This window comes from Serpentinimonas barnesii (genome assembly GCF_000696225.1).
Classification (GTDB): Bacteria; Pseudomonadota; Gammaproteobacteria; order Burkholderiales; family Burkholderiaceae_C; genus Serpentinimonas; species Serpentinimonas barnesii.
In genome coordinates this window covers 1-56,859 of the sequence record NZ_BAWN01000019.1, presented here as the reverse complement: position 1 = coordinate 56,859, position 56,859 = coordinate 1, and the positions used below count along the sequence as shown (strand labels likewise).

Genomic DNA, 56,859 nt, shown 5'->3' with positions numbered 1-56,859 from the left:
ATATCCGCCGCTCGCGCAGCGTGAAGCTCTGGGTACCCTAATTGGGTGCACCTGCCACAGGCTTGCGCCGGCTAAGTGCGACAGCCGCACACTACAACACACACAAGCACCGTACGCTAAGGCGCCCGGTCATGGCTTGCTGCTAGAATCGCTAACATGCGTCGCAAACTGGTGCTTTTCGTGGCTGTGTGGGCCTTGCTTTGGCAAGGCTTGGCGGGGGCTGGCTTGCCTTCCCTAGCCAAGGTGGCGGCCGATGCCACCCACGCCGCCCTGCACTGGAAAGACGTAGGTCACCACCACCACCACGACGGCAGCGTGCATGCCGACGCCAGCCAAGCCTCGTTTGAGCACGTGGCGCTGGACGGATCGCACGTGGTGGCCACCTATCTGGCGCTTTCCCACCTCACTTTTCCCTTGCCCCTCACAGGGCTGCCTCAGTATTGGGCCGACCTCCTGCCCAATCCCTACGCCGACCCCCTGCACCGACCTCCGCGCACCCTGAGCTGAGCCGCGCCCGCGCTTTTTGTTGCGCGGGCTACAACGCTTGGTCTGGCGCAGTCCTGCTCGTCCCTTGGTTGCTCCAAGGGCGCGCTTTGGCTGACCCCAGATCGTCTCAGGCTGCTGTTTGCAGGGGTTTTCATGTTTTTTTCTTCCCGTTTTCGGGCGATCGGTGCTGCCGTCGCCCTGTGTGCGGCCGTGCCGGGCTTGCTGGCGCAAGCGCTTGTGTCCGCGCCTTCCCGCGCCGAGGCCGGTGCCAGCCGAGCTGGCCTCGCGCTCCCGGCCTCCTTGGTGGCTCAGGCGCCCACACTTGGCTCTGGCGGTTTCGTTGCGGCGCGGCCTGGCGCTGCGGTGGCTGCTGGTGCAGCTGCAGGTGCAGGCGCTGCACCCGCCTTGCCGCTTGCGCCACAAGCGCCAAGCTGGGCCCAGGCGCTAGACGCCGCTTGGGCGCGCAGCGCCGAGTCGGTTGCCGCTTTGGCAGCGGCGCAATCTGCCGGGGCCGAGCAAGCTGCTGCGCGGGCCTGGCTGCCGGGTGCGCCGGTGCTCGAAGTGGGCTGGCGCACCGACCAGTTCACGCGCAACGCTGGGGCGCGCGAAAGCGAGCTCGGTGTGGCGCTGCCGCTGTGGTTGCCGGGCCAGCGCCTGGCCAGTGCGCAACAGGCCGAGGCCGCTGCCGCCCTTGCCCAGGCCAGCGCCAGCGCCCAGCGCGTGCAACTGGCGCAGGCCTTGCTCGATGCGGCGGCCGCCGTGCAGCAGCAGCGGCTGGCGCTGGTGCTGCGCACCGCAGAAGTGGAGGCGTTGCGCCAGTTGGCCGCCGATATGCAGCGGCTGCTGGCTGCGGGCGAGCGCGCCCGCACCGACAGCCTGGCGGCACAGGCCGAGCTGCTGCAAGCGCAGGCGCTGCTGCAGCAGGCGCGCAGCGCGCTGCAAAGCGCTGAACTTCACTGGCAAGGCCTGACCGGTTTGAGCGCCATCCCGGCCCTTGAAGCGCTGCAGGCGCAGGCCCCCCCGTCCGCGCTGGCGCAGCACCCGCTGCTGCGCGAAGCGGCTGCGCACAGCCAGTGGGCGCAACGCCAACTGGCCTTGGTCGAGCGCAGCCGCCGCGCCGCGCCCGAATTGCAGACGCGCTGGGTGCAGCAGGTGGAGGCGCGCGGCGCAGCCGCCACGCAGAGCTTGGGCCTGAGCTTGCGCATCCCCTTGCACAGCCCGGCCCAGCACAGCCCGCAGTTGCTGGCGGCCCAAGGCGCCTACGCGCAGGCCCAAGCGCGCCAGCAGGAGCTGGAGTGGCAACTGCAGGCCCAGTGGGCGCAGCAGCAAGCCACGCTGACCGGGATGACGCACCAGATCGCCCATGCGTCGCAGCGCGCCGGGCAACTGCAGGAGCGCGCCGCCCTGATCGAAAAATCCTTCCGCAGCGGCGAAACCGCACTGGCCGACTGGCTGCGTACCCGCGCTGCGGCTTCCGAAGCTGAAGCCGCCCTGCAAACGCTGCGCCTGCAGCAGCAGATCGCGCAAGCGCGGCTGCAACTCTCAATTGGAATCCTGCCATGAAGCCCAGAATGAAATCCCCTTTGCGCCTGAAACTGAAACACAGCCTAGCGGCGGCGGCCCTGTGTACGCTGGCGCTGGCCAGCCACGCCGCCCCCGGAGCCCACGGCCCCGACGGCGAGCACCTGGATGCGGCCCCTGGCGCTGCCGCTGCGGGCGCGGCGGCGCTGCCGCGTTTCGAGGCCCAGTCGGAACTGTTTGAAGTCGTGGGCCGCCTGCAAGCCGAGGGCCTGAGCCTGTATGTGAACCAGTTTCAGAGCAGCGAGCCGGTGCTGCAAGCGCAGTTGCACATCGAGTCCGGGGCGCTGCAAGCCGCCGCGACCTTCAGGCCCGAGCAGGGCGACTACCTGCTGGAGGACGCCGCGCTGCTGCAGGCGCTGCGCCAGCCGGGCCAGCACGCGCTGGTGCTGACGGTGATCGCGGGCGAGCAGTCCGACTTGCTCGAAGGCAGCCTGCAAGTGGCTGCGCCGCAGCAAGGTGGCCACGGGCACGAACACACCTTGCTCGAAGAGCTGGCGCTGCCGCTGACGCTGGTCGGCGGCGGGCTGCTGCTGGCCGGTGGCGGGATTTGGTTTTTGCGCCGCGGCAAGGCCGTGCGCGCCAACAAAGGATAGGGATCATGAAAAAATTTCCGCATGTTTGGATGCACACGGCCGCGCTCGCATCGGCACTCATGGTGGCGCTCCCCGTGGCGCTGCCGCTGGCCTTGCCATCCGCTGGCATCGCCTGGGCCGCTCCGGGGGCTCACGGCCCCGACGGTGAACACCTCGATGCCCCAGGTGCCGCCGCACGCCCCGACGGCCTGACGCGCCTGCCCGACGGCAGCGTGCAGGTGCCCATGGCCTCGCAGCGCCTGATGGGGGTGCGCACCGTGCTGGCCCAGCCCAGCCAGGTGCCGCAGACCAGCGAGCTCTCGGGCCGGGTGGTGCTGGACCCCAACGCCGGGGCGCGCGTGCAAAGCCCGGTGGCGGGACTGATCGCAGCCGGGCCGCGCGGTTTGCCGCTGCCGGGGCAGCGCGTGCGCCAGGGCGAGGTGCTGGCTTATGTGCAGCACCTGCCCGACCCGCTCGCCGCCGCTGCGCTGCAAGCCCAACTGGCCGAGCTGCGCGCCGCGCAGGGCCTGGCCGAGCAGCGCTGGCAGCGCCTGCAAAGCCTAGAGGGCTCGGTTCCCCGGCGCGAGATCGAGGCCGCGCAGTCCGAACTGCACAGCCTGCAAGCGCGCCAACAGGCGCTGGCCACCGGGCAGCGCGCGCGCCTAGCGCTGCGCGCCCCGGTAGGCGGCGTGATCGCGCGCGCCGAGGTGCTGGCCGGCCAGGTGGTGGAGGGCCGCGATGTGCTGTTTGAGATTGTCGATCCGGCGCGCCTGCTGGTCGAGGCCAGCACGGCCGACGTGGCGCTGAGCCAGCGCATCGCAGCCGCCACGCTGATCGGCGTGCCCGGCGTGCGGCTGGAGCCGCTGGGCAGCGGGGCCGCCATGCGCGACGGGGTGCTGCCCTTGCTGTTTCGCGCCCGGCTTAGCCCGCCTGCTGCTGGCGCAGCCGCAACGCCTGCAACGCCCGGTGCAGCCCCCGCGCCACTGCCGCTGGCGCTGGGCCAGCCGGTGCGGCTGATCGTGCAGCGCACCGACACCCTGCAGGGTTTTGTGCTGCCGGCCGAGGCCATCACCCGCAACCCGGCGAATCAGCCGGTGCTGTGGATCAAGTCGGGCACCGAGCGCTACATCCCGCAGCCGGTGCAGTTCAGCGCGCTCGACGCCAGCACCGTGGTGGTGCACGCCGGGCTGGGTACCGACAACCGGGTGGTGGTGCGCGGCGCGGCACTGCTGGCGCAAATCCGCTAACGATCCAAAAAGGCCGCCATGTTTAACTGGATCGTTCGCAACAGCCTGAATAACCGGCTTTTTGTGCTGGTTTTTGCAGGCATTCTGCTGGTCTATGGGGCCCTCACCGCCTGGCGCATGCCGGTCGATGTGTTCCCGGACCTGAACAAACCGCAGGTTACGGTGCTCACCGAAGCCGGCGGCATGGCCCCGGAGGAGGTCGAGCAACTGGTCACGGTGCCGATCGAAACCGCGCTCAACGGCATGCCCGGCGTGACGCGGGTGCGCTCGGTCTCGGGCATCGGCCTGTCGATCGTCTATGCCGAGTTCGACTGGGGCACCGACGTGTTTCGCAACCGCCAGCAAGTCGCCGAGCGGCTGGCGCTGGTGCGCGAGCAACTGCCGCCCGAGATCAGCCCGACCATGGGGCCGGTGTCGTCGATCATGGGCGAGGTGATGCTGCTGGCGCTGCCGCTGCAAGCGCCCGAACCAGGCACGGCGAGCGCCACGGGTGCCGCCGAGGAGGCGGCCGAGGATGTGGCAAACAGGGCCATGGCGGCGCGCGAGTACGCCGATTTTGTGTTGCGTCCGCGCCTGCTCTCCATCGCCGGGGTGTCGCAGGTGATCCCGATCGGCGGCGAGGTGCGCCAGTTGCGCGTCGAGCCGGATCCGCAGCGCATGGCGCAGTTTGGTGTCACGCTGACGCAGATTGAGGCGGCGCTGAACGGCTTTGCCAGCAACGCCGGCGGTGGCTTCATCGACCGCAACAGCCGCGAGTACCTGATCCGCCACATCGGGCGCAGCAGCCGCCTGGAAGACTTGCAGGGGCTGGCGGTGGCCTGGCGCGACGGCCGCCCGATCCTGTTGCAGCAGGTGGCGCAGGTGCGTTTTGCGGCGGGGCTCAAACGCGGCGACGCCGGTTTCAACGGCGCCCCCGCAGTGGTGTTGAGCGTGCAAAAGCAACCCGGTGCCGACACGTTGCGCCTGACCGAGCAGATCGAGGCCGCGCTGGCCGAGCTCCAGGCTGGGCGCCCGGCCGGGCTGGCCGAGCCGCAGGTGCTGTTCAGGCAGGCCGACTTCATCCAGGCGGCCACGGGCAATGTGGCCCATGCGCTGCGCGATGGGGCCATCATGGTGGCGATCGTGCTGTTTGCCTTTTTGCTCTCGGCGCGCACCACGCTGATCTCGCTCACCGCCATCCCGCTCTCGCTGGCCGCCACGGCGCTGGTGTTTCACTGGCTGGGGCAGACCATCAACGTGATGACGCTGGGCGGCATTGCGATTGCCATCGGCGAGCTGGTCGATGACGCGGTGGTGGATGTGGAAAACACCTTGCGCCGCCTCAAGCAAAACCGCTTGCTGGAGCGGCCGCTGCCGGTGATCGAGGTGGTGCGCCAGGCCAGCATCGAGGTGCGCACCGGCATCGTCTATGCCACGCTGATCGTGGTGCTGGTGTTCGTGCCGCTGTTTGCGCTGCCGGGCATCGAGGGGCGGCTGTTCTCGCCGCTGGGGGTGGCCTACATCGTCTCGATCCTGGCTTCGATGGGGGTGGCCATGACCGTCACGCCGGTGCTGTGCTACTACCTGCTGCCGCGCATGAAGCGCCTCGACCACGGCGACAGCCCATTGGTCAAGCGCCTCAAAGCCTGGGACACGCGGCTGCTGCACTGGTCCTTTGGGCGCACACGGCTGCTGCTGGCGGCGGCGCTGGTGGCGGTGGCGCTGGCTGCGGCGAGCGTGCCGTTTTTCCCGCGCGCCTTCCTGCCAGCCTTCAACGAGGGCTCGCTCACGCTCGGCATGCTGATGCAGCCGGGCACCTCGCTGGAGGAGTCGAACCGCATCGGCGCGCTGGCCGAAACGCTGATCTTGCAAGTGCCCGAAGTCACGCACGTGGGGCGCCGCACCGGCCGCGCCGAGCTCGACGAGCACGCCGAAGGGGTGCATGCGGCCGAAATCGACGTGGGGCTGGCCCCGAGCGAGCGCGACCGCGAGGCCATCATGGCCGATCTGCGCCAGCGCCTGTCGGTGCTGCCGGTGCAGGTGGCGGTGGGGCAGCCGATCTCGCACCGGCTGGACCATTTGCTGGCCGGGGTGCGGGCGCAGATTGCGATCAAGGTCTTTGGCGACGACACCGACACCCTGCGTGGGCTGGCGGCGCAACTGCGCCAGGAGCTGGAGGCGGTGCCGGGGCTGGTGGATTTGAGCGTCGAAAAACAGGTGCTGATCCCGCAGATCACGGTGCGCATCGATCACCAGCGGCTGGCGCAGACCGGCTTGTCGCCGGGTGAGGCGGTGCGCGTGCTGCAAGCGCTCACCGACGGCGCGCACGGGGCGGTGATCGTCGATGGGGCGCGCCGCTTCGAGCTGGTGCTGCGCCTGCCGGATCAGGCGCGCAGCCCGCAAGACCTGGAGCGCCTGCTGGTGCACACGCCCTCGGGCAGCGTGCCGGTATCGGCCTTTGCCACGGTGGAGATCACCGACGGGCCGAACCAGATCGGGCGCGAGAACGGGCGCCGGCGCATCGTGGTCTTTGCCAACACCGACGGCTCCGACATGGGCCGCATCATCACCGACGTGCGCGCCGTGATCGCGCGCAGCGAGCTGCCGCCGGGGGCCTTTATCACGCTCGAAGGGCAGTTCTTGGCGCAGGAGCAGGCCACGCGCTTGATTGCGGGCTTGTCGCTGCTTTCGCTGCTGCTAATCTTTATGGTGCTGTATTCGCGCTACAAATCTGTGCTGCTGGCGGGCATCATCATGCTCAACATCCCGCTGGCGCTGATTGGTTCGGTGCTGGCGATGTGGATCGCGGGGGTGAGCCTGTCGGTGGCTTCGATGGTGGGCTTCATCACCTTGGCCGGCATTGCCAGCCGCAACGGCGTGCTCAAGATCAGCCACTACATCAACCTGTGCAAGTTCGAGGGCGAGCGCTTTGGGCCCGAGATGGTGGTGCGCGGCTCGCTCGAGCGCCTGACGCCGGTGCTGATGACGGCGCTGGTGGCGGCTTTTGCGCTCACGCCCCTGCTGCTGGCGGCCGATGCGCCGGGCAAGGAGATTTTGCACCCGGTGGCGGTGGTGATCTTTGGCGGGCTGGTGAGCTCGACCCTGCTCGACACCTTGCTCACGCCGGTGCTCTACCTGCGCTATGGCCGCCGGGCGACCGAGCGCCTGGTGAATGAAACCGACAGCAGCCGCGCCGATGCGGCGGTGCAGGAGTCGTTCTAAAGGCCCGGCCGCAGCCTGCGCTGCTTCACAATCCGCTGTCTAACGGCGTGAAGTTGGCGCTCAATGCGGCCAGTTCCTCAACTTTTTATCTGCAACGGAGCATGAAATGCAAAAACGGTACATGATGGCGGCCCTGCTGGGCCTGTCGATGATCGGCTTCAACGCCCACGCCCACGGCGCGCCCCAAGCGCAGCACGGCGGCGTGGTGCAGGTGGCGGCCGACTTGGGCTTTGAGCTGGTCGGGCGCGGCGCGCAGGCGCAGATTTTTGTCGATGACCACGGCAAACCGGCCAATGTGAGCCAGATGACAGGCCAGCTCACCGTGCTGCAAGGCGCCACGCGCAGCCAAGCCGCACTGGCCCCGGCCGGCCCCAACATGCTGCAAGCCAATGTGCCACTGGCACCGGGCGCGCGCGCCGTGGCAACCATCAACCGGCCCAATCAGCCGGCGATTACGGTGCGCTTTGTGGTCAAGTAAGGGCGGCGACCGGCCGCAGACGCTTAGGCCACCTGCTGGCTGTCGCGGCTGATGCCGGCGGTCTGGCTAAAGCCGCAGTCCACGTAGGTGATCTCGGCCGTGACACCGGCGGCCAGGTCGCTGAGCAAGAAGGCGGCCACGTTGCCCACGTCGTCGATGGTCACGTTGCGCCGCAGCGGCGCGGCGTCGGCCACCATGCCCAGCAGCTTGCCAAAGTCTTTGATGCCGCTGGCGGCCAAGGTGCGGATCGGGCCGGCGCTTACGCCGTTGACGCGGATGCTGCGCCCATCATCGAGCCGCCCCACGGCTTCGGCCAGGTAGCGCACGCTGGCCTCCAGGCTGGCCTTGGCTAGGCCCATGGTGTTGTAGTGCGGAATGGTGCGCAGCGCCCCCAGGTAGCTCAGGGTGAGCAGGGCCGAGCGGTCGTTCAAATAGGGCAGGGCGGCCTTGGCCAGCGCCGGGAAGCTGTAGGCGCTGATGTCGTGCGCCACCCGAAAGGCCTCGCGGCTCAGGCCGTCGAGCAGGTTGCCAGCAATGGCCTCGCGCGGGGCAAAGCCGATGCTGTGCACGAAGCCGTCAAAGCGCGGCCAGTGCGCCGACAAATCGAGGAACAGGCGCTCGATCTGCGTGTCGTCGGCCACATCGCAGTCGAACACCAGCTTGGAGTCGAACTCGGCGGCAAAATCGGTGATCCGATCGCGGAAGCGTTCGCCCACGTAACTAAACGCCAACTCGGCCCCCTGCGCATGGCAGGCCCGGGCAATTCCGTAGGCGATGGAGCGGTTGGACAACACACCCGTGATCAAGAACTTTTTACCAGCCAGAAAACCCATGCGTCATGCTCCTGAAAATGTAGGGCAGAATTGTCGCATGAGCAAGTGTTGGTCTGGGTTGTCGGGGTTGAGCGGGTCGCGCGGCTGGCGCGGGCTGCTGCTCGCCTGGCTGCTGCTGGCAATCGCGCCCGCTTGGGCGGCGCACGGCTACGCCCAGTTTGGCAATCTGGCGCTGCCGCCTGGTTTTGCGCACTTTCCCTACGTCAACCCAAACGCGCCCAAGGGCGGCGAGATCACGCTGGTTTCGCCCACGCGCATCAGCACCTTCGACAAGTTCAACCCCTTCACCCTGCGCGGCACGGCGCCGCCGGGCTTGTTCGGGCTGATGTTCGAAACCCTGCTCACCCCGAGCATGAACGAGCCCGCTGCCGCCTACGGCCTGCTGGCCGATGACGTGCAAGTGGCCGCCGACGGCCGCTCGGTGGTGTTTCGCCTGCACCCGCAGGCGCGCTTTCACAACGGCGACCCGGTGCTGGCCGAAGACGTGCGGCACTCCTTCGAGACCCTGATCGGCCCCCAGGCGGCGCCGCAGTTTCGCAGTTTTTTTGGCGAAGTCACAGCGGTGCGGGTGCTGGGCGAGCGGCTGCTGCGCTTTGATTTCGCGCGCGCCAACCCGGAGCTGCCGCTGGTCATCGGCAGCCTGCCGGTGTTTAGCCGCCAGTGGGGCGTGGTCGATGGGGTGCGGCTGCCCTTTGACCAGGTCGTGATGCAGCACCCGATCGCCTCCGGCCCCTACCGCATCGGGCGCATGAGCTTTGGGCGCGACATCACTTTCGAGCGCGACCCCACCTGGTGGGCGCAAAACCTGAACGTGCGCCGGGGCATGTACAACTTCGAGCGCATCACCTACAAAATCTACCGCGACCCGACGGCGCAGGTGCAGGCCTTTCTGGCGGGCGAGTTCGACTACATGCAGTCCTTCATTTCGCGCGAATGGGCGCGGGCGCTCACCGGGCGGCCGTTCGACCGGGGCGAGATCATCAAGCGCGAGCTGGCGCACGCCAACGCGGGCGATTTTCAGGGCTTTTTGTTCAACACCCGCCGCCCCCAGTTCCAAGACCCGCGCGTGCGCGAGGCGCTGGCCCTGACGCTGGACTTCGAGTGGATGAACCGGCAACTGTTCTTCCACTCCTTCGAGCGCATGCGCGGCTTCTTTGTGGCCAGCGACTTCGAGGCCCGTGGCCTGCCCGGGCCGGACGAGCTGGCGCTGCTGGAGCCGCTGCGCGCCCAGTTGCCGCCGCAGGTGTTCACGCAGCCGGTGCCGCTGCCCAGCGTGACGCGGCTGGAACTCGACTCTGGCCAGACCCTGCGCGACCACCTGCGCCGCGCCCGCGACCTGCTGGCCGAGGCCGGCTGGCGCTACCGCGACGGTGCGCTGCGCAATGCCCAGGGCCAGGCCTTTACGCTCGAATTCCTCGACAGCGGCGGCGGCATGGGCCGGGTGGTGACGCCGATCCAGAACAACCTGCGCCGCCTCGGCATCGAATCGAGCTACCGGGTGATCGACTTTGCCCTGTTGCAACAGCGCCTGGACCGCTTCGACTTTGACGTCATCAGCACGCGCTGGCTCGGCAGCGAAGCCCCCGGCGCCGAGCTGCTGGATCGCTTCGGCTCGGCGGCGGCAGCGACCGAAGGATCGAGCAACCTGATCGGGGTGCGCGACCCGGCCGTGGATGCGCTGCTGGACCGCGCTGTGGCGGCGCGCACCCGGCCCGAGCTGGTGGCCACCCTGCGCGCACTCGATCGGGTGCTGCGCCACCAGCACCTGGTGATTCCGCACTGGTTTGGCAGCACGCACCGCATCGCCTACCGCGCCGGGCGCTTCGAGCAACCCGCCGTGCTGCCGCGCTTCTACCAGCCCGAGGGCTGGATTTTGTCCACCTGGTGGGCCAGCGCGGCCAACCGCAACCCGCCCCCAGGGCGCAGGCGTTGACACCATGTGGCTTTACGTACTGAAGCGGCTGCTGCTCATGATCCCGACCCTGTTCGGCATCCTGCTGCTGACCTTCGTCATCATCCAGTTCGTGCCCGGCGGGCCGGTGGAGCAGATGGTGGCGCAGTTGCAGGGGCGCGACGTGGGCGGCGAGGGCGCGGCGGCGGCCGGGGCGGGCTTTCAGGGCCGCCAGGGGCTGGACGAGGCGCGCATTGAGGAAATCCGCCGCCTCTATGGCTTTGATTTGCCGGCGCACGAGCGCTTCATCCAGATGGTCGGGCAGTTTTTGCGCTTCGACCTTGGGCAGAGCTTTTTTCACCACCAGTCGGTCTGGCAGTTGATCGTCGAGCGGCTGCCGGTCTCGATCAGCCTGGGGCTGTGGACGTTTCTGATCAGCTACGCGATTTCGATTCCGCTCGGCATTGCCAAGGCGGTGCGCGCAGGCAGCCGTTTCGATACCGCCACCAGCGTGCTGGTGCTGGTCGGCTTTGCCATACCGGGCTTCGTGCTCGGGGTGGCGTTGCTGGTGATTTTTGGCGGCCAGTTGCAGTGGTTCCCGCTGCGCGGGCTGATGTCGAGCGACTGGCACCAGCTTAGCCTGGGGGCGCAGATTGTGGACTATTTGTGGCACATCACGCTGCCGGTCACGGCCAGCGTGCTCGGGGCCTTTGCCATCACCACCCTGCTGACCAAAAATTCGCTGCTGGAAGAAATTCGCAAGCAATACGTGCTCACGGCGCGCGCCAAGGGCCTGAGCGAGCGCCGCGTGCTCTACAAACACGTGTTTCGCAACGCCCTGATTCCCATCGTCACCGCCTTTCCGGCCGCCTTTGTGGGCGCCTTTTTTGCCAGCGCGCTGCTCATCGAAACCCTGTTTTCGCTCGAAGGGCTGGGGCTGCTGGGCTTTGAGAGCGTGATCCGGCGCGACTACCCCGTGGTCATGGGCACGCTGTACTTCTTTGCCCTGATCGCGCTGGTCACGCGCCTGCTCAGCGATCTGTGCTACGTTTGGGTCGATCCCCGTGTCCGCTTCGATTGATACCCTGCCGCCTTCGCTGGGCCCTTGGCAATTGGCCTGGCAGCGCTTTCGCCGCCATCGGCTGGGCTATTACAGCCTGATTGTTTTTGTTTTCCTGTTTGTGCTCAGCCTGGGCGCGGAGCTGCTCTCGAACAACAAACCGCTGCTGGCGCGCTACCAAGGGCAGACCTTTGTGCCGCTGCTGCACAACCCGCCCGAGACCGCCTTTGGCGGCGACTTTGAAACCCCGACCGACTTCCTCGACCCCTTCATCCAGCGCCAATTCGAGCAGCCCGGCAACTGGGCGCTGTATCCGCCCAACCGCTACCACCACAGCACCATCAACTACTTTGCCCCCGAGCCGCACCCCTCGCCGCCCTCGGCCGAGAACTGGCTCGGCACCGACGACCGTGGCCGCGACGTGGCCGCCCGGCTGCTGTATGGCTTCAGGCTCTCGGTCTTGTTTGCGCTGGCGCTCACGGCGGTGGGCGTGCTGCTGGGGGTGCTGGCCGGGGCCATCCAGGGCTACTACGGCGGCCGGGTCGATCTGGTGGGTCAGCGCTTCATCGAGGTCTGGGGATCCATGCCCGAGCTCTATTTGCTGATTATTTTTTCGGCGCTGTTCGAGCCCGGCATCTTGGTGCTGCTGATCTTGCTCAGCCTGTTTGGCTGGATGGGCTTGAGCGACTACGTGCGCGCCGAATTTTTGCGCAACCGCCAGCTCGACTACGTGCGCGCCGCGCGCGCGCTGGGCTTGAGCAACTGGCAGATCATCCGCCGCCACATCCTGCCCAACAGCCTCACGCCGGTGGTCACCTTCCTGCCCTTTCGCATGAGCGCGGCCATCATGGCCTTGACCGCGCTCGACTTCCTGGGCCTGGGGGTGCCGCCCGGTACGCCTTCGCTGGGCGAGCTGCTGGCGCAGGGCAAGAACAACATCGACGCCTGGTGGATCTCGCTCAGCACCTTTGCCGTGCTGGTGCTCACCCTGCTGCTGCTGACCTTCATGGGCGATGCCCTGCGCGACGCGCTCGACCCCCGAAAGGTGCAGCGGTGAAGCCCGTGCCGAAGCATCCTGATCAGGCTGTGGCTGCCGAGGCCACCCCGCTGCTGCAAGTGCGCGGCCTGCGCGTGGCCTTTGCCGGGCAGGAGGTGGTGCATGGGATCGATTTCGAGCTGGCCGCCGGTGAGCGGCTGGCGCTGGTGGGTGAATCGGGCTCGGGCAAAACGGTGTCGGCGCTAAGCCTGCTGCGCCTGCTGCCCGAGGCGGCAGTATCCGGCAGCGCGCTGCTGCAAGGGCGCGATCTGCTGCAACTGAGCGAGCGCGAGCTGCGCGGCGTGCGCGGCGACGAGGTGGCCTGCATCTTCCAAGAACCCATGACGGCGCTGAACCCGCTCTACACCGTGGGCAACCAGATCGGCGAAATTTTGCTCTACAAAAAAGGCCTGAGCCCGCGCCAAGCCGATGAGCGGGTGGTGGAGCTGCTGGCCGCCACCGGCATGCCCGAACCGGCGCGGCGCGCCCGCGCCTACCCGCACCAGCTCAGCGGTGGCCAGCGCCAGCGCGCCATGATCGCCATGGCGCTGGCCAGCGAGCCCCGGTTGCTGATCGCCGACGAGCCCACCACCGCCCTCGACGCCAGCCTGCGCACCCAAATGCTGGAGCTGCTGGGCACGTTGCAGCAGCGCCTCGGGATGGCGCTGCTGCTGATCACGCACGACCTGCACCTGGTGCAGCGCTTTGCCGACCGCGTGCTGGTGATGGAGCGCGGCCACCTGGTGGAGCAAGGCCCGGTGCAGCGCGTGTTTGAGCAGGCGCAGCACCCCTACACGCGCCGCCTGTTGGGCAGCCGCCCCCGGCGCGAGTTCGCTCCGCAGCCGCAGCTTGCAGCCGAGCCCGTGCTGCGCGCGCGCCAACTGGTGGTGGCCTACGAGGTGCCACGCCCCGGTGTGGCGGGCTGGTTTCGCAGTGGTCGCTTCGAGGCCGTGCGCGGCATCGATTTCGAGCTGCCGCCCGGGCGCACGCTGGGCGTGGTGGGCGAATCGGGCTCCGGCAAATCCACGCTGGCGCTGGCCGCGCTCGGGCTGCTGCGGCACCAGGGCCAGTTGCAGATCATGGGCCAGGCCTGGGGCGACCCCGGCGTGGGCCAGGGGCGCGCCAACTCGCCGCGCCTGCGCCGCCTGCGCCAGCAGGTGCAGGTGGTGTTCCAAGACCCCTATTCCAGCCTATCGCCGCGCCTGAACATCGAGCAGATCGTGGGCGAGGGCTTGCTCATCCACGAGCCGCTGTTGAGCGTGGAGCAGCGCCGCACCCGCGTGTTGCAGGCGCTGCGCGAAGTCGGGCTGCTGCCCGAGGCGCTGCCCACACAGGGCCTAGGGCCAGCACAGGCCCAAGGGCAGCAGCACCAGGCGCTGCTGCGCTGGCTGCAGCGCTACCCGCACGAGTTTTCGGGTGGCCAGCGCCAGCGCATCGCCATCGCGCGGGCCCTGATCGTGCAGCCGCGCCTGCTGGTGCTCGACGAGCCCACTTCGGCGCTCGACGTCACGGTGCAGCAGCAGGTGCTGGCGCTGCTGCTGCGACTGCAGCGCCAGCACGGCCTGAGCTACCTGCTCATCACCCACGACCTGGACGTGATCTGGGCGCTGGCGCACCAGGTCATGGTGTTGCAGGGCGGGGCGGTGGTCGAGCAAGGCAGCGCCGAGCAGGTGTTACAGTCTCCCCAGCACCCCTACACGCAAACCCTGCTGCAAGCGTGTGCCCCCTTGTCACAGAGCGCCCCAGCAGACCAGACCAGCCAGACCGCCCCGACCGACGAGGCCTAGCGCCGCCCTTATGCTTGCTGCCATGAACGAACCGCCAACACCGCAACCCAACGCTCCCCCCATCAGCGTCGCCTCCCCCTTGCGCTGGCTGGCGCTGGGCTGGCAGGATTTGCGCACCAACCCGGTGCCGGGCTTGCTGCACGGCGTGGCAGCCAGCGCCTTCGGGATGCTGTTGTGGGTGTGGGCCGGATCGCAGTTTTGGTGGCTGGTCGGCGCCATATCAGCGCTGCCCTTGCTGGCACCGGTGTTGCTGGTCGGGTTGTTGCTGCTCAGCCGTCAGGCCCAGCTCGGGTACCGCGCCGGCATGCGCGAGGTGCTGCAGCTCTGGATGGCTGCCGATTTTCGCATGGTGCTGTTTGGCGTATTGATGGGGCTGGCTGGAATGGCGTGGGTATTGATATCGGCTGGTGTGCTGCTGCTCTGGGCAGGGCAGCCCATCCAGACCGCGGGCGATTTTTTCAGGCTGGTGGTGTTGGCACAAGATTCCGCCTTGTTTGAGCTGTGGCTTATGTTCGGCGCCTTGCTAGCCGTGCCGGTTTTTGCTTCCAGCGTGGTGACGCTGCCGCTGCTGCTCGACTCCAAGCTGCCGCTGCCGGTGGCGGTAGCGCACAGTTGGCGCGTGATAGCGCTGTACCCCGCCGTGATGGTGCTGTGGGCCCTGCTGATTGCCTGCATGGTGAGCGTGGGATTGCTAACGGGGTTGATTGGCTTGATCGTGGTGCTGCCGTGGCTGGGTCATGCCAGTTGGCACGTTTATGTGGATTTGAAACGGGCGGGCGCTTTCGGTCTGCCGGGCTCATGGGGTGGGGTGCAATAACATGCCAGGAACTGTATTGGGCTTTACCGAAGCGCAGATCGCCTATTTCGGTCTCACCGTCGGCTTGGGTGGCTTCATTTTGTATATGCTGTTCATCGTGCTCAACCTCGCGCGCGAATCGAAGGCCGGCAGGTTTGGCACCTTCGTGTTGCTGCTGGTGCTGTCCTTTGGCATGCTGGGCTTTTTGGCCAAGAGCGTGATCAAATGGTTTGTTGAATAGCGCTGGCCTAACCACCTCCCATCCGCATGAGTCGCACCCATTTCGAATTGCCCGATCTGCTTCAAGATGAAGTGCTTGGGGTTGGACAGACCGGTCTGATTTGCAGCGCCGACGGTTGGGGCGAGCAATCGGTTGAAGGCCAATTGATCGATTTCGATCCGGTTGCCCGTGTGGTCAAAATCCGCCCCAGCGGACAGTTGCGCAGCCTGAGTCTGAAGTTCAACCAGATCAAGCGCCTGAAAATCGATGCCCGCCCCGACCGGGCGGCGGCTCAGGTCCACACCGACGCACACAGCCTCGGGTTGTTGCCCAGCACCCATTCCTTTTTGGTGTCGTTGCGCGACGGGGCCATGTATTCCGGAATTTGCCAGGGTTTTCGCAAAACCGAGCAAGGCTTGTGGATTTTCCCCAAACCGGTGCTGGAGGGCGATCCGCAGCGCGTTTTTGTGCCAAAAAACGGCATTTTGCGCTTTGAGCTGCGCTCGGGGGATGTGAGCCAGATTGCCGATACCGATTTTGCCCAGACGCTGATGCACGAATGGGTGCATACACAGCCCCTTGCACCCGCTCCAGCCGAGCCCGCCAGCGTGGTGGAAAACCTAGCCGATTTGCAGCGCGCCCTGCAGCGGCAAGCCAACCTCAAGCCCGTACCCATAGGCGAAGCCTTGGTGGGTTTGGGGAAAATCACGCAGGAGCAACTCACACAGGTGCTGGGATGGCAACAAGCCGACCAAAGCCGGCAGCCACTGGGGCAGTTGTTGCTCGACAAAGGGCTGGTCTCTGCAGCGGATTTGCAGATCGCCTTTGCCCGCAAAATGGGCTACCCCTTTGTCAGCTTGCACAAATTTCCGATCGACGAGCTGGCCTTGCGCCGCGTTCCCTTTGCCGTGGCGCAGCGCTTGCAGGTGTTGCCGCTGGTCGAGCAGGGTGCCGCGTTGGTGGTGGCGATGGCCGATCCGCTGCAGTTTCGGGTCATTGATGACCTGGAGTTCACCACCCAACGCAAAATCCTGCCAGTTGTGAGCGTGAGCGCAGAAATAGGCGAACGCATCCAGCACGCCTACCGCGAGGTGGGCCTGAGCGATTTGGCCCATGCCGCCGCCACCACCTCTGCGCGCGGGCAGACGCCTCGTCCAAGCCCGGCGCAGCAGCCCCAAGACGCGGTGCAACTGGCGGTCGAGCTCACCGGTGGCGCCAAAGACGAACTCGATGAAAAACCCATCGAACAGTCCGACAACACCCTGGTGCGGCTGATCAATTCCATGATCGCCGAAGCGTATCAGCAAGGGGCTTCCGATATTCACATCGAACCCTACCCGGGGCGACAAAAGCTGTTGATTCGCTTTCGTGTCGACGGCCAGATGCGCAACTACCTCGAGCTGCCTGCCAGCTACCGCAATGCCATGGTGGCGCGCATCAAAATCATGTGCGACTTGGATATTTCCGAGCGCCGCAAACCGCAGGACGGAAAAATCAATTTCGCCCGCTTTGGCGGATTGCCGCTCGAATTGCGCGTGGCCACCGTTCCCACTGCGGGCGGGCTCGAAGACGTGGTGTTGCGGCTGCTGTCTTCGTCCGAGCCGATGTCGCTGGAGCAGTTGCAGCTCAATGCCCGCAATCTGGAACGCTTTGAGGCGTTGGTCGAGCGCCCTTATGGCTTGTTTTTATGCGTAGGCCCGACCGGCTCGGGCAAAACCACCACCTTGCATTCGGCGCTGCGGCGCATCAACACCCCGAATCGCAAAATTTGGACCGCCGAAGACCCTGTCGAAATCACCCAACGCGGCTTGCGTCAGATACAGGTCAACCCCAAAATCGGTTGGACGTTCGCCGCTGCGCTGCGCACCCTGTTGCGCGCCGACCCGGATGTGATCATGGTGGGCGAAATCCGCGACCACGAAACGGCGGAAATCGCCATCGAGGCCTCGCTCACCGGGCATTTGGTGTTTTCCACGCTGCACACCAATTCGGCCGCCGAAACCGTGGTGCGCCTGATCGATCTGGGGGTCGATCCCTTTTCTTTTGCCGACTCCCTGCAAGGGGTGCTGGCGCAGCGCCTGGTGCGCCGCGTGTGCAAACATTGTGCGGTCGAGCAGCCGCTCGAGACGGCCCAGATCGAAGAGCTGCTGTGCGATTACCAGGCCCTGTTGCCAGCGGACCATCCTTTGCGGCAAGGCCAGGCCTTGCTGGATGAATGGATGCAGCGCTACGCCAAGGATGGGCGTTTGCAGATTGCCCACGCGGCGGGTTGCGAGCGGTGCGCCCATACCGGCTATGCCGGCCGTTTGGCCTTGCACGAGTTGTTGTGCAGCGGCCCCGAGATGCGCCGCCTGATTCAAACCCGCGCGCGCTCGGCCGAGATTCAACACCTGGCCATCAATGAGGGCATGCGCACCCTGCGCCAAGACGGCATTGAAAAGCTGCTGCAAGGCTTCACCAGCCTAGCCGAGGTGCGCTCCAACACCATGGGCTGAGGCCCTGCGGGTTTCCGGTATCAGGCCGCAGCGGGCTTGGGGCGCTTGTGTTTTAGCAGCCGCGTGTCACCGGGGCTTCCAGTTCGGCTGCGGCCAGCACCTGGTAGCGCGCCAATTCGAGTTTGGCAATGGCCATGCGGTGCACCTCGTCGGGGCCATCGGCCAGGCGCAGGGTGCGCTGGTTGGCGTAGCTTTGCGCCAGCACAAAATCTTGCGACACCCCGGCGCCGCCGTGCGCCTGTATGGCCCAATCGAGCACCTGGCAGGCCACGTTGGGGGCCACGACCTTGATCATGGCGATCTCGGCCTTGGCAACCTTGTTGCCCACGGTATCCATCATGTAGGCGGCTTTGAGGGTGAGCAGCCGCGCCTGCTCGATCAGGCAGCGCGACTCGGCAATGCGCTCGTGCCAGACGCTTTGCGCCGCGATGGGCTTGCCAAAGGCCACGCGCCGCGTCAGGCGCTGGCACATCAGCTCCAGTGCGCGTTCGGCGGCGCCGATGGAGCGCATGCAGTGGTGGATGCGCCCCGGCCCAAGGCGGCCTTGGGCGATCTCGAAACCGCGCCCGGGGCCGAGCAAAATGTGGCTGGCGGGCACGCGCACATTCTCCAGCCGCACCTCCATGTGGCCGTGTGGGGCGTCGTCGTAGCCAAAGACGGTGAGCGCGCGCTCAACGTGTACGCCCGGCGCATCGGCTGGAACCACAACCATGGACTGTTGCGCGTGCCGCGCCGCCTGCGGGTCGGTTTTGCCCATCAGGATGAAAACGGCGCAGCGCGGGTCGCCGGCGCCAGAGGACCACCATTTGCGCCCGTTGATGCGCAGCTCGTCGCCCTCGCGTTCGATGCGGCACTGGATGTTGGTGGCGTCGGATGAGGCCACTTCGGGCTCGGTCATCAAAAAGGCGGAGCAGATCTCGCCGCGCAGCAAGGGGACGAGCCAGCGGTCTTTGAGCGCTTCGCTGGCGTAGCGCTCCAGCGTTTCCATGTTGCCGGTGTCGGGGGCGGAGCAGTTGAAGACCTCGGGCGCAAAGCTCACCCGGCCCATGATCTCGCACAGCGGCGCGTACTCAAGGTTGCTCAGGCCCTCGGGGGCGCGCGGCGAGTTGGGCAAAAACAGGTTCCACAGCCCGGCGGTGCGGGCCAGCGGCTTGAGCCGTTCGACCAGCTCGGTTGGGCGCCAGGGGTTGCCACGGGCGCGGTTGGCGGCCACTTCCTCCATGAAGCGCGCTTCGTTGGGGTAGATGTGCGCGTCCATGAAGGCTTGCAGGCGCGCTTGCAAGTCTTTAACCTTGGGGCTGTAATCGAAGTGCATAAGGGCTCCTCTGGGTGGGCAAGGGCGGATCGGACGGGCGGGTTAAGCAGGATCAGGGCCGTGCATGGCGGGCAGCCTAGGCGCGCTGGGCATAAGACCAAGCCAGCTCGGCCAAGGGGCGCGCCCCGGCGCCGGACTGGCGCGCCTGGGCGCTGGAGGCGGTGCCGGCCTCGACCCGTTTGGCGATGCCCTGCAAAATGGCCGCCAGCCGAAACAGGTTGTAGGCCAAAAAGAAGTTCCACTCCTGTTGCAGCGCATCGGGGTCGAACAAGCCGGTGCTGGCGCAGTAGCGCTCGATGTATTCGCGCTCGCTCGGGATGCCTAGGGCTTGCAGGTCGAGCCCGGCGATGCCGCGAAACAGCCCCGGCTCGATGTGCCAGGCCATGCAGTGGTAGCTGAAGTCGGCCAGCGGGTGCCCAAGGGTGGAGAGCTCCCAATCCAGCACCGCCCGCACCTGCGCGTGCTCGGGGTGGAACACCAGGTTGTCGAGCCGAAAGTCGCCGTGCACCACGCACAGGCGGCTGTCGTCAAGCGCCAAGGCGGGGATGTGGGTGGGCAGCCAGTCGATCAGGCGCTCCATTTCGGTGATGGGCTGCGTCACCGAAGCCTGGTACTGCCTGCTCCAGCGCGCGATCTGGCGCTCGAAATAGTTGCCCGGTTTGCCGTAGTCGGCCAGGCCCACGGCCTGCACATCGACCCGGTGCAGCGCCGCCAGCACCCGGTTCATTTCCAGGTAGTGGGCGCGCCGCTGCGCCGCATCCAAGCCGGGCAGCGACTGCTCCCACAGGATGCGCCCAGGCACGTATTCCATCAGGTAAAAGGCGCGTCCGATCACGCTTTCGTCTGCGCACAGCGCCTCCATGCGCGGCACCGGCACGGCGGTGTCGGCCAGCGCGCGCATGACGCGAAATTCGCGTTCGATGGCGTGCGCCGAAGGCAGCAGCTTGGCCGCCGGCCCGGGTTTGCTGCGCAGCACCCAGTCGCGCTGCGCCGTGTGCAGGCGGTAGCTGGGGTTGGACTGGCCGCCGGGGAATTTCTCGATTTGCAAAGGGCCCTCAAAGCCCTCCAGGTGCGCGCTCAGCCACTGCGCCAGCGCCGCCGCGTCAAAGGGCAGGGCAGCGGAAGCTGTGGCTGGGCTGGAGGGGGCGGCCGGGGTGGGGGAAGTGGGTTCAGGCATGGCCGCTGGGTGCAGAAAAGGGGTTTAGTTTTCGGCCGCTGCAATGCGCAGCAGGGCGTTGCGGTCGCACACCACCAGCCCGCCGGGCTCGATGCGGATGGCCAGTTCGCGCTCCATCGATTTGAGTTCTTGGTTGACGCGCTGGCGCGAGGCCCCCAGCATCTGCGCCAGTTCTTCCTGCGCCAGTTGCAGGCCGATGCGGGTCTCGCTGGCATTGTCCAAACAAGGCACGCCGTAGCTGCGCGACAGGTGCAGCAACTGCTTGGCCAGCCGCGCGCGCAAGGGCAGGGTGTTGAGGTCTTCCACCAGCCCAAACAGGTTGCGGATGCGCCGCGCCTGCAGGCGCAGCAAGGCCTCGTAGAGTTCCACGTGCTGGGCCAGGATTTTTTGGAAATCTTTGCGCGCCACGCACAGCAGCGAAGTGGGGCCGTGCGCATAGGCATCGTGGGTGCGGCGCTCGCCGTCGAACATGGCGATCTCGCCAAACCAGACCCCGGGCTCGACGTAGGTGAGCGTGACCTGCTTGCCCGCCAGCGAGGTCGAGCTCACCCGCACCGCGCCCTTGGCCACCGCCGACCACTCGGAGGGCGGGTCGCCGCGCGCGGCGATCAGCTCGCCATCGAGGAATCGTTTGACGTAGGCGCATCGAAGGATGTCGTGCCGCAAAGAGGGTGAAAGGGTATTGAACCAGCGACCGCCGTTGATCGCCTCGCGTTCCTGCATTGTCAGTATCGGTTCGTCCATGGGCTGTCTTGTGGGTGACTGGGGGAGGGCCAAGGGTCGCCGCGGCGACCGTGGCGGAAAACGGAGCGGCAGCAAAGTTTGGGTGCGGTTTGAGCACCAGGGTGGCATGCTAGCTGCGAATTTTTATGCCGGTGCTCATGGGGCGCTTAGGCAATCAATAGGGGTAGGGGGATTCGTGTGTCAAAATGTGGCGCAGTTGACAATACGAACACGATCAAGGCAAGGACTGGCAGATGTTGAAGTTGGCGGTGGGAAGCGCGCTGCTCTGGGTGGCCACGCAATCGCTGGCGGCAACCTTGGGGCCGGCCCAGGGCGACGTCATTATCGGTCGCCCTTTCGATGTGTTGGTGCAAAGCCGGCTCGATCCCAACCAAAGCATTGCCGACTTGTGTCTGCAAGTGCAGTTGCAGTATGGCGAGTCGGGCGTGGCGGCCGGCACCGTCAGCACGGCCTTGCACAGCGTCGGACCCGATGGGGTGGCGTTGCTGCGGGTGCGCAGCACCGAACCCATCAACGAGCCCATTGTGACCTTGGCCTTGCAGGTGGGCTGCCAGACGGTCTTTAGGCGCTCCTACACCTTGCTGGCCGATTGGGGTCCGGCACAAGCGCTGGCAGGTGCAGCGGCCCCCTTGCCCATGGTCAGCCCCGCTGCGGCGGCTGTGCCCGTGCCCGCTGCGGCGCCCAATGGGGCCCCGGTCGCAGGGGTTGCTGCCGCCACGGCCTTGGCGGCGCAGCCACCAGCCCAAACCCCGATTCGCCTGAGCACACCAGCGGCCAGGCCCGCCAACTTGGAGCGCTTGCGCAGCAAAGCGCCCCCTCGGGTCGTCCCGGTGCCTGCGGCGACCGCCCCTGCAGCCACTCCCCGCCCCCCGGCCCCCCCGGCCCCGGCACCCGTGGCTGGTGGGGCCCGCTTGCAGCTCGATCCGATTGCTTTGCCGGGCCAAGCCCCGCCGGTGGCGGCTGCGGTTGCACCCGAATCGGTTGACGCCGCAGCCACTGCAGCGCCCGAGGGGCCCTTGGCCGAGGTCGGCACGGCCCCCGGTGCGCCGACCGCCACCGAGCAAGAGCTGCTGCAGTTGCGTGCCGAGCAGGAGCGGCTGCGCCTGGAGCTGCAAAGCACCCAGGCCCAGTTGCTGCAGATGCAAGCCCAAGCCCAAGCCGGTGTGCCCGCGATTTGGCTTTTTGGGGCGGGTGCTTTGCTGTTGTTGTTGCTGGGTGGGGGCTGGTTTGCCTACCGATCGGGGCGGTGGTTGCCCTCGCGCCCGGCTGCAGTGGCGCCAACGCCGTGGTGGGTGTCGACCATGCCCGGGGATGCGGCGGCCCAGTCCCAAGGCGCCATTGTGCCCGCGCAGACCGTGCCCGCACCTGCCCTTGATGCCCGCCGTGCCGACGCCGCACCTGCCGCACCTGCCGTGCCCGCTGCAGCCCTTGTGGTCTCATCCGATCCCGCCACCGCAGCCCCTGCCCCCACCGCAGCCGCGGTGCCGCCTTCATGGCTGGATGTCGATGGGGTCATGGGGCTGGAGGTGGCCGAAGGCCGGGCCTCGACATTCGGCGAAGTGGACATCTCGGCGCTTGATCTGGCTGCCTTGATCGAGACGTGGCAGCAGGCCGAGTTTTTCGAGTCGATCGCCCAGCGCACCCAGGCCATGGAGGTGCTCAAGCGGTACGTGACCGAGCATGCACGCGCCAGCGAGGCACCCTATTTGCGCTGGCTGGCCTTGGCTGCGCAAGACGACAACCCGGCTTGGCTGGGTGAGGCCACCCAGTTTTACGAGCACCACTTTCAGCGCATCGCGCCGCGCACGGAGTCCATCGAGGCGGGGCTCAACCTTGAGCACGACGCGCGGCTCTTGCAAACCCTGCAGGCGCAGTGGCCTCAGCCGACGGCGGCCGTGGTGATCGAGCGTGCCCTGGCCTCTCAGCCCGGCGACCCCGACAGCGAGCTGACGGTGCGGACTTTGGCGGCTTTCGATGATTTGCTGACCCTGAGCGGCGTGCTGGAGGTGTTGCAGAATTCGCCCCTGCCCATGCTCGACCTGAGCTTCGGCCCCGCGCCGGCGCCGACGGCATCCAGCGAAACGGTGGCCGGCTTGCCCACCTTGCCGGGTGCGATTGCGTTGCAGTCTTGGCCCAGCGCCGATTCGGTTCCGGTTGCGGCGGCCAACCCGCCCAAGCCCGACCCCCTGTCGATTGACTTCGACCTCGGGAGTTTGGACTGGGAGCCGGGTTCACGCCCTCCCTCCGGCAAGCCCTAACGGCCCAAAAGCGCGGCTTGATCAGGCCCCGGGCACCCAAAGGGGTGGCGGTCGTCCAGCTCAGCGCTGGTAATGCAGCGCGCCGGGGTTGACGATGTGGGTGGGGGTGCCTTTGATGAAGTTGAGGATGTTGTCGAAGGCGGCCGAGAAATACTTTTCGTAGCTTTCTTGCTCCACAAAGCCGATGTGCGGCGTGCAGATGCAGTTTTCCAGCCGCAGCAGGGCGTGCCCCTGCAATATCGGTTCCGACTCGAACACATCCACCGCCGCCATGCCGGGGCGGCCACGGTTGAGAGCCGCCACCAGCGCGTCGGGCTGAATGAGTTCGGCGCGCGAGGTGTTGACCAGCACGGCGCTGGGTTTCATTAGGCTCAAGTCCTCAAAGCTCAGGCAGCCCAAGGTGCTGGGCCCCAGGCGCAGGTGCAGGCTGAGCACATCGGACTGCGCCAGCAACTCGGCCTTGGAGGCCGCTACTTCAAAGCCGTCGGCCACGGCCTGCAAGCGCGCCGCCTCGCTGCCCCAGACCAGCACGCGCATGCCAAAAGCGCGCCCGTAACCCGCCACCAGTTTGCCGATGCGGCCATAGCTCCACAGGCCCAGCGTTTTGCCGTGCAGCACCATGCCAAGTCCGAAATTGGGCGGCAAGGCGGCGGTTTTGAGTCCTGACTGCTGCCAGACCCCGTGCTTGAGGTGCGCCACATAGTGCGGCAGGCGGCGCATGGCGGCCAGTATCAGCGCCCAAGTGAGCTCGGCCGGGGCCACCGGCGAGCCCTTGCCTTCGGCCACCGCCACCCCGTGTTCGGTGCAGGCATCGAGGTCGATGTGCGGCCCCACCGACCCGGTCTGGGCGATCAGGCGCAGCTTGGGCAGTTTGTCGAGCAACTGGCGCGTGATGTGGGTGCGCTCGCGAATCAGCACCAGCGCCTGGGCGTCGCGCAGGCGCACCGACAACTGCCCCACGCCCTTGATGTTGTTGGTAAACACCTTGGCCGGAAAGGCTTCGAGCTTGGCGGCGCAGGCGAGCTTGCGCACCGCATCCTGGTAGTCGTCGAGGATCACGATATTCATGGCGGCTATTGTGCCCGGATGCGCTGGCCCTAAGCAAGGCCGCGCAGCAGGAGGCGGCGTTTGGGCTTAACATGCCTGCCTATGCCCAGCCTTGGTTTAGTCACCGCCCACCCGACTGCCGCCGCCACCGTGCCTTGGCGCACCGACGCACGCGTGATGGGTTTGGTGGGGCTGGCGCACGGCAGCTCGCATTTCGGGCACCTGCTGTTGCCGCCGTTGTTTCCGCTGCTCATGCTTGAGTTTGGCCTGTCCTTCACCGAAGTGGGCCTGCTGATGACGCTGTTTTTTACGGTCTCGGGGTTGGGGCAGGCGGCCTCGGGCTTTGTGGTGGACCGCTTTGGGGCGCGGCCGGTGCTGTTTGCCTCGCTGCTGTTGTTCATGGGCGCGGCCTTGCTGGCTTCCCAAGCGCAGGGCTACAGCACCTTGCTGTGGGTGGCGGCATTGGCCGGCTTGGGCAATGCCTCTTTTCATCCGGTCGATTTTTCTATCCTCAACCAACGCGTTTCGTCCTCTAGGCTGGGCCACGCCTACAGCGTGCATGGCATCAGCGGCAACCTGGGCTGGGCGCTGGCGCCGGTGTTTCTGGTCGGCTGGTCGATGTGGCTGGACTGGCGCAGCGCCTACCTCGCCGCCGCCGGGCTGTACCTGCTGGTGTTTTTGCTTTTGCTGTGGCAGCGCCAGCACCTGAAGTCGGAGGTGCTGCGCCGTCCGGCGGGTGCGCCAGCCGGGGGCGACTTGGCTTTTTTGCGCCATTCGGTGATCTGGTGGTGCTTTGCCTTCTTCTTGCTCACCACGCTCACACTGGGCGTGGTGCAAAACTACTCGGCCTCCATTCTGAAGGCGCTGCACGGCGTGAGCTTGGAGGCCGCCACGCTGACGCTGAGCGCCTACATGGTGTGCGGGGCGCTGGGCATGCTGGTGGGCGGTTTCGTGGCCACGCAGGCGCGCCGCACCGATCAGGTGGTGGGGGCCTCGATGGGCGCGGGCGCGCTGCTGCTGCTGCTGGCCGCCAGCGGCTGGCTGGGCGGATGGGGCACCATGCTGCTGCTGGCGGCCACGGGCTTTGCCGTGGGCATTGCCGCGCCCAGCCGCGACTTGCTGATCAAGCAGGCCACGCCCAAGGGGGCCACCGGGCGCGTCTATGGCACGGTGTATTCGGGCCTGGACGTGGGTTTTGCCATTGCACCGCTGATTTTTGGCGTGCTCATGGACCGCGGCTGGTACGCCGCCACGCTGGCCGGGGCCGCTCTGGTGCTGCTGCTCTCGATCGGGGTGGCGCTGGGGGTGGGGCGGCGGAGTTTGGTGCGGGCACCGGCCTCAGCCGGATAGCACCGGGCTGGCTCAGCAACCGCTCGTCTCAGTCGCGCTCAGCTTGTTCAGGCTCAGCGCGGCAAGCCCGCCCGCTCCAGCAGCGCGCAGGCCGCTGGCAGCAAGTCGGGCTGCTCGCAGGCCAGCAGCTGGCGCTGCGGCAGGCTGCGCAGCCAGGTGAGCTGGCGCTTGGCCAGTTGGCGCGTGGCGCTGGTGCCGCGCTCTGCCAGGGCGGCGCGCTCGGGCGCGGTGAAGCTGCTGCGCCCGCTGGCGGCCAGCGCATCCAGCGCTTCCCACACCTGGCGGTAGCCCACGCTGCGCAGGGCGGGCAGGCCGGAGTGCAGCTCGGGCCGCTGGCGCAGGGCGCGCACCTCGTCGATAAAGCCTTGCTCCAGCATGGCGGCAAAGCGCTGCGCGATGCGCTGGTGCAGCCAGGCGCGGTCCAGCGGCTCCAGCGCCAGCAGCAGGCCAGCCTGGCCGTTGATTTGCAGCGGTGGCGGGGCTTGCAGCGCGGTTTTGGTTTGGGTGCGGGTGTGAAACGCCGACAGCGGCCGCCCGCTGGCGCGCCAGACTTCGAGTGCGCGCCCGATGCGCTGCGCATCGTTGGGGCTCAAGCGCGCCGCCGTGGGCGCATCCACCGCCGCCAGTTGCGCGTGCAGCGCGGGCCAGCCTTGTTGCGCGGCTTCGGCCTCGATGGCTGCGCGCAGCGCCGGGTGCGCAGCGGGCATGTCGTCGAGCCCCTCGAACAGGGCCTTGAAGTAGAGCAGGGTGCCGCCGACCAGCAGCGGCAGGCGGCCACGGGCGGCGATCTGGGGCAGCAGGCGCTGCGCGTCGGCCACGAAGGCGGCGGCGCTGTAGCTCTGCTGCGGCTCCAGGATGTCGATCAGGTGGTGCGGCACGGCGGCGCGTTCGGCCAGGCTGGGCTTGGCGCTGCCGATGTCGAGCCCGCGATAGACCAGCGCCGAATCGACGCTGACGATCTCGACCGGCCATCGCTGCGCCAGCGCCAGCGCCAGCGCGCTTTTGCCGCTGGCGGTGGGGCCAGCCAAGGCGATCCAGGCGGGTGGGGCGGGGCTCATGGTTAGGGGCGGCCTGCCGCGTTGGGCGGCTTGCTGGGGCTGGGTGCGGCGGTGGGAGCCAGCGTGCCATGCACTTCGCCGTAGCGCTGCACCAGCGTCCAGGCCACGGCGCAAATGAGCAGGCTCCAGAACCACAGCCCCTGGGTGAGCGGCAGCACGCTGGCCCCTTCCAGGCCAACCGGCAGTTGTGCGGCCAGCCACCAGCCCACGGCAAAGGCCACGCTCATCATCAAAAAGCCGCTCAGGGCCGAGGCGCTGCCCGCCGCCTGCGGAAACGGGGCCACCGCGCCGCTCTGGCCGCAGGGCTGGTGGATGCCGTGCGCCAAAATGAACAGGTAGTAGGGCAGCATGATGGCCCAGACGCTGTGCCAACCCAGCCAGCCCAGCAGCCCGACCAGGTTGCCGCCGAGCAGCGTCAGGGCCCCGGCGATGGCCACCGTGCGCCGCACCCCAAAGCGCAGCAGCAAGCGCCGGCACAGCAGGGTGCCCAAGATATACACCGCCGACATGGAAAACATCAGCAGCCCGTACTGGGTTTTGCTCAGTCTCAGGGCGTTGATGAACACGAAAGAGGAACTGGCCAAAAAGGTGAACAGCCCGGCGTAGGAGGTGGTCACCAGCAGCGCGTAGGCCCAGAAGGTGGGGTGGCGCAAAATCAAGGCCCAGGTGCGCGCCAGCTCGTGTGGGCGCAGGGCGTGCGGGTTGGGGCGCGCCAGGCTTTCTTGGAAACGCAGCAGCACCAGCGCCAGCGCAGCGCTGCCAAACAAAGCCAGCACGCCCAGGGCGGCGCGCCAGCCCATCCAGTCCGACAGCAAAGCGCCCAGCGGTGCGCTCAGGCAGGCCAGCACCCCTAGGCCGGTGAGGCCCTTGGACATCATGCGCGCGCCTTCGGCCGGGTGGTAGAGGTCGCGCACGATGGCGCGCGCGCACATCACCGCCGCCCCCATGGCCGCGCCCTGCAGCACGCGCCAGAGCAGCAGCTGCTCCATGCTGGCGGCAAACACGCTGCCCAGCGAGGCCAGCGCGTACAGCGCCAGCCCAGCGAGCAAAATCGGGCGGCGCCCAAAGCGGTCCGACAGCGGCCCCCAAAACAGCTGCGAGACCCCAAACGCCAGCAGCAGCGCCGACAGCGTGAGCTGCGCCTGGTGCATGGGCGCATCGAAATAGCTGGTGAGCGCGGGCAGCGCCGGCAGGTACAGGTCGGTGGTGAGCGGCTGCAGCCCCAGCAGCAGCGACAGCAGCAACACCACGAGGGTGGCCGGCATGGGCGGGCGCGTGCGGGGGGGCTTCATCGCGCCCTAGGGTAACAGATGCCAGGGCGTGCCACAGGGGCTAGACTGGGCCGCACCAGCCAGCCCAAACGGCAGGGGAAGGGCGCAGCCTCAGGCTGGGGCCGCGCGAGCCGCCTCAGATCACGCCCTGGGCCAGCATGGCGTCGGCCACCTTGACGAAGCCGGCCACGTTGGCCCCATCGACGTAGCTGACCGAGCCGTCGGCGCGCTGGCCGTGGCGCACGCAGGCCTCGTGGATGCCGACCATGATGCCGTGCAGGCGCGCATCCACTTCCTCGCGCGCCCAGCTCAGGCGCATGGCGTTTTGGCTCATCTCCAGCCCCGAGGTGGCCACGCCGCCGGCGTTGCTGGCCTTGCCCGGCGCGTACAGCACGCCTTGCTGCTCAAACAGCTTGATGGCCTCCATGGTGGTGGGCATGTTGGCGCCTTCGGCCACGCACTTAACACCGTTTTTCAGCAGCAGCCGGGCGTCGTCGGCGTCGAGTTCGTTTTGGGTGGCGCAGGGCAGGGCGATGTCAACCGGCACCGACCAAGGGTTGCGTCCGGCCTCGAAGCGGGTGCCGGTGCGTTGGGCGTAGTCGCTCACGCGGCCGTAGAGGTGGTTTTTGACTTCCATCAGCTCGGCCAGCTTGGCGCTGGTGAAGCCGTCTTCGTCGATCACGGTGCCGCTGGAGTCGGACACGGTCACGACCTTGGCCCCGAGCGCCAGCGCTTTTTCGACCGCGTACTGCGCCACATTGCCCGAGCCCGAGACGCTCACGCGCAGGCCGTCGAAGCTCAGGCCGCGGCGCTTGAGCATTTCTTGCGCGAAATACACCGTGCCGTAGCCGGTGGCCTCGGGCCGGATGAGCGAGCCGCCAAAGGCCAGCCCCTTGCCGGTGAAGACGCAGTCGGCGCGGTTCGAGAGCTTTTTCATCATCCCGGCCATGAACCCGACTTCGCGTCCGCCCACGCCGATGTCACCGGCGGGCACGTCGGTGTCGGAGCCGATGTGGCGGAACAGCTCGCTCATCAGGGCCTGGCAGAAACGCATCACCTCGCCTGGGCTCTTGCCTTTGGGGTCGAAGTCGGAGCCGCCTTTGCCGCCGCCCATGGGCAGGGTGGTGAGGGCATTTTTGAAGGTTTGCTCGAAGGCCAGAAATTTGAGGATCGACAGGTTGACCGAGGGGTGAAAGCGCATGCCGCCCTTGTAGGGGCCGATGGCCGAGCTGTGCTGGATGCGGTAGCCGCGGTTGACCTGCACGTCGCCGTGGTCGTTGACCCAGCAGACACGAAACATCAGCACGCGCTCGGGCTCGACCAGCCGATCGAGCAAGCCCTGCTCGGCGTACTTGGGGTGCTGCTGGATGAAGGGCCACAGGCTCTCGACCACCTCGGTCACGGCTTGCAAAAATTCGGGCTGGCCGGGGTTGCGCTGGCTGACTTGGGCCAGAAAATCGTGCGGGGAAGCGTATTTCATGACAGGATCGAGGGGTGGAGGGTGGCGGAAAAAGTGGCTGGCAAAGGGCACTCATTTTGCACCAAACCAGGGAGCGCATTGCACCCATTTGGCCCAGGCCGGGAGCCAAAAGGCCAGATGGGCTTTGATTTGGCGCAAACTTGCCCCAAAAAGTGGCGCAATACCTCGGCAGCTTCAGCGCCCGCGCAAAAACAGGGCGTCGAGTTCTTTGAGGCTCAATTGGCGCCAAGTCGGGCGGCCGTGGTTGCACTGGTCGCTGCGCTCGGTGGCTTCCATTTGGCGCAGCAGGGCGTTCATCTCGGGCGCGCTCAGGCGCCGGTTGGCGCGCACGGCGCCGTGGCAGGCCAGGGTGGCGAGCAGCTCGTCGCGGGCGCGCTGCAGCAGGGGCGCGCCGCCATGTTGCTCCAGCTCGGCCAGCACGCCGCGCGCCAGCGCCACCGCATCGCCTTGGGCCAGCGCCGCGGGCACGGCGCGCACCGCCAGCGTCTGGCGCGAAAAGGGCGTCAGCTCCAGCCCGAGTCGCAGCAGCGCCTCTTGCTGCGCTTCGGCCGTGGCCAGCTCCAGCGCAGTGGCGGCAAAGGTGGCCGGAATCAGCAAGGGCTGGCTGGGCAGGGTGGCGGCGGCGGCGTCCCACTGGCGCTTCAGGCGCTCATAGACGATGCGCTCGTGCGCCGCGTGCATGTCCACCAGCACCAGACCGTGGCGGTTTTGCGCCAGGATGTAAACCCCGTGCAACTGCGCCAGCGCCTGGCCGAGTGGAGCGTCGGTGTCGGCATCGGCGGATGCCTCGGGCGGCAGGTGCGCGGGCTGCTGCGCGGGCTCGGCTGGGCTGGGCCACAGCGCGGCCACATCGCTGGCGTGCCGGCCCTCGCGGGGCGGCCACCCAGTGTGGCCCAAGTGGCTGGCGTAGGGGCGCGGCTGTGCATGGTCCGCAGCGCCTGCCCCACCAGGGCCGCGCTCAGGTGGTCGTGCCTGGTGCGCTGGGTGTGGGTCGGCGCTGGTGGTGGCTGGCCAAGCGCTGGGCGTGGGTGCAGGCGTTGTGCCGTGCTCCCAAGGCGTGGCCTGGGCGGCCAGCCCGAGGCGCATTTGCGTGACATGGGGGGTGGGGTCGGAGGCGGACGGGAGCGCAGGCGCTGCGTGCAACTGCCCCGCGCGCGGAGCCGCCAGCACCTGCTCCAGCGCCCGGCGCACCGCCTGGTGCACTGCGCGTCCGTCGCGAAAGCGCACCTCGATCTTGCTCGGGTGTACGTTCACATCGACGCGCGCCGGGTCCAGCTCCAGCAGCAGCACATAGACCGGCTGGCGCTGGCCGTGCAGCACGTCTTCGTAGGCGCTGCGCACGGCGTGGGCGATCACCTTGTCGCGCACGAAGCGGCCGTTGACGTAGCTGTATTGCTGGTCGGCACGCGCCCGCGCCAGGTGCGCCAGCCCAGCCCGGCCCCAGACACGCAAGCCCTCGCCCTGCCAATCAAAGGCCAGGCTGTGCGCCAGAAAGTCCTCGCCCAATACATCGGCCATGCGCTGCGCCAAGGCGGCGCTGATGGAGGCGTTCGTGGCGGCGCCGTGGGCCGCAGCCGACGAAACAGACGCATCGAGCGCATCGAGCGCATCGACAGCCGCATCCCTGGCCGCAGGGTTCAGCGGGGCCGCCGCCGCCAAGGGCGCCGCGCGCCACTGCTCGATCAGCTTGCCCTCGTGCCAGATGGCAAAGCCCACATCCGGCCGCGCCAGCGCGTGGCGCCGCACCGCCTCGATGCAGTGCGCCAGCTCGGTGGCGTCGGTCTTGAGAAACTTGCGCCGCGCCGGGGTGGCGTAGAACAGCTCGCGCACCTCGACCGTGGTGCCGACGCTGCGCGCCGCCGGTTGCAGCTCGCCGGTGCGCCCGTGCAGCAGCCAGCCGTGCGCCTCGCTGGCCTCGTTGCTGCGCGAGAGCAGGCTGAGTTCGGCAATCGAGTCGATCGCGGCCAGCGCCTCGCCACGAAAGCCCATGGTGGCCACGGTTTCGAGCTCGGCCAGATCCCGCACCTTGCTGGTGGCGTGGCGCCTGAGCGCCAGCGCGAGTTCTTCGCGCGCGATGCCGCAGCCGTCGTCTTCGAGCGCAATCAGGCGCACGCCACCGGCGCTCAGGCGCAGCGTGAGCTGGCGCGCGCCGGCGTCGAGTGCGTTGTCGACCAGTTCGCGCACCACCGAGGCCGGGCGCTCGACCACTTCGCCCGCAGCAATCTGGCTGATGAGCGCATCGGGCAACTCGCGGATCGGTCGCCGCGGCTGCGTGGGGTGCGGGCCGGGCGTGGGGGTGGAGGCTGGAGCGGGTGGGGTCACGGCGGCATTGTAGGGCGCGCAACCCAGTGTGGCGACCCGTGTGCCACACCCGTGCTTAGAGCCAGCGTCTGACTTGGGCCTGGTAGGCCGCGTAGCGCGCGCCAAACAGCGCCGCCAGGGCGCGCTCCTCGGGCGCTATCTGAAAGCGGTTCAAATAGAGCACGAACAGCGGCGTCAAAGCCAAGGCGAGCGGGCTGGACAAATACGCCGCCCACGCCAGCAGACACAGCAACTGACACAGATACATCGGGTTGCGCGAGTAGCGAAACGCGCCGTCGGTCAGCAGTGCCGTGGTGCGCATGGGGTGGGTGGGGTGGATGGTGGTGCCGGCGCGCCAGCAGGCGTGCACCGCAACCAAGCCGATGGCCAGACCCAAGCCGAGCAGGGCCACAGCCCCTCCGATGCGCCACGCCCAAGGCGGCGGCGCCACCCACACCGGCGCCAGCCACATCAGCAAGGCCAGCAGCAGCAGCAGCGCCGGCGGCGGGAGTTTCAGTTCGAGCCAGCGCATCGGGTCAAGGGCCGTGCAGCGCACCGAGGGCGGCGCCAGCCGGGGTTAGAAAGCGGCCGCTCCCTCATGCGGCCGCGGCCACCACCACCGCGGTGCCGCTGGCTGAAACCATCAGCATGCCGTTGTTCTGACCCATGACCTCGTAGTCCAGATCGACCCCGACGACGGCGTTGGCACCCAGTTCTTGGGCGCGTTGCTGCAGTTCGGTCAAGGCGATGTCGCGCGCTTTCTGCAGCTCCCGCTCATAGGTGGCGGAGCGGCCACCCACCAGATCGCGGATGCCTGCAAACAGGTCTTTGAACACATTGGCGCCCAAAATTGCTTCCCCGGTGACCACGCCGCAGTAGCGGGTGATGCGTTGGCCTTCGATGTTGGGGGTGGTGGTGACGATCATGCAGAGACTCCTGTGGATGCGCCCGGATAAGGCAGGCGCGGGCGGGGGGTGGAATGCAGTCAGCGGCATTATGGCCCGGCATGGGCAGGCAGGCAAGGCATTGGCGGGCAGGCAAGGGCAGTGCCACAAGCGGTGTGTCAATGGGGGGCTCCCGTGCAATCGGATTTCGGTCGCTCGTTATCGGTCCCCCGCTGGCCTTGCCGGTAAAATCCCCCTTTTGACTGTCCAAGCCCCCACCCATGTCTGCCTGGCTGCTGCCGGATCACATCGCCGACGTTTTGCCCTCTGAGGCCCGGCACATCGAAGAACTGCGCCGTGCGCTGCTCGACGCGGCGCGCGTGCATGGCTACGAGCTGGTCATGCCGCCGCTGCTGGAGCACCTCGATTCCTTGCTCACCGGCACCGGCGAGGCGCTGGACTTGCAAACCTTCAAGCTGGTCGATCAGCTTTCGGGGCGCACGCTGGGCCTGCGCGCCGACACCACGGCGCAAGTGGCGCGCATCGACGCGCACCTGCTCAACCGCAGCGGTTTAACGCGCCTGTGCTACTGCGGCCCGGTGCTGCACACGCGCCCGCAGCGGCCACTGGCCAGCCGCGAGCCTTTGCAGTTTGGGGCCGAGCTCTACGGCCATGCCGGCCCCGAGGCCGACCTCGAGGTGCTGGAGCTGGCGCTGGCCTGCCTGCGCGCCGCGGGCATGGGCCGCATCGTGCTCGACTGCGGCGACGTGCGCATCGTCGATGCCCTGCTCGAAGGCCTGCACCTGCCTGAAGCGCGGGTGCAGCAGCTGCACGCCGCCTTGGCGGCCAAAGACGTGGCCACGCTGGGCCAGGTGGCGGCCGATCTGCCCACGGACACGCAGCGCGCCTTGCTCGCCCTGACCGAGCTGCACGGCGACGCGGCGGTGCTGGAGCAGGCCGAGCGCGTGCTACCCCCCTCCGCAGCGCTGCAGCGCGCCTTGGCCGATTTGCGTGGCCTGGCGCAGGCTTTGCAGCAATCCTTGGCCGTCACCCAAGCTGGGGCCCAAGAGGCCAACCATTCGGCTGTGGCTCCTGGCCCTGCGCCGGCCGCCATCGAAATCGGCTTTGATCTGGCCGATTTGCGCGGCTACGCCTACTACACCGGCCTGCGCTTTTCGATTTTTGCCGCCGCCCTGCCTGGGCAGGTGCCGCAGGAGCTGGTGCGCGGCGGCCGCTACGACGAAGTGGGGGCGGTGTTTGGCCGCTGCCGCCCGGCGGCCGGCTTTAGCCTGGACCTGAAAGAACTGGTCGCGCTGCTGCCGCGCCCGGCGGCGCAAAAAGCCATCCGCGCCCCTTGGGGCCAAGATGCCGCGCTGCGCCGTACCATTGCCGCCTTGCGTGCCCAAGGCGAGGTGGTGCTGCGCGTGCTGCCTGGCCACGAACACGAAGTTGAAGAATTCGATTGCGACCGCGCCCTGGTGCCCCACGCCGGGGCCTGGGTGCTGCAAGCCCTGACTCCCTCCCCATGAACCCGACCGCCTGCCCGGCTTGGAACGAAAGCAAATGAGCGCATCCCCCTTTCAGGCCCGTCCCGGGCGCAACGTGGTCGTCGTCGGCACCCAGTGGGGTGACGAGGGCAAGGGCAAACTGGTCGATTGGCTGACCGAAACCGCGCGCGGCGTGGTGCGCTTCCAGGGCGGCCACAACGCCGGCCACACGCTGGTCATCAACGGCGTGAAAACGGCGCTGCACCTGATCCCCAGCGGCATCATGCGCGCCGGCGTGGTGTGCTACGTGGGCAACGGCGTGGTGCTGTCGGCGGGCAAGCTGCTAGAAGAAATCTGCGGCCTGGAGCGTGCCGGGGTCGAGGTGCGTTCGCGCTTGCGCGTGAGCGAAATCTGCCCCTTGATTTTGCCCTTTCACGCCGCGCTCGATGTGGCGCGTGAGCAGGCCAAAGAGCGCGCTGGCACCGCCAAGATCGGCACCACCGGGCGCGGCATCGGCCCGGCTTACGAAGACAAAGTCGGGCGGCGCGCACTGCGCGTGCAAGACCTGCGCCACCCCGAGCGCTTTGCCGCCAAGCTGCGCGAGCTGCTGGGCTACTACAACCAGCAATTGGCGGTGCTGGGCAGCGCCGAGGTCAATTGGGCCGCCTGCGGCTGGTTGCAAGATCAGCCCTTGGCCGCCTTCATGCAGGGCGGGCAGGTGCAGTTCGAGCCGGTGCTGGCGCAGGCGCTGCAACACGCCACGCTGCTGGCGCCGATGGTGGCCGACGTCTCGCGCGAGATCAACGAGGCGCACCGGCGCGGCGTGAATCTGCTGTTCGAGGGCGCCCAAGGCACCTTGCTCGACGTGGACCACGGCACCTACCCCTTCGTCACTTCCAGCAACTGCGTCGCGGGCAACGCGGCCGCGGGCGCGGGCGTTGGGCCGGGGCTGCTGCACTATGTGCTGGGCATTACCAAGGCCTATTGCACCCGTGTCGGCGGTGGCCCGTTCCCGACCGAGCTCGACTGGCAGACCGAAGGCACGCCGGGCTGGCACATGGCCACCGTGGGGGCCGAAAAAGGCACCACCACCGGGCGCTCGCGCCGCTGTGGCTGGTTCGACGCCGCCTTGCTCAAGCGCTCGGCGCAGGTCAATGGCCTGAGCGGCCTGTGCATCACCAAGCTCGACGTGCTCGACGGCCTGCCCGAGCTGCAACTGTGCGTGGGCTACCGGCTCGACGGCGAGCTGATCGACCTGCTGCCGCTGGGGGCCGACGAAATCGCGCGCTGCGAACCGATCTACGAAACCCTGCCCGGCTGGAGCCAGCCCTCAGCGGGCGTGACGCGCTACGAAGACCTGCCACCCAACGCGCAGCACTACCTGAACCGCATCGAGGCCGTGACTGGGGTGCCGATCCACGTCGTCTCCACCAGCCCGGACCGCGACCACACCATCTTGCTGCACCACCCCTACCACGGCGCGGCGGTGTGAGCAGCGAGCAGCTTCGGCCTAGGGGGCCGGATCCGTCGTCTGGCGCTGCGGCGGGCGCACAAGCTGGCACGGTTCTGGTGAGCGCCCCCGCCCTGCAAGCGGCCAGCGCGCTCATCCACCACCCCTACCGGGCACCGGATGGCTTCGAGGCCCTGCCGCCGGGGGTGTTCAAGGGCTCGACGGTGTTCTTTCCCGATGTGGCCACGCTGCGCGCGCGCCAGTGGAAAGACAAATCCGGCTACACCTACGGCCTGCACGGCACCCCCACCACCTTCACGCTGGAGGAGCGCCTAGCCAGCCTGGAGGGCGGCGCGCACTGCCTGCTGTGCCCGAGCGGGCTGGCGGCGCTGGCGCTGGTGAACCTGGCGTGCCTGCAAGCCGGCGACGAGGTGCTGCTGCCCGACAACGCCTACGGCCCCAGCAAAGATCTGGCGCGCGCCGAGCTGCAGGCCTGGGGCATCGCGCACCGCATTTACGACCCCATGCAGCCAGACGATCTGGCAGCAAAGATCAGCCCCGCCACGCGCCTGGTCTGGCTCGAAGTGCCGGGCTCCGTCACGCTCGAATACCCCGACCTGCCGGCCCTGATGCAGGTGCTGCAAGCCGCCAACGCGGGCCGCTCGCGCCCGATTTTGAGCGCGCTCGACAACACCTGGGGCGCAGGCATCGCCTTTTGCGGCTTCGATTTTGGCGTGGATGTGGTGCTGCAGGCGCTCACCAAATACCCCAGCGGCGGCGCCGACGTGCTCATGGGGTCGGTGGTCACGCGCGACGCCACCTTGCACCAGCGCCTGCTGCACACCCACATGCGCCTGGGGCTTGGGGTAGGGGCCAACGACGCCGAACTGGTGCTGCGCGGCCTGCCCACCTTGCACCTGCGCTACCACGCCCAAGATACCAGCACGCGCGCGCTGGCGCACTGGATGCAGCAGCAGCGCGGCGTGGCCCAGGTCTGGCACCCGGCGCTGCCCGGCTCGCCCGGCCACGCGCACTGGCAGCGCGATGCAAGCGCAGCCGCCTGCCTGTTCACGGTGCTGTGGCAGCCGCACATCCGGCCCGAGCAGATCGACGCCTTTTGCGAGCGCTTGCGCCTGTTCAAGATCGGCTACAGCTGGGGCGGCCCCATCAGCCTGTGCATGCCCTACGACATGCCCACCCTGCGCAGCCGCCCGTGGCCACAAGCCCCGCAAGCCGCCTACGGCCCGCGCCTGGTGCGGCTGGCGGTGGGCCTTGAAGCGCAGCCCGACTTGCAAGCCGATCTGGCGCAGGCGTTGGCGGCGCTGGATTGAAGGCCAAGGGCTGGCCGCTCAAGCCTCACAGTGCCCGGAAATTGGGGTCAGAAATTCGAGTCGGGCTGCGGTTTCCGTGGTTTCCGGGAAGCGTCCCTGCTGTGCCAAATAGGCGTCAAATAGTTGCAAAAGTGACCAAAATCGCTCAACGGCGATTAACCGCGCGGCAACAGCGGGCGCAGGTAGGGCCAGACCTGCTCCAGGATGATCGGTTGCGCCGCCTCGTTGGGGTGGATGCCGTCGCTCTGAAACAGCTCGGTCGGGTCGGCCCGGTCGGCCACGCCCTCGAGCATGAACAGCATCAGCGCGGCCTGTTCGGCTTGCGCGATGTCGGTGAACAGCCGGCGAAAATCCTGCCGGAAGCGCTCGCCGAAGTTGGGCGGCACGTCGATGCCCAGCAGCAGTACGCGGGCCCCGGCGGCGCGGCTTTCGCGCGCGATGGCGCGCAGGTTGTCGCTGCTTTGCGTCAGCGGCAGGCCGCGCAGCGCGTCGTTGGCACCTAGGGCAACCACCACCACCGCCGGCTGGTGCGTGCGCAGCAGCGCCGGCAGGCGCGCACGCCCGCCGGCCGTGGTCTCGCCGCCGATGCTGGCGTTGAACACCTGAATGGAGCGGCCCTCGCTGGCCAGCCGCCGCTGCAACAGCGCAACCCAGCCACTGCCCCGGCGCAGCCCGAATTCGGCGCTGAGCGAGTCGCCCAGCACCAGCAGCTTGGGCCCCGTGGCATTGCCAGCCGCTGCGGGGGTGCCACTGGAGGCGGCCGCAGCCGGGTTGGCGAGCGCCAGCAGCGGTGCCAGCGATAGCCCCAAGGCCGCGACCGAAGCGGCGCAGGCGTTAAAGTGGCGGCGGTTCCAAACAAAAGGCGGTTTCATGGCAGATGCTGATGCAGTGGTAGCGGTACAGGGTTTGAGCAAGTCGGTGACAGACTCCGGTGGCGTGCTCGACATTTTGTGCGACATTGATTTTGAGTTGCAGCGCGGCCAGACGGTGGCCATCGTTGGGGCGTCGGGTTCGGGCAAAAGCACCTTGCTCACACTCATGGCTGGGTTGGATACGCCCACCCGGGGCACGGTTCGCATCGACGGCACCGATATTTTCGCACTCGACGAAGACCAGCGTGCGGCGCTGCGCGCGCGCAAGGTGGGTTTCGTGTTCCAGAGCTTTCAGTTGCTGGGCAACCTGACGGCGCTGGAAAACGTGATGCTGCCGCTGGAGCTGGCCGGACGGCGCGACGCCCGCGCGGCCGCCACGCAATTGCTGCAGCGCGTGGGCCTGGGGCAGCGCCTGGGGCACTATCCCAAGCTGCTCTCGGGCGGCGAGCAGCAGCGGGTGGCGCTGGCACGCGCCTTTGTGGTGCAGCCGGCGCTGCTGCTGGCCGACGAGCCCACCGGCAGCCTCGACTTTGCCACCGGCGCGCGCGTGATGGAGCTGATGTTCGAGCTCAACCGCGAGCAGGGCACCACGCTGGTGCTGGTCACGCACGACCGCGCCATTGCGCAGCGCTGCCAGCGCCTGATCACGGTCGAGGCCGGCCGGGCGCTCGAGGTGGCCGAGGCGCCGGCCTAGGCGTGCAGGATGGGTGGCGGATAATCGGCCCCCATGTCTGCAAACAAAGTGCTGTTCGGCTTCCATGCCGTCGGGGTGCGCCTCAAAGTCGCACCCGCCTCGGTGATCGAGGTCTTGTTCGATCCCACCCGCCGCGATGCGCGCATGAAGGGCTTTCTGGAGCGCGCCCGCGAGGCCCAGGTGCGCCTAGTCGAGGCCGACGCCCTGCGCATCGCCAAACTGGCGGGCAGCCACGGCCACCAGGGCGTGGCGGCGCGCGTGCTTGCCGTGCCCAGCGCGCGCTCGCTCGACGAGTTGCTGGAGCGCCTGGAAGCGGCGGCCAGCCCCGCTGCCGCGCCCCTTGCGTCTGACCCCGCTGCGCTGGCCGACAGCAGCCCCCCCGACCAGCCGCTGCTGCTGGTGCTCGATGGCGTGACCGATCCGCACAACCTCGGGGCCTGCCTGCGCGTGGCCGACGGGGCCGGGGTGCACGCCGTGATCGCGCCCAAAGACCACGCCGCCGGCATCAACGCCACCGTGGCCAAGGTGGCCAGTGGAGCGGCCGACACCGTGCCCTACTTCATGGTCACCAACCTGGCGCGCACCTTGGGCGAGCTCAAGGAGCGCAACATCTGGGTCGTGGGCACCAGCGATCAGGCCCCCAAAACGATCTACCAGGCCGATCTGCGCGGCCCGCTGGCCCTGGTGCTAGGGGCCGAAGGGCAGGGCTTGCGCCAGCTCACCAGCAAAAGCTGCGACGAACTGGTGCGCATCCCGATGCACGGCGCGGTGGAAAGCCTTAATGTGTCGGTCGCCAGTGCGGTCTGTCTGTACGAGGCGCGGCGCCAACGCGGTTAAGGCAGGCGGTCAGCGCGCCGGCGCCGGGTGTGGCAGGCTGGCCAAGGCGCGCGCCACTTCGGGCACCAGCGCCGGGCCGCGGTAGATCAGGCCGGTGTAGAGCTGCACCAGGTCGGCCCCGGCTTCGAGCTTGCTCTGCGCGTCGGCCCCGCTTTGCACCCCGCCCACGCCGATGATCGGGAAATTTGGCCCCAGGCGCTGGCGCAGCGCGCGCACCACGGCGTTGCTGGCTTGCAGCAGCGGCGCGCCCGATAGCCCGCCGGCCTCGTCGGCGTGTGGCTGGCCTTGCACGGCGCTGCGGCCGAGGGTGGTGTTGGTGGCGATCACGCCGTCCATGCCGTGGCGCAGCAGGGCGGCGGCAATGGCCTCGATTTGCTCGGCGTCTAGGTCGGGCGCGATCTTGATGAGCAGCGGTCGGCGCACGCCGCTGGCGGCGCTGAGCTCGGCGCGGCGCTCGGCCAGCGTGGCCAGCAACTGCTCCAGCGCGGCGTCGCTTTGCAGGGCGCGCAGGTTTTGCGTGTTGGGGCTGGAGATATTCACCGCCACGTAGTCGGCGTAGGGATAGACGGCCTCCAGCGCGGTGAGGTAGTCGTCGCTGGCGCGCTCGATCGGGGTGGCGGCGTTTTTGCCGATGTTCAGGCCCAGCACCAGCGCGGGCGCGGTGCCTTGCGCGCTGGCCGTGGCGCAGGAGGATGCGGTGGATGCGGCGCTGGAGCCCTGGGCGCGCAGGCGGCTGCGCCGCACATTGGCCACGAAGGCCGCCAGCCCCTCGTTGTTGAAGCCGAGCCGGTTGATCAGGGCCCGGCTCTGGGGCAGGCGAAAGATGCGCGGCTTGGGGTTGCCGGCTTGGGCCAGCGGCGTGACGGTGCCGACTTCGACGAAGCCAAAGCCGAGCGCGCCCCAGGCGTCGATGCAGCGCGCGTTTTTGTCCAGCCCGGCCGCCAGCCCGACGCGGTTGGGAAAGCGCAGGCCGGCCAGCGTGAGCGGGTCGTCGATGCGCGGCTGCGCCGCCAGCGCCAGCAGCGGCGTGTGCTGGATGCGTTCCAACTGCGCCAGCGTGAGCTCGTGCGCAGCTTCGGCATCAAGGCGGAACAAAAAGGGGCGCAGCAGCGGGTAGGGCAACAAAGACATGGGGATAATGCGGTTTTGAAATGCGGTGCAGGGCGCAGCCGTACAGGCCCGATTGTCCCAAATCGGCGGCGGCACGTGCCACGCACACCCTGCACCAATCCCCCCACGCACATTCCACCGACAGCGCATGAACCAGGACCAACTCAAAACCCTCGTCGCCCAGGCGGCCTTGCAATACATCGAGCCGGGGCAGATCGTCGGCGTGGGCACCGGCTCGACGGTGAACAAGTTTATCGACGCGCTGGCCACGGTCAAAGAGCGCCTGCGAGGGGCCGTCTCCAGCTCCGAGGCCTCGTCGGAGCGCCTGCGCGCGCACGGCATCGAGGTGCTGGACGCGAACGCGGTCGAGTCGCTGGCGCTTTATGTGGATGGTGCCGACGAGATCGATCCGCACGGCTGCATGATCAAGGGCGGCGGCGCGGCGCTGACGCGCGAAAAGATCGTGGCCGCGCTGGCCGAGCGCTTTGTCTGCATCGCCGATGAGAGCAAGTACGTGCCGGTGCTGGGCCGCTTTGCGCTGCCGGTGGAGGTGATTCCGATGGCGGCGCAGCAGATCGCGCGCCGCTTTGCCGCACACGGCGGCGTGGCCACGTTGCGGCTGCAAGGCGGCCAGCCGCTGCGCACCGACAACGGCCAGCACATCCTGGACGTGACTGGGCTGTGCATCGACGAGCCGCTGGCCTTCGAGAGCGAGGTCAACAACTGGCCGGGCGTGGTCTGCGTGGGCGTGTTTGCGCACCAAAAGGCCAGCGTGTGCCTGCTGGGCACGCCCGAGGGGGTGCGCACGCTGCGGTTTTGATGGGGCGGCCTTGGGCCGCGTCAGCGGGTGATGCCGTACACCCACAAGCCCAGCCACTCGTGCAAGGCGGTCTGCCAGCGCAGCAGGCTGTGGGCCAGCGAGTATTCGGTGAGCGGGGTGGATGTGCCGGTGCGAAAGTCCACCGGGTAGGGCGTGACCTTGCAAGCCACGGCTTCAAACTCGGCGACGGCGCGCGGCATGTGCCAAGCCGATGTCACCAGCAGCCACGGTTCTTGGCAGCGTGCGCCCAGCAGCCGGGCCACTTGCTGGGCGTTTTCGCGGGTGTTGCGCGAGCCATTTTCTAGCCGCACTTTGCTCATGTCCAGCCCTTGCTGCTGGTAGAAGGCCCGTGCCAGTTCGGCTTCGGTCACGCCGGTTCTTAGCAGCCTGCCCTCGCCGCCAGAGAACACCAACTCCAGCCCAGGGTGCTGGCGCATGAGGCCCACCGGCACGGTCATGCGCTCGGCGGCCTCGCCCAGCGGAACCTGGCCGTGGGCAACAAAACTGGCCGGGTGCCCCAAGGCACCGCCCAGCACGATGATGCCGACGTGCCGGTCGATGGCCTGGGCCGCCGGAACCGGGTAGCGGTTTTCCAGAGGGCGCAGCAGGGCGTCTGGGATGGCACGAAACCCCAGCAGGCCGAGCACAAGCAGGCCACTCCAGAGCATGAACAGCGCCGCTTTGCGCCAGCGCAGCAAGACCAGCAGCGAAAGCGCCCACCACAGCGCCAGCCAAAACATGGGCTGGGTGATGGCAGTCAGCAGTTTCGAAGCCAGAAACATGCGCTCGGTGCTGCGTGGCGGTGCCGCGCAGCGTGATCAGGCGGCCGCTGGGGTGGCGCTGTCGGCCAGGGCATCCGACATGGCAGCCTCATCCGCATCCGCCATGCCTTGGTGGCGCAGCAGGGCGTCGAGGCGCGGCTCGCGGCCCCGAAAGGCCTTGAAGGATTCCAGCGCCGGGCGGCTGCCGCCCACTTCGAGGATGGTCTGGCGCAGGCGGCGGCCGGTGGCGCGGTCGAGCACGCTGCCGTGTTGGCTGGCGGCGGCTTCTTCGAAGGCAGCGTAGGCGTCGGCGCTGAGCACCTCGGCCCATTTGTAGCTGTAGTAGCCGGCCGCGTAGCCGCCTGAAAACACGTGGCTGAAGCTGTGTGGCATGCGGTGGTAGGGTGGTGGTTCGAGCACGGCCACTTCGGCGCGCACCTGGGCCAGCAAGGCCATGTAATCGTCGCTGCCGTCCGGGTTTTTGGGCGCGCCGCCGCTGTGCAGCAGCAGGTCAAACAGGGCGAACTCGACTTGGCGCAGCGTTTGCAGGCCGCTCTGGAAGTTTTTGGCGGCCAGCATCTTGTCGAACAAGTCGCGCGGCAGCGCGGCACCGGTATCGACATGCGCGCTCATCTGGCGCAGCACCTCCCACTCCCAGCAGAAGTTTTCCATGAACTGGCTCGGCAGCTCGACCGCGTCCCATTCAACGCCGCTGATGCCGGCCACGTCGCGCTCTTGGACTTGCGTCAGCAGGTGGTGCAGGCCGTGGCCGAATTCGTGGAACAGGGTGATCACGTCGTCGTGCGTGAGCAGGGGCGGCTGGCCCTTGACGCCTTCGGCGAAGTTGCACACCAGGTGCGCCAGCGGGGTTTGCAGACCGGTGCCGTCGGGGCGGCGCCAGCGCGCGCGGGCATCGTCCATCCAAGCGCCGCCGCGCTTGCCGCTGCGCGCGCCAGGGTCGAGGTAGAACTGGCCGATCAGGGTGGGGGCGGCGCTGGCTTCGGCGTGGCGCTCGATGCGAAAAAACTGCACCCCGGGGTGCCAGGTGGGGGCTTGGTCGGGCAGTATGCGCACCTCGAACAGGGTTTCGATGAGGCCAAACAGCCCGTCGAGCACCTTGGGCGCGGTGAAGTAGGGTTTGACTTCTTGCTCGCTGTAGGCGTAGCGCGCCTGGCGCAGTTGCTCGCCGATGTAGGTCCAGTCCCAGGCTTGGGGGTCGGGCAAATTGAGTTGTTCGGCGGCAAAGGCGCGCAGGTCGGCCAGGTCGCGCTCGGCCCAAGGCCGGGCACGCGCCGCCAGTTGGCGCAAAAAGGCGCTCACTTGCTCGGCGCTGTCGGCCATTTTGGGCGCCAGCGAGACGGCGGCGTAGTGCGGGTAGCCCAGCAGTTGCGCTTCCTCGTGGCGCAAGGCCAGAATCTGCGTGATCAGGGCGCTGTTGTCGAAGCGCGCCGCTTGGGCGGTGGCGTCGGGGGCGGCATCGCCCTCGCCCAGCTCGCTGGCGCGGGAGGCGTAGGCGCGGTAGAGGCGCTGGCGCAAGTCGCGCTGGCGCGCAAACTGCATCAGCGGCAGATAGCAGGGCAGTTTGAGGCTGAGCAGGTGGCCGCTGGCGTGGCCGGCGGCCTCGGCGGCGGCGCGGGTGGCGGCCAGCACATCGGGCGGCACGCCATCAAGTTCTTCGGCGCTGGCCAAGTATTGCCAGGCCTCGGTGGCGTCGAGCAGGTTTTCGCTGAATTTTTGCTGCAACTCGGCCAGTTGCTCTTGAATGGCGGCAAAGCGCGCCTTGTCCGGGCCTTGCAGTTCGGCCCCGCCAAGCACGAAGTCGCGCAGGGCGTGCTGGCGCGCTTGGGCCTGCTCGGGCGTCAGGCGCGCCGGGTCTAGGGCTTTGTAGAGCGCGTACAGGCGCTCGTCGCAGCCCATGCCGGTCCAGAAAGCGGTCACGGGGGCCAGCATGGCGTTGTAGGCGGCGCGCAGCGCGGGCGTGTCGGCCACGGCGTTGAGGTGGCTCACGGCGCTCCAGGCGCGGCCCAGGCGCTCGGTGGCCACGTCGAGCACGGCGCCGATGCGCTGCCAGTCGGCCACAAAACCGGGCGCAGTGACTTGCTCCAGCGCGGCCTGGGCCTGCTGCAGCAAGTGCTCAATGGCCGGCTGCACGTGCTCGGGCCGGATGGCATCGAAGCGCAGCAGCGCACCGCACTCGAGCAGCGGGTTGCTGGCCAAGCTGGCCGCCGTTGCGGGGCTGGGTTCGGGCTGGGTGTCGGCACCCAAGGCGGCGCTGAGCTTGGCGGCGGCGGGAGACAGGCTGGCAGTCATGGGCATTTCAACGCGATTGGCTGGCTTTTTTCACGCTCACGGGCCCGCTTGGGCGCGAGCGCTTGACCAAGCCGCCCTGTGTAAGGCGCTGGTTGCCCAGCACGCGCACGGTTTTAACCTCGGGGCGTTGGCCGCCTTTTTTGCTGTACTTGAGCACCTTGTAGTCGCGCGGGCCGGGTTTGCGCTCTTCGTCCGGCGCGGCGGCTTTTTCTTTGGGCGGCAGTGGGCGCCACAGCACCAGCAGCTTGCCGATGTGCTGGATTGGGGCGGCGCTGAGCTCGGCCGCCAGCGTCTGCAGGTAGGCGTCGCGCTGGAGCCGGTCGTCGTTGAAGACGCGCACCTTGATCAGGCCGTGCGCCTTCAGGGCGGCCTCGACCTCTTGCGTGACGGCCGCAGTGAGGCCGTCGCTGCCGATTTGCACCACCGGTTCGAGGTGGTGCGCGTTGGAGCGGTGGATTTTTCGGGCGGCGGGGGTAAGTTCGATTTGCATGGGACAATTATCCCCGCATGAAGGTCAAAACACAAAGCAAGAAGGTCAATAAGGCGTGGCTGAACCAGCACGCCAACGATCCGTGGGTCAAACTGGCCCAAAAGGAAGGCTACCGCGCGCGCGCCGCCTTCAAACTACAGGAAATTGATCAGACCCTGCACCTGGTTCGCGCCGGGCAGTGCATCGTCGATCTGGGCTGCGCGCCGGGGGCTTGGTGCCAATACCTGCGCCGCCGGCTGGCCCCAAGCGGGGCGGCAGCGGGGGCGCTCAAGGGCCGCATCATCGGCATCGACCTGCTCCCCATGGAGCCTATCGAGGGGGTGCAGTTCATCCAGGGCGATTTTGGCGACGAGCAGGTGCTGGCGCAGTTGCAGCAGGCGCTGAGCCTACCGATGCCCGCCTTGGGCAGCGCACAGGCGGCTGCGGCCGATGCAAGCCAGGCGCTGGATGCGGCTGGCCCTGCGCCTGCCCGCGCCAGCCAAGTCGCGCTGCGCCCGGTCGATCTGGTGCTGTCCGACATGGCGCCCAACCTATCGGGCATCGAAGGGGTGGACGCGGCGCGCATCACGCACCTGGTCGAGCTGGCGCTCGATTTTGCGCGGCACAACTTGCAGCCCGAGGGCGCTTTGGTGGCCAAGGTCTTTCATGGCAGCGGCTACCAGGAGCTGGTGCAGGCGTTTCGGGCCATGTTCAGGCAGGTCAAAGCCATCAAGCCCAAGTCCTCGCGCGACAAATCCTCTGAAACCTTTTTGATTGGCATCGGTCTTAAACCCGAGGTTTGAAATTTTTCTATCCTCTACATGCAGATGGATTTGTGCACCGGATGCGGAGCGCGCCCTTGAAAGCCCTAAAATGGCCCTGCATGTGGGGCGCACGTATTTCTAGCAGGAGTTTGCCTTGAACAACCAGTGGTTTGCCAAAGTGGCGGTGTGGATGGTGGTGGCCATGGTGCTGTTCACCGTCTTCAACCAATTTCAGGGTGCGCCCACGGCCGGGGCCACTGCGGTCGCCTACTCCGAGTTCCTAGACAAGGTGCGCTCCAGCCGCATCCAGAGCGCGACCATCCAAGAAGGCCCCAACGGCACCGAGATCACCGCCGTCACCTCCGACGGGCAGCGCGTGCGCACCCAAGCCACTTTCTTGGACCGTGGCCTGATCGGCGATCTGATCGCCCACAACGTGCGCTTCGACGTGCAGCCGCGCCAAGAGGCCTCGCTGCTCATGACCATTCTGGTGAGCTGGGGCCCGATGCTGCTGCTGATCGGGGTCTGGATTTACTTCATGCGCCAAATGCAGGGCGGCGGCAAGGGCGGTGCCTTCAGCTTTGGCAAGAGCAAGGCGCGCATGCTCGACGAGAGCGCCAACACCGTTTCCTTTGCCGATGTGGCCGGTTGCGACGAGGCCAAAGAGGAAGTCAAGGAGGTGGTCGATTTCCTCAAAGACCCGTCCCGCTTCCAAAAGCTGGGTGGGCGCATTCCGCGCGGGCTGCTGCTGGTGGGGCCGCCGGGCACCGGCAAAACGCTGCTGGCCAAGGCCATTGCAGGCGAAGCCAAGGTGCCGTTTTTCAGCATCTCGGGTTCCGACTTTGTGGAAATGTTCGTCGGCGTGGGGGCCTCCCGCGTGCGCGACATGTTCGAGCAGGCCAAGAAAAACTCGCCTTGCATCATCTTCATCGACGAGATTGACGCCGTGGGGCGCCAGCGCGGCGCTGGCCTGGGCGGCGGCAACGACGAGCGCGAGCAGACCCTCAACCAGATGCTGGTCGAGATGGACGGCTTCGAAACCAACCTGGGCGTGATCGTGATCGCCGCCACCAACCGGCCCGACATCCTCGATGCCGCGCTGCTGCGCCCAGGGCGCTTCGACCGCCAAGTCTATGTCACGCTGCCCGACATTCGCGGCCGCGAGCAAATCCTCAATGTGCACATGCGCAAAGTGCCGCTGGGCACCGATGTGAGCGCCAGCGTGATCGCGCGCGGCACCCCCGGCATGAGTGGGGCCGATCTGGCCAACCTGTGCAACGAAGCCGCGCTCATGGCGGCGCGGCGCAACGCGCGCTTGGTTGACATGCAAGACTTCGAAAAAGCCAAAGACAAAATCCTCATGGGCCCGGAGCGCAAGAGCATGGTCATGCCCGAGGATGAGCGGCGCAACACCGCCTACCACGAGTCCGGCCACGCCCTGATCGGCAAGCTGCTGCCCAAGTGCGACCCGGTACACAAGGTGACCATCATCCCGCGTGGCCGCGCCTTGGGCGTGACCATGAGCCTGCCCGAAAAAGACCGCTACAGCTACGACAAACACTATATGCTGAACCAGATCAGCATGCTGTTTGGCGGTCGCATCGCTGAAGAGGTGTTCATGGACCAGATGACCACCGGCGCCAGCAACGACTTTGAGCGCGCCACCCACATCGCCCGTGATATGGTGATGCGCTACGGCATGAGCGACGCGCTCGGCCCCATGGTCTATGCCGAAAACGAGGGCGAGGTGTTCCTGGGCCGCTCGATCACCAAGACCACCAACATCAGCGAAGAGACCATGCGCCGCGTCGATGCCGAGGTGCGCCGCATCATCGACGAGCAGTACGCGCTGGCGCGCAAGCTGATCGAGGACAACTCCGACAAAATGCACGCCATGGCCAAGGCGCTGCTGGAATGGGAAACCATCGACAGCGAGCAGATCGACGACATCATGGCTGGCAAGCCGCCGCGCGCGCCCAAAGACTGGACGCCGCGCAACCCCAGCGTGGGTGGCGGTGGTGGTGGCTCGGCCGCAGCCAAGCCCGAGCCGGCCCCGACGGCGGCCTAATCCACAGCGCGTATCGCACAGGGCGCGGGGTGTAGGAGTACACCTCGCCTTTGCAGCTTTTGCAGCCTTTGGTGTTCGAGTTGCCCAGCGCCCCCTTAAGCCAGCCAGCCACCTGGCAAACCAGCCGCTTTGCGCTCTCTCTAGAGCGCCCGCTGGTGATGGGCATCCTCAACCTCACGCCCGATTCCTTCTCCGACGGCGGTCAGTACCTGCGGCCCGAGGCTGCGCTGCGCCAAGCCGAGCGCCTGCTGGCCGAAGGCGCCGATGTGCTCGATCTGGGGGCCGAGTCCACCCGGCCCGGTGCCACCCCGCTGCCCTTGGACGAAGAATTGCAGCGCCTGCTGCCGCTGCTGCGCGAGCTGCTGCGCTGGCAGGTGCCAATTTCGATCGACACCTACAAGCCCGAGGTGATGCAAGCCTGCCTCGAATTGGGGGCCGACATCATCAACGACGTCTGGGCGCTGCGCCACCCGGCACAGGGCGCTCTGGCACAGGGCGGCCCCAGCGCCGAGGCGGTGGTGGCGCAGCACCCCAATTGCGGTGTCTGCCTCATGCACATGCACCGCGAGCCCCAGACCATGCAGAGCGCCCCCATGAGCGGCGATGTGCTGCCCCAGGTGCATGATTTTCTGGCCCAGCGCGCGCAGGCGCTGCAAGCGCTGGGGGTGGCGCGTGCGCGCATCGTGCTCGACCCCGGCATAGGCTTTGGCAAAACGGTAGAGCAAAACTTTGCCCTGCTGGCGCGCCAGCGCGAGCTGCTGGCGCTGGGCTACCCGCTGCTGCTGGGGTGGTCGCGCAAATCGTCGCTGGGCGCGGTCACGGGCGGTGCGCCAGCCGCCGAGCGCCTGCACGCCAGCGTGGCCGCTGCGCTGCTGGCGCTGGAGCGCGGCGCCAGCGTGCTGCGGGTGCACGATGTGGCGCCCACGGTGCAGGCGCTCAAGGTCTGGCAGGCGATGCGCGAGCAGGCCGGATAATTCGTGCTTTTGCAAGCTTGGGAGCAGCGTTTTTTTATGAGCAGACAATACTTTGGCACCGACGGCATCCGCGGCACGGTCGGCCAGCCCCCCATCACCCCCGATTTTGTGTTGCGCCTGGCCCATGCGGTTGGGCGCGTGCTCAAGCGCAGCCAGTCGCACCCCAAGGTGCTGATCGGCAAAGACACGCGCATCTCGGGCTATATGCTGGAGTCGGCGCTGGAGTCGGGCTTTAATTCGGCTGGGGTCGATGTGGTGTTGCTCGGGCCGCTGCCCACACCGGCGGTGGCCTACCTCACGCGGGCCCAGCGCGCCAGCCTCGGGGTGGTGATCTCGGCCAGCCACAACCCCTTTGCCGACAACGGCATCAAGTTTTTCAGCGCCCAGGGCAGCAAGTTGAGCGACGAATGGGAGCTGGACGTGGAAGCTGCGCTGCACGAGCCGCCGCATTGGGTGCCTTCGGCACAACTGGGCAAAACGCGGCGCCTAGACGACGCCGCCGGGCGCTACATCGAGTTTTGCAAGAGCACCTTTGGCACCGAGCTGAGCTTGCGCGGGCTCAAAATCGTCGTCGATGCGGCGCATGGGGCCGCCTACCACATCGCGCCCAAGGTGTTTCACGAGCTTGGGGCCGAGGTGATCGAGATCGGCTGCCAGCCCGACGGCTACAACATCAACCTCGAAGTGGGGGCCACGCACCCGCAGGCGCTGGTGGCGGCAGTGGCCCAACACCGCGCCGACCTTGGCATTGCGCTCGATGGCGACGCCGACCGCCTGCTGCTGGTCGACGCCAAGGGCCGGCTCTACAACGGCGACGAGCTGCTGTATCTGCTGGCCGACGACCGGCTCGGGCGCGACGAAGTGGTGCCCGGTGTGGTGGGTACGCTCATGACCAATATGGCGGTCGAGCTGGCCCTGCAGGCCAAAGGGGTGCCGCTGCGGCGCGCCCCAGTGGGCGACCGCTACGTGCTCGAAGAGCTGCAGCGCCAGCGCTGGACGCTCGGCGGCGAGGGCTCGGGCCATTTGCTGATTCTGGACAAGCAAACCACGGGCGACGGCATCGTGGCCGCCTTGCAGGTGTTGCAGGTGTGTGTGCGCAGCGGCCAATCGCTGGCGCAACTGCTGCAAGGGCTGACGCTGTTTCCGCAAACCCTGCTCAATGTGCGGCTGCAGCCGGGGCAGGACTGGAAAACCCACGCCGCGCTGGCGCGCACCCTGGAGCAGGCCGAAGCCGCGCTGCGGGGCCAGGGTCGGGTGCTGATTCGTGCCAGCGGCACCGAGCCGCTGCTGCGCGTGATGGTGGAGGCGCGCGAGGCCGCGCTGGCGCAAAGCTGGGCCGAGCGATTGGTCGCCAGCCTAAACGGGTAACGCGCGGGGGGCATTCGGGTTTACGCGTAGTTGTCACATTTTTGTGTGCGTGCCGTTCCATAATCGAACGATATGATTTTCAGGGAATCGAAACGCATACGCATGAGTACCACCACCCCGACACCCAAACACGGATTCCTAGACCGCGATCAAAGCATTTTGGCCTTCAATGAGCGCGTACTCGACTGGGCCCGTCGCCCTGCCGTGCCCTTGCTGGAGCGGCTGCGCTACCTGACCATCGTGTCGTCCAATCTGGATGAGTTTTTCGAGGTGCGTTTTGCGCCCCAGCTGGCGGCATTTGTCAGCAACGAGCAGCGCGGAGCCATCAATGCGCAGACCTTCCACGAGGTGGCGGCCAAGGTGCACGAGCTGGTGGCGCAGCAGTATGCGCTCTACAACGAGGAGCTGCTGCCAGCGCTGGAAAAGCGCGGCATCAAAATCGTGGCGCACAGCGAGCGCACCCCGGCGCAGCGGCGTTGGGTCAAGGAATACTTCGCCACCGAGGTGCAGCCGCTGTTGCTGCCGATCGGGCTCGACCCCTCGCATCCTTTTCCGCAGGTGGCCAACAAATCGCTCAATTTCATCGTGCGCCTGGCTGGGCGCGATGCCTTTGGGCGCGAAAACGAAGTGGCCATCGTCAAGGTGCCGCGTTCGCTGCCGCGTTATTTGCGCATGCCGGGTGCGCGCAACAGCAAAACGGCGTGTTTCGTCTCCATTTCCAGTCTGATCCGCTCGCATCTGGGCGATTTGTTCCCGGGCCGCAGCGTGACCGAGTTTGCGCAGTTTCGCGTCACGCGCCACTCCGATCTGGCGGTCGACGAAGAAGAGGTAAAAAACCTGCGCACAGCCATGCGCCTGGGCCTGACGCGCCGCCACTACGGGCAGGCGCTGCGGCTCGAGGTCTCGGCCGGGTGCACCGAATTTTTGTCTGATTTTCTGCTGCAGCAATTCAACCTGCCGCCCGAGTGCCTGTTTCGCGTATCCGGGCCGGTGAACTTGGTGCGCATGACGCAGTTGATCGATCTGCTGGAGCTGCCTGCTTTGCGCTTCGAGCCCTATCTGCCGGGCTGGCCATCGCAGTTGGTGCCGGGGCAGTCCTTTTTCGAGCGCCTCAAAAAAGGCGATGTGCTGATCCACCAGCCCTACGAGAGCTTCGACGCCGTGCTGGCGTTTTTGCGCGAGGCGGTCGAAGACCCGCAGGTGCTGGCCATCAAGCAAACCATCTACCGCACCGGCAGCAAGGGCGAAATGGCCGACTTGTTGCGCGAGGCGGTGCGCCGGGGCAAGGAAGTCACGGCGGTGGTCGAGCTCAAGGCGCGCTTCGACGAAGAGGCCAACATCAACCAAGCCGAGCGGCTGGAGTCGATCGGGGCGCAGGTGGTGTATGGCATCGTCGGGCTCAAAACCCACGCCAAAATGCTGCTCATCACGCGGCGCGAAGAAGGGCGGCTGGTGCGCTACGCCCACCTCTCGACCGGCAACTACAACCCCGGCACGGCGCGGCTTTACACCGATTTCAGCTACCTCACGGCCGACGAAGCCCTCACCAGCGACCTCGACCAGGTGTTTTTGCACTTGGCCAGCCAGAGCCGCCTGCCCCGGCTGCACAAAGTGCTGGCGGCCCCGTTTTACCTGCACAAAGGCATGCTCGAGCGCATCGACGCCTGCGTGAACGCGGCCAAGCAGGGGCAAGAGGCGCGCATCATCCTCAAGACCAACGCCCTCACCGACGAGCCGCTGGCGCGTGCGCTGGCGCACGCTTCGCAGGCCGGGGTGCAGATCGACGCCATCGTGCGCGGGGCCTGCATCCTGCCGGCCGGGGTGCCGGGCTACACCGAGAACGTGCGCATCCGCTCCGTTATCGGGCGCTTGCTGGAGCACTCGCGCGTGTTTTACTTTCGCTACGGCGAGCAAGAGGAGCTGTGGCTGTCCAGCGCCGACTGGATGAACCGCAACATGCTGCGCCGCATCGAGCTGGCCTGGCCGGTGACCGACCAGGCGCTGCGCCAGCGCGTGATGGAAGAGGGCATCCACCAGTACCTGCACGACAGCCGCGATGCCTGGCTGCTGGAACCCGACGGGAGCTATTCGCGGGCCGGGGTGCATCAGGGACGCGGCCGCAACCCCCTGCACTCGGCCCAATCCACCCTCATGACCCGCCACGGGAGCAAAGGATGAGCATGGACCTGATACTCTGGCGCCACGCCGAAGCCGAAGACCTTGAAGAAACCGACGAAGGGTGCGGGGCCGACCTGTCGCGCCGCCTCACGCCCAAGGGTGAGCGCCAGGCGCTGCGCATGGCGGCCTGGCTGGACAGGCAACTGCCCGAAGGGGTGCGGGTTTTTTGCAGTCCGGCGGTGCGCACCGAACAGACCGTGATCGCGCTCGGGCGCAAATACAAGGCGCGCGAGGAACTGCGCCCCGACGGCAGCGTCGATGAGCTGCTGCAACTGGTGCAATGGCCCGAAGCGCGCCAGCCGGCCTTGATCGTTGGGCACCAGCCCACCTTGGGCCGCACCGTGGCCCGCCTGCTCGATTGGCGCGAGCAAGACTGCTCGATCCGCAAGGGCGCGGTGTGGTGGTTGCGCCAGCGCGAGCGCGATGGCCAACTGCAAACCCTCATCGTGACGGTTCAGACGCCCGAGCTGCTTTAAGGGGGTCCGCGCCCGCGCGCGTTGCCTGGCGCCTGCGGCGGCGCTCAGCGCAGGTCCAGCTCCAGCGCCCAGTGCGTTTTTTGCCACATCTGCGCCTCTTCTTCCAGCAGCCAAGCCGATTGCGGGTGCAGCTTTGCCCAGCCCGGCACCGCACTGAACTTGAAGCGGCCCGCCTTGTATCCCAGTCGCAAGGCGGCGGTGTCGGGGTCGGTGCGGGCGTGGCACAGCAGCACCGCCAAGCGCAGGCACATCAGTTGCTTGGCAAACAGCTCTTCTTGCAGCTCGGCCTCGACCTTGCGCAGCTTGCCGCGCTGGCCCAGCACCAGGCGGCTCATGCGGTGCAACTCGGGCAGCGAAAAGCCCGGCGCATCCACATGATCCAAAATATAGGCTCCGTGGCGGTAGGCGGCGCTGTGCGAAATGTGGGTGCCGATCTCGTGCAGGCGCGCTGCCCAATCGAGCTTGCGCGAGTAGCGGCCGTTGAGCGGGTCTTCTTCGGCCACTTGCGCAAACAGCCCCACCGCCAGCGCCGCCACGCGTTTGGCCTGTGCCTGGTCGGTGGCGTAGCGCTCACCCAGCCAGCGCACGGTGCGCTCGCGGATGTCGGTCTGGTCGCTCTCGCGGTCGATCAGGTCGAACAGCGCACCCTGGCGCAGCGCGCCGTAGGAGCGGTGCAGCGCCTGCAGGTCGAACAACTCGAACAGCGCGTGCAGCACGCTCAAGCCGCCACACAGCACCGGGCGGCGGTCGTCGCGCAAGCCCTCTAGGCGCAGCTCGTTGACTTGGCCGACGCGCAGCAGGCGCTCGCTGAGCCAGTCCAGCCCGGCGCGGCTGATGACATCGGGCTCGAAGCCGTTGAGGGCCAAAATCTCGCACACCGCCCCGGCGCTGCCCGAGGAGCCGTAAGCCACTTGCCATTCGGGTTTGGGAAAGGTCTCCAGCGCCTCGTCCAGCACCGCCTTGGCGGCGATGACGGCGGTGCGCAACATGGGCGCGGTGAATTGGCCACGCGCAAAATAGCGCTGCGTCCACGACACCGAGCCCAGCCGGTACGATTCCATGCGCAAGGGCTCTTGGCCTTGGCCGAGGATGATTTCGGTCGAGCGCCCGCCAATGTCGATCACCAGCCGCCGTTCGTCCGACTGCGGCAGCAGGTGCGAGGCCCCTTGGTAAATCAGGCGCGCCTCTTCGTGGCCCGAGATCACATCGATCGGAAAACCCAGCACCAACTGCGCCTTGCGCAAAAAATCGTCGCGGTTGCGCGCTTCGCGCAGGGTCTGGGTGGCGACCGCGCGCACCTGGGTCTTTTTGAAGCCCTGCAGGCGTTCACCAAAACGCGCCAAACACTCCCAGCCGCGTTCCATCGCTGTGGGACTCAGGTTTTTGTACTCATCGAGCCCGGCCCCCAACCGCACCGGGTCTTTGAGGTATTCGACCCGTTCCACGTGCCCCGAGTGGTAGCGGCCGATCTCCAGCCTAAAGCTGTTCGAGCCCATGTCCACCGACGCCAAAAGAGTTCCGTTGTCCATAATGGTATGTACCTATTCGGGTCAAGCATACCACCGGGCGGGCCTTTGCACCTTGGGTGCTGCGCCTTCTGCTTGGGCATGCTGTAATCGGGATCGATACATTTTTCACGCTACGCTGCTATGTCTGGTCCTGTCCACCCGTCTGCCACCGCTTTGCCGCGCGCACCCGACTGGCGCGTCTGCGTGGCCCCGATGCTCGACTGGACCGACCGGCACTGCCGCACCCTGCACCGCCTGCTCACGCGCCGCGCCCGCCTTTACACCGAGATGGTGACCACCGGCGCCTTGCTGCATGGCGATGTGCGCCGCCACCTGGTCTTCGATGCCGCCGAGCACCCGCTGGCCTTGCAACTGGGCGGCAGCGAGCCGGCCGATCTGGCCCAGTGTGCGCGCTTGGGGCAGCAGTGGGGCTACGACGAAATCAACCTCAACTGCGGCTGCCCGAGCCCGCGCGTGCAGCGCGGCGCCTTTGGGGCCTGCCTGATGGCCGAGCCGCAGCGCGTGGCCGATTGCGTGCGCGCCATGCGGGCGGCGGTGGACATCCCGGTCACGGTCAAGCACCGCATCGGCTTGGACCAAGAACAAAGCTATGGCTTTGTGCGCGACTTTGTGGGCACCGTAGCCGAAGCGGGCTGCACGGTGTTCATCGTGCATGCGCGCAGCGCATGGTTGCAGGGCCTGAGCCCCAAAGAAAACCGCGAAGTGCCGCCGCTGCGCTACGAGGTGGTGCAGCAACTCAAGCGCGATTTTCCGGCCCTCACGCTGGTGCTCAACGGCGGCTTGCAGACCGCGCAGCAGATGGCCGAGCAGTTGCAGCACCTCGATGGCGTGATGGTGGGGCGGGCGGCCTACCACCAGCCCTGGGATTTGAGCCACTGGGATGAAATCTTTTATGCCGCCGCGCCCTTCGATTCAAACCCCGACGCGGTGGAGGCGGCCATGGTGGACTACATGGAACGCCAAGCCGCGCAAGAAGGCACACACTGGTACGCGGTGGCGCGGCATCTGCTGGGCCTGCGCCACGGCCAGAGCGGGGCCCGGCGCTGGCGCCAGGTCTGGAGCGACCACCGCCTTAAAGGCCTGCCCGCGCGCGAGGTCTGGCGGCGGGCGCAGCACGCCTTGCAGCCCACCCACGCCCCCACAGCCTCGCAGCCTTGTCTTGCGACCTAAGCCATGAGCAGCGCCACCTACCCCGACGTTTCCTTTTTTCCGCGCCCGGCCAAGCCGCTGCCCAGTTTCAAACCCTACTGGGCCAAGCGCTTGGGCGTGGCGCCCTTTTTGCCCACCAGCCGCGCCGAAATGGAGCGGCTGGGCTGGGACAGTTGCGACGTGGTGCTGGTCACCGGCGACGCCTACGTCGATCACCCCAGCTTTGGTATGGCCGTGATCGGGCGCGTGCTGGAAGCGCAGGGCTTTCGCGTGGGCATCATCGCCCAGCCCGACTGGCACAGCGCCGAGCCCTTCAAGGTGCTGGGGCGGCCCAATTTGTTTTGGGGCGTGACCTCGGGCAATATGGATTCGATGATCAACCGCTACACGGCCGATCGCAAAATCCGCTCCGACGACGCCTACACCCCCGGCAACCAGGGCGGCAAGCGCCCAGACCGCGCCGCCATCGTCTATAGCCAGCGCTGCCGCGAAGCCTTTAAGGAGGTACCGATCGTGCTCGGCGGCATCGAAGGCTCGCTGCGCCGCATCGCCCACTACGACTACTGGAGCGACCAGGTGCGGCGTTCGATCGTGGTCGACGCCAAGTGCGACCTGCTGCTCTACGGCAACGCCGAGCGCGCCATCGTCGAGATCGCGCACCGGCTGGCGCGGCGCGAGCCGGTGCAGCAGATCACCGATGTGCGCGGCACCGCCTTCGTGCGCCGCAGCAGCGCACCGGGCTGGGTCGAGCTCGATTCGACCGAAGTCGATCGCCCCGGCCGCGTGCAAGCGCACCTGAGTCCCTACCTAAGCACCAGCGAGCAGGCGCAGGCGCAGGGTGCGAGCTGTTCCAAAGAAGAAGCATCCGTTTCTAAAGAAGAAGCATCCGTTCGGGCTGAGCCAGTCGAAACCCTTGCCCCCGTTCGGGCTGAGCCAGTCGAAACTCCTGCCCCCGTTCGGGCTGAGCCAGTCGAAGCCCTTGCGAGCCCTTCGATCCTTCGACAAGCTCAGGACGGGCCAAGCTCAGGGCGAACGGTGCAGGTGCAGGTCAAACCCATCGCCTTTCACCCCCCGCTGGCCCAGCGCGCCAAGGCCGCCGCACCGGAGCGCGAGCGCACCGTGATCCGCCTGCCCAGCTACGAGCAGGTGCGCGCCGACCCGGTGCTCTACGCCCATGCTAGCCGCGTGCTGCACCTGGAAACCAACCCCGGCAACGCGCGTGCGCTGGTGCAGGCGCACGGCAGCGGGGCCACGGCGCGCGAGGTCTGGATCAACCCGCCGCCCATCCCCTTGAGCAGCGCCGAAATGGACTGGGTGTTCGACCTGCCCTATGCGCGCAGCCCGCACCCGCGCTACGCCGACGAACACGGCCGCCACGACGGGCCCACCAAAATCCCGGCTTGGGAGATGATCCGCTTCAGCGTCAACATCATGCGCGGCTGTTTTGGCGGGTGCAGCTTTTGCTCCATCACCGAGCACGAAGGCCGCATCATCCAGAGCCGCTCCGAAGACTCGATCGTGCGCGAAGTCGAGCAGATCCGCGACCAGGTCACGGGCTTTACCGGCGTCATCAGCGACCTCGGCGGCCCCACCGCCAATATGTACCGGCTCGGCTGCAAGAGCCCCGAGATCGAGGCCGCCTGC

At 67.5% G+C, this 56,859-nt stretch carries 47 protein-coding genes (1 of these 47 only partly in view); 30 read left to right on the top strand and 17 right to left on the bottom strand.

The window, feature by feature from the left end; all coding sequences use genetic code 11:
* From SRAH_RS06335 to SRAH_RS06305, 7 genes are all read left to right on the top strand, one after another.
* Positions 1–41, top strand: the 3' end of a protein-coding gene (locus tag SRAH_RS06335) for a type II toxin-antitoxin system VapC family toxin (protein WP_197537858.1). 355 nt of this gene lie to the left of the window's left edge; only the last 41 of its 396 coding nucleotides appear in the window; its start codon lies off the left edge, out of view; its stop codon occupies positions 39–41.
* A gap of 115 nt (positions 42–156) precedes the next feature.
* Positions 157–507, top strand: a complete 351-nt coding sequence (locus SRAH_RS06330) for a hypothetical protein (RefSeq protein ID WP_029462508.1) — start codon at positions 157–159, stop codon at positions 505–507.
* A gap of 384 nt (positions 508–891) precedes the next feature.
* The gene (locus SRAH_RS06325) at positions 892–2,049 is read left to right on the top strand and encodes a TolC family protein (protein ID WP_171816037.1); all 1,158 of its coding nucleotides are present in this window, start codon (positions 892–894) and stop codon (positions 2,047–2,049) included.
* Positions 2,046–2,660 carry a hypothetical protein gene (locus SRAH_RS06320; RefSeq protein ID WP_029462506.1) on the top strand — a complete coding sequence of 205 codons (615 nt, stop codon included), beginning with the start codon at positions 2,046–2,048 and terminating at the stop codon, positions 2,658–2,660. The genes SRAH_RS06325 and SRAH_RS06320 overlap by 4 nt, the downstream gene beginning before the upstream one ends.
* Before the next feature lie 59 nt (positions 2,661–2,719).
* Positions 2,720–3,886, top strand: a complete 1,167-nt coding sequence (locus tag SRAH_RS06315; RefSeq protein ID WP_029462505.1) for an efflux RND transporter periplasmic adaptor subunit — start codon at positions 2,720–2,722, stop codon at positions 3,884–3,886.
* 18 nt (positions 3,887–3,904) lie between these two features.
* Positions 3,905–7,087 carry an efflux RND transporter permease subunit gene (locus SRAH_RS06310; RefSeq protein WP_029462504.1) on the top strand — a complete coding sequence of 1,061 codons (3,183 nt, stop codon included), beginning with the start codon at positions 3,905–3,907 and terminating at the stop codon, positions 7,085–7,087.
* 106 nt (positions 7,088–7,193) lie between these two features.
* Positions 7,194–7,565: a hypothetical protein gene (locus tag SRAH_RS06305; protein ID WP_029462503.1), complete on the top strand. Its 372-nt coding sequence runs from the start codon at positions 7,194–7,196 to the stop codon at positions 7,563–7,565.
* A gap of 23 nt (positions 7,566–7,588) precedes the next feature.
* Here the strand turns inward: SRAH_RS06305 and fabI are convergent, their stop codons facing one another.
* Complete coding sequence (gene fabI / locus SRAH_RS06300; protein WP_029462502.1) at positions 7,589–8,398, bottom strand: enoyl-ACP reductase FabI; 810 nt, start codon at positions 8,396–8,398, stop codon at positions 7,589–7,591.
* Between the two features lie 37 nt (positions 8,399–8,435).
* Here fabI and SRAH_RS06295 point away from each other — a divergent pair, with 37 nt between their 5' ends.
* From SRAH_RS06295 to SRAH_RS06265, 7 genes are read left to right on the top strand one after another with little or no spacing between them, the layout of a single operon-like run.
* Positions 8,436–10,331 (top strand): extracellular solute-binding protein, encoded by a 1,896-nt coding sequence (locus tag SRAH_RS06295; RefSeq protein ID WP_045476430.1) that lies wholly within the window; start codon positions 8,436–8,438, stop codon positions 10,329–10,331.
* A 4-nt stretch (positions 10,332–10,335) separates the two neighbouring features.
* Positions 10,336–11,370: a microcin C ABC transporter permease YejB gene (locus tag SRAH_RS06290; RefSeq protein ID WP_029462500.1), complete on the top strand. Its 1,035-nt coding sequence runs from the start codon at positions 10,336–10,338 to the stop codon at positions 11,368–11,370.
* Entirely contained in the window at positions 11,354–12,406 is a 1,053-nt protein-coding gene (locus SRAH_RS12835) for an ABC transporter permease (protein WP_045476427.1), read from the top strand. The genes SRAH_RS06290 and SRAH_RS12835 overlap by 17 nt, the downstream gene beginning before the upstream one ends.
* A gap of 5 nt (positions 12,407–12,411) precedes the next feature.
* Entirely contained in the window at positions 12,412–14,172 is a 1,761-nt protein-coding gene (locus SRAH_RS06280) for an ABC transporter ATP-binding protein (protein WP_232840999.1), read from the top strand.
* 22 nt (positions 14,173–14,194) lie between these two features.
* The gene (locus SRAH_RS06275; RefSeq protein ID WP_029462497.1) at positions 14,195–14,989 is read left to right on the top strand and encodes a DUF2189 domain-containing protein; all 795 of its coding nucleotides are present in this window, start codon (positions 14,195–14,197) and stop codon (positions 14,987–14,989) included.
* Between the two features lies 1 nt (position 14,990).
* Complete coding sequence (locus SRAH_RS06270) at positions 14,991–15,209, top strand: DUF2788 domain-containing protein (protein ID WP_029462496.1); 219 nt, start codon at positions 14,991–14,993, stop codon at positions 15,207–15,209.
* 26 nt (positions 15,210–15,235) lie between these two features.
* On the top strand, positions 15,236–17,683 hold the full coding sequence (locus tag SRAH_RS06265; RefSeq protein ID WP_232840998.1) for a GspE/PulE family protein: 2,448 nt from the start codon (positions 15,236–15,238) through the stop codon (positions 17,681–17,683).
* Positions 17,684–17,735: 52 nt separating this feature from the next.
* Here the strand turns inward: SRAH_RS06265 and SRAH_RS06260 are convergent, their stop codons facing one another.
* The 3 genes from SRAH_RS06260 to SRAH_RS06250 form a co-directional block, all read right to left on the bottom strand.
* The gene (locus SRAH_RS06260; RefSeq protein ID WP_029462494.1) at positions 17,736–18,998 is read right to left on the bottom strand and encodes an acyl-CoA dehydrogenase family protein; all 1,263 of its coding nucleotides are present in this window, start codon (positions 18,996–18,998) and stop codon (positions 17,736–17,738) included.
* A 76-nt stretch (positions 18,999–19,074) separates the two neighbouring features.
* On the bottom strand, positions 19,075–20,175 hold the full coding sequence (locus SRAH_RS06255; RefSeq protein WP_082210093.1) for a phosphotransferase: 1,101 nt from the start codon (positions 20,173–20,175) through the stop codon (positions 19,075–19,077).
* Between the two features lie 24 nt (positions 20,176–20,199).
* Positions 20,200–20,919 (bottom strand): Crp/Fnr family transcriptional regulator, encoded by a 720-nt coding sequence (locus SRAH_RS06250; protein ID WP_029462492.1) that lies wholly within the window; start codon positions 20,917–20,919, stop codon positions 20,200–20,202.
* A gap of 233 nt (positions 20,920–21,152) precedes the next feature.
* On the opposite strand from SRAH_RS06250, the gene SRAH_RS06245 reads away from it, so the two are divergent.
* The gene (locus tag SRAH_RS06245; RefSeq protein ID WP_029462491.1) at positions 21,153–23,177 is read left to right on the top strand and encodes a hypothetical protein; all 2,025 of its coding nucleotides are present in this window, start codon (positions 21,153–21,155) and stop codon (positions 23,175–23,177) included.
* A gap of 60 nt (positions 23,178–23,237) precedes the next feature.
* Here SRAH_RS06245 and SRAH_RS06240 read toward each other — a convergent pair whose 3' ends face one another.
* Positions 23,238–24,245 carry a D-2-hydroxyacid dehydrogenase family protein gene (locus SRAH_RS06240; protein WP_029462490.1) on the bottom strand — a complete coding sequence of 336 codons (1,008 nt, stop codon included), beginning with the start codon at positions 24,243–24,245 and terminating at the stop codon, positions 23,238–23,240.
* 81 nt (positions 24,246–24,326) lie between these two features.
* Here SRAH_RS06240 and SRAH_RS06235 point away from each other — a divergent pair, with 81 nt between their 5' ends.
* Entirely contained in the window at positions 24,327–25,574 is a 1,248-nt protein-coding gene (locus SRAH_RS06235; RefSeq protein WP_029462489.1) for an MFS transporter, read from the top strand.
* A 53-nt stretch (positions 25,575–25,627) separates the two neighbouring features.
* Here the strand turns inward: SRAH_RS06235 and miaA are convergent, their stop codons facing one another.
* The 6 genes from miaA to SRAH_RS06200 all read right to left on the bottom strand — a co-directional run bounded on the left by miaA (position 25,628) and on the right by SRAH_RS06200 (position 32,610).
* A complete protein-coding gene (gene miaA / locus SRAH_RS06230; protein ID WP_045476418.1) occupies positions 25,628–26,632 on the bottom strand; it encodes a tRNA (adenosine(37)-N6)-dimethylallyltransferase MiaA in 1,005 nt (334 codons plus the stop codon).
* A gap of 2 nt (positions 26,633–26,634) precedes the next feature.
* A complete protein-coding gene (locus SRAH_RS06225; protein WP_082210100.1) occupies positions 26,635–27,897 on the bottom strand; it encodes a Bcr/CflA family efflux MFS transporter in 1,263 nt (420 codons plus the stop codon).
* Between the two features lie 142 nt (positions 27,898–28,039).
* Positions 28,040–29,383, bottom strand: coding sequence for an NADP-specific glutamate dehydrogenase (gdhA, locus tag SRAH_RS06220; RefSeq protein WP_029462486.1), 1,344 nt, complete (start codon positions 29,381–29,383; stop codon positions 28,040–28,042).
* 174 nt (positions 29,384–29,557) lie between these two features.
* Positions 29,558–31,705, bottom strand: coding sequence for a DNA mismatch repair endonuclease MutL (gene mutL, locus SRAH_RS06210; RefSeq protein ID WP_029462485.1), 2,148 nt, complete (start codon positions 31,703–31,705; stop codon positions 29,558–29,560).
* Positions 31,706–31,760: 55 nt separating this feature from the next.
* Complete coding sequence (locus tag SRAH_RS06205) at positions 31,761–32,216, bottom strand: methyltransferase family protein (RefSeq protein WP_029462484.1); 456 nt, start codon at positions 32,214–32,216, stop codon at positions 31,761–31,763.
* Between the two features lie 64 nt (positions 32,217–32,280).
* Positions 32,281–32,610 carry a heavy metal-binding domain-containing protein gene (locus SRAH_RS06200; protein ID WP_029462483.1) on the bottom strand — a complete coding sequence of 110 codons (330 nt, stop codon included), beginning with the start codon at positions 32,608–32,610 and terminating at the stop codon, positions 32,281–32,283.
* A gap of 239 nt (positions 32,611–32,849) precedes the next feature.
* Between SRAH_RS06200 and SRAH_RS06195 the strand changes: the two genes are divergently transcribed.
* The 3 genes from SRAH_RS06195 (at position 32,850) to SRAH_RS06185 (ending at position 36,836) form a co-directional block, all read left to right on the top strand.
* Positions 32,850–34,097, top strand: coding sequence for an ATP phosphoribosyltransferase regulatory subunit (locus SRAH_RS06195; RefSeq protein ID WP_029462482.1), 1,248 nt, complete (start codon positions 32,850–32,852; stop codon positions 34,095–34,097).
* A gap of 34 nt (positions 34,098–34,131) precedes the next feature.
* On the top strand, positions 34,132–35,547 hold the full coding sequence (locus tag SRAH_RS06190) for an adenylosuccinate synthase (protein ID WP_029462481.1): 1,416 nt from the start codon (positions 34,132–34,134) through the stop codon (positions 35,545–35,547).
* Positions 35,548–35,624: 77 nt separating this feature from the next.
* On the top strand, positions 35,625–36,836 hold the full coding sequence (locus SRAH_RS06185) for a PLP-dependent transferase (RefSeq protein WP_029462480.1): 1,212 nt from the start codon (positions 35,625–35,627) through the stop codon (positions 36,834–36,836).
* Between the two features lie 155 nt (positions 36,837–36,991).
* Here SRAH_RS06185 and SRAH_RS06180 read toward each other — a convergent pair whose 3' ends face one another.
* Positions 36,992–37,708 (bottom strand): arylesterase, encoded by a 717-nt coding sequence (locus SRAH_RS06180; RefSeq protein WP_029462479.1) that lies wholly within the window; start codon positions 37,706–37,708, stop codon positions 36,992–36,994.
* Here SRAH_RS06180 and SRAH_RS06175 point away from each other — a divergent pair.
* The gene (locus tag SRAH_RS06175) at positions 37,707–38,402 is read left to right on the top strand and encodes an ABC transporter ATP-binding protein (protein WP_029462478.1); all 696 of its coding nucleotides are present in this window, start codon (positions 37,707–37,709) and stop codon (positions 38,400–38,402) included. The genes SRAH_RS06180 and SRAH_RS06175 overlap by 2 nt on opposite strands.
* A 33-nt stretch (positions 38,403–38,435) precedes the next feature.
* Positions 38,436–39,239, top strand: a complete 804-nt coding sequence (gene rlmB, locus SRAH_RS06170) for a 23S rRNA (guanosine(2251)-2'-O)-methyltransferase RlmB (protein WP_029462477.1) — start codon at positions 38,436–38,438, stop codon at positions 39,237–39,239.
* Between the two features lie 9 nt (positions 39,240–39,248).
* Here rlmB and SRAH_RS06165 read toward each other — a convergent pair whose 3' ends face one another.
* Positions 39,249–40,370 carry a quinone-dependent dihydroorotate dehydrogenase gene (locus tag SRAH_RS06165; RefSeq protein WP_029462476.1) on the bottom strand — a complete coding sequence of 374 codons (1,122 nt, stop codon included), beginning with the start codon at positions 40,368–40,370 and terminating at the stop codon, positions 39,249–39,251.
* 127 nt (positions 40,371–40,497) lie between these two features.
* On the opposite strand from SRAH_RS06165, the gene rpiA reads away from it, so the two are divergent.
* On the top strand, positions 40,498–41,169 hold the full coding sequence (gene rpiA, locus SRAH_RS06160; RefSeq protein WP_029462475.1) for a ribose-5-phosphate isomerase RpiA: 672 nt from the start codon (positions 40,498–40,500) through the stop codon (positions 41,167–41,169).
* 20 nt (positions 41,170–41,189) lie between these two features.
* On the opposite strand, the gene SRAH_RS06155 is transcribed toward rpiA, so the two are convergent.
* The 3 genes from SRAH_RS06155 to SRAH_RS06140 are packed head-to-tail and all read right to left on the bottom strand — an operon-like array spanning position 41,190 to position 44,730.
* A complete protein-coding gene (locus SRAH_RS06155; RefSeq protein ID WP_045476415.1) occupies positions 41,190–41,951 on the bottom strand; it encodes a YdcF family protein in 762 nt (253 codons plus the stop codon).
* A gap of 36 nt (positions 41,952–41,987) precedes the next feature.
* Positions 41,988–44,240, bottom strand: a complete 2,253-nt coding sequence (locus tag SRAH_RS06145; RefSeq protein ID WP_082210099.1) for a M3 family metallopeptidase — start codon at positions 44,238–44,240, stop codon at positions 41,988–41,990.
* A gap of 7 nt (positions 44,241–44,247) precedes the next feature.
* Positions 44,248–44,730, bottom strand: a complete 483-nt coding sequence (locus SRAH_RS06140; protein WP_029462472.1) for a YhbY family RNA-binding protein — start codon at positions 44,728–44,730, stop codon at positions 44,248–44,250.
* A gap of 17 nt (positions 44,731–44,747) precedes the next feature.
* Here SRAH_RS06140 and SRAH_RS06135 point away from each other — a divergent pair, with 17 nt between their 5' ends.
* The 6 genes from SRAH_RS06135 (at position 44,748) to SRAH_RS06110 (ending at position 52,537) form a co-directional block, all read left to right on the top strand.
* Positions 44,748–45,512: an RlmE family RNA methyltransferase gene (locus SRAH_RS06135; protein WP_029462471.1), complete on the top strand. Its 765-nt coding sequence runs from the start codon at positions 44,748–44,750 to the stop codon at positions 45,510–45,512.
* 115 nt (positions 45,513–45,627) lie between these two features.
* On the top strand, positions 45,628–47,541 hold the full coding sequence (gene ftsH / locus SRAH_RS06130) for an ATP-dependent zinc metalloprotease FtsH (protein ID WP_029462470.1): 1,914 nt from the start codon (positions 45,628–45,630) through the stop codon (positions 47,539–47,541).
* Between the two features lie 158 nt (positions 47,542–47,699).
* On the top strand, positions 47,700–48,515 hold the full coding sequence (folP, locus tag SRAH_RS06125; RefSeq protein WP_045476439.1) for a dihydropteroate synthase: 816 nt from the start codon (positions 47,700–47,702) through the stop codon (positions 48,513–48,515).
* 36 nt (positions 48,516–48,551) lie between these two features.
* Complete coding sequence (gene glmM / locus SRAH_RS06120) at positions 48,552–49,883, top strand: phosphoglucosamine mutase (protein WP_029462468.1); 1,332 nt, start codon at positions 48,552–48,554, stop codon at positions 49,881–49,883.
* A 102-nt stretch (positions 49,884–49,985) separates the two neighbouring features.
* Positions 49,986–52,061 carry a polyphosphate kinase 1 gene (ppk1, locus tag SRAH_RS06115; RefSeq protein WP_029462467.1) on the top strand — a complete coding sequence of 692 codons (2,076 nt, stop codon included), beginning with the start codon at positions 49,986–49,988 and terminating at the stop codon, positions 52,059–52,061.
* Positions 52,062–52,063: 2 nt separating this feature from the next.
* On the top strand, positions 52,064–52,537 hold the full coding sequence (locus tag SRAH_RS06110) for a SixA phosphatase family protein (protein WP_029462466.1): 474 nt from the start codon (positions 52,064–52,066) through the stop codon (positions 52,535–52,537).
* A 44-nt stretch (positions 52,538–52,581) separates the two neighbouring features.
* On the opposite strand, the gene SRAH_RS06105 is transcribed toward SRAH_RS06110, so the two are convergent.
* Positions 52,582–54,066 (bottom strand): Ppx/GppA phosphatase family protein, encoded by a 1,485-nt coding sequence (locus tag SRAH_RS06105; RefSeq protein WP_029462465.1) that lies wholly within the window; start codon positions 54,064–54,066, stop codon positions 52,582–52,584.
* Positions 54,067–54,186: 120 nt separating this feature from the next.
* On the opposite strand from SRAH_RS06105, the gene dusA reads away from it, so the two are divergent.
* Positions 54,187–55,236 (top strand): tRNA dihydrouridine(20/20a) synthase DusA, encoded by a 1,050-nt coding sequence (gene dusA / locus SRAH_RS06100; RefSeq protein ID WP_045476403.1) that lies wholly within the window; start codon positions 54,187–54,189, stop codon positions 55,234–55,236.
* A 3-nt stretch (positions 55,237–55,239) separates the two neighbouring features.
* The coding region (locus SRAH_RS06095; RefSeq protein WP_029462463.1) for a YgiQ family radical SAM protein at positions 55,240–56,859 on the top strand (1,620 nt) is incomplete at its 3' end.

What these genes read in the sequence shown, in the direction of transcription:
- SRAH_RS06250 (WP_029462492.1), bottom strand. Translation starts at nt 20,919, where the DNA reads ATGGACGAACCGATACTGACAATGCAGGAACGCGAGGCGATCAACGGC.
- miaA (WP_045476418.1), bottom strand. Translation starts at nt 26,632, where the DNA reads ATGAGCCCCGCCCCACCCGCCTGGATCGCCTTGGCTGGCCCCACCGCC.
- SRAH_RS06270 (WP_029462496.1), top strand. Translation starts at nt 14,991, where the DNA reads ATGCCAGGAACTGTATTGGGCTTTACCGAAGCGCAGATCGCCTATTTC.
- SRAH_RS06305 (WP_029462503.1), top strand. Translation starts at nt 7,194, where the DNA reads ATGCAAAAACGGTACATGATGGCGGCCCTGCTGGGCCTGTCGATGATC.
- fabI (WP_029462502.1), bottom strand. Translation starts at nt 8,398, where the DNA reads ATGGGTTTTCTGGCTGGTAAAAAGTTCTTGATCACGGGTGTGTTGTCC.
- SRAH_RS06165 (WP_029462476.1), bottom strand. Translation starts at nt 40,370, where the DNA reads ATGTCTTTGTTGCCCTACCCGCTGCTGCGCCCCTTTTTGTTCCGCCTT.
- SRAH_RS06310 (WP_029462504.1), top strand. Translation starts at nt 3,905, where the DNA reads ATGTTTAACTGGATCGTTCGCAACAGCCTGAATAACCGGCTTTTTGTG.
- SRAH_RS06330 (WP_029462508.1), top strand. Translation starts at nt 157, where the DNA reads ATGCGTCGCAAACTGGTGCTTTTCGTGGCTGTGTGGGCCTTGCTTTGG.
- SRAH_RS06240 (WP_029462490.1), bottom strand. Translation starts at nt 24,245, where the DNA reads ATGAATATCGTGATCCTCGACGACTACCAGGATGCGGTGCGCAAGCTC.
- SRAH_RS06245 (WP_029462491.1), top strand. Translation starts at nt 21,153, where the DNA reads ATGTTGAAGTTGGCGGTGGGAAGCGCGCTGCTCTGGGTGGCCACGCAA.
- SRAH_RS06180 (WP_029462479.1), bottom strand. Translation starts at nt 37,708, where the DNA reads ATGAAACCGCCTTTTGTTTGGAACCGCCGCCACTTTAACGCCTGCGCC.
- SRAH_RS06110 (WP_029462466.1), top strand. Translation starts at nt 52,064, where the DNA reads ATGGACCTGATACTCTGGCGCCACGCCGAAGCCGAAGACCTTGAAGAA.
- SRAH_RS06145 (WP_082210099.1), bottom strand. Translation starts at nt 44,240, where the DNA reads ATGACTGCCAGCCTGTCTCCCGCCGCCGCCAAGCTCAGCGCCGCCTTG.
- dusA (WP_045476403.1), top strand. Translation starts at nt 54,187, where the DNA reads ATGTCTGGTCCTGTCCACCCGTCTGCCACCGCTTTGCCGCGCGCACCC.
- SRAH_RS06190 (WP_029462481.1), top strand. Translation starts at nt 34,132, where the DNA reads ATGAGCGCATCCCCCTTTCAGGCCCGTCCCGGGCGCAACGTGGTCGTC.
- SRAH_RS06200 (WP_029462483.1), bottom strand. Translation starts at nt 32,610, where the DNA reads ATGATCGTCACCACCACCCCCAACATCGAAGGCCAACGCATCACCCGC.
- gdhA (WP_029462486.1), bottom strand. Translation starts at nt 29,383, where the DNA reads ATGAAATACGCTTCCCCGCACGATTTTCTGGCCCAAGTCAGCCAGCGC.
- SRAH_RS06195 (WP_029462482.1), top strand. Translation starts at nt 32,850, where the DNA reads ATGTCTGCCTGGCTGCTGCCGGATCACATCGCCGACGTTTTGCCCTCT.
- SRAH_RS06205 (WP_029462484.1), bottom strand. Translation starts at nt 32,216, where the DNA reads ATGCGCTGGCTCGAACTGAAACTCCCGCCGCCGGCGCTGCTGCTGCTG.
- glmM (WP_029462468.1), top strand. Translation starts at nt 48,552, where the DNA reads ATGAGCAGACAATACTTTGGCACCGACGGCATCCGCGGCACGGTCGGC.
- SRAH_RS06135 (WP_029462471.1), top strand. Translation starts at nt 44,748, where the DNA reads ATGAAGGTCAAAACACAAAGCAAGAAGGTCAATAAGGCGTGGCTGAAC.
- SRAH_RS06235 (WP_029462489.1), top strand. Translation starts at nt 24,327, where the DNA reads ATGCCCAGCCTTGGTTTAGTCACCGCCCACCCGACTGCCGCCGCCACC.
- SRAH_RS06295 (WP_045476430.1), top strand. Translation starts at nt 8,436, where the DNA reads ATGAGCAAGTGTTGGTCTGGGTTGTCGGGGTTGAGCGGGTCGCGCGGC.
- folP (WP_045476439.1), top strand. Translation starts at nt 47,700, where the DNA reads ATGGGCATCCTCAACCTCACGCCCGATTCCTTCTCCGACGGCGGTCAG.
- SRAH_RS06140 (WP_029462472.1), bottom strand. Translation starts at nt 44,730, where the DNA reads ATGCAAATCGAACTTACCCCCGCCGCCCGAAAAATCCACCGCTCCAAC.
- rpiA (WP_029462475.1), top strand. Translation starts at nt 40,498, where the DNA reads ATGAACCAGGACCAACTCAAAACCCTCGTCGCCCAGGCGGCCTTGCAA.
- SRAH_RS06275 (WP_029462497.1), top strand. Translation starts at nt 14,195, where the DNA reads ATGAACGAACCGCCAACACCGCAACCCAACGCTCCCCCCATCAGCGTC.
- SRAH_RS06105 (WP_029462465.1), bottom strand. Translation starts at nt 54,066, where the DNA reads ATGGACAACGGAACTCTTTTGGCGTCGGTGGACATGGGCTCGAACAGC.
- SRAH_RS06255 (WP_082210093.1), bottom strand. Translation starts at nt 20,175, where the DNA reads ATGCCTGAACCCACTTCCCCCACCCCGGCCGCCCCCTCCAGCCCAGCC.
- SRAH_RS06155 (WP_045476415.1), bottom strand. Translation starts at nt 41,951, where the DNA reads ATGTTTCTGGCTTCGAAACTGCTGACTGCCATCACCCAGCCCATGTTT.
- SRAH_RS06265 (WP_232840998.1), top strand. Translation starts at nt 15,236, where the DNA reads ATGAGTCGCACCCATTTCGAATTGCCCGATCTGCTTCAAGATGAAGTG.
- SRAH_RS06315 (WP_029462505.1), top strand. Translation starts at nt 2,720, where the DNA reads ATGGTGGCGCTCCCCGTGGCGCTGCCGCTGGCCTTGCCATCCGCTGGC.
- SRAH_RS06260 (WP_029462494.1), bottom strand. Translation starts at nt 18,998, where the DNA reads ATGCACTTCGATTACAGCCCCAAGGTTAAAGACTTGCAAGCGCGCCTG.
- SRAH_RS06320 (WP_029462506.1), top strand. Translation starts at nt 2,046, where the DNA reads ATGAAGCCCAGAATGAAATCCCCTTTGCGCCTGAAACTGAAACACAGC.
- rlmB (WP_029462477.1), top strand. Translation starts at nt 38,436, where the DNA reads ATGTCTGCAAACAAAGTGCTGTTCGGCTTCCATGCCGTCGGGGTGCGC.
- SRAH_RS06175 (WP_029462478.1), top strand. Translation starts at nt 37,707, where the DNA reads ATGGCAGATGCTGATGCAGTGGTAGCGGTACAGGGTTTGAGCAAGTCG.
- SRAH_RS06225 (WP_082210100.1), bottom strand. Translation starts at nt 27,897, where the DNA reads ATGCCGGCCACCCTCGTGGTGTTGCTGCTGTCGCTGCTGCTGGGGCTG.
- ppk1 (WP_029462467.1), top strand. Translation starts at nt 49,986, where the DNA reads ATGAGTACCACCACCCCGACACCCAAACACGGATTCCTAGACCGCGAT.
- SRAH_RS06290 (WP_029462500.1), top strand. Translation starts at nt 10,336, where the DNA reads ATGTGGCTTTACGTACTGAAGCGGCTGCTGCTCATGATCCCGACCCTG.